Annotated in this window: 40 protein-coding genes, 4 tRNA genes, 2 other RNA genes, 6 pseudogenes and 1 riboswitch (2 of these 53 only partly in view); of the genes and pseudogenes, 25 read left to right on the forward strand and 27 right to left on the reverse strand. The window is 62.1% G+C overall.

What is annotated here, in order from left to right; genetic code table 11:
- From J5I97_RS05005 to J5I97_RS05020, 4 genes and pseudogenes are all read right to left on the reverse strand, one after another.
- Positions 1-1,495, reverse strand: partial view of a TonB-dependent receptor plug domain-containing protein gene (locus J5I97_RS05005; RefSeq protein WP_208589636.1) — the 5' portion only. 905 nt of this gene lie to the left of the window's left edge; only the first 1,495 of its 2,400 coding nucleotides appear in the window; the start codon lies at positions 1,493-1,495; its stop codon lies off the left edge, out of view.
- A 325-nt stretch (positions 1,496-1,820) separates the two neighbouring features.
- Positions 1,821-4,208: a TonB-dependent receptor plug domain-containing protein gene (locus J5I97_RS05010; RefSeq protein ID WP_208589638.1), complete on the reverse strand. Its 2,388-nt coding sequence runs from the start codon at positions 4,206-4,208 to the stop codon at positions 1,821-1,823.
- A gap of 269 nt (positions 4,209-4,477) precedes the next feature.
- A pseudogene (locus tag J5I97_RS19800) lies at positions 4,478-4,913 on the reverse strand (VOC family protein).
- A 222-nt stretch (positions 4,914-5,135) separates the two neighbouring features.
- On the reverse strand, positions 5,136-7,523 hold the full coding sequence (locus J5I97_RS05020) for a TonB-dependent receptor plug domain-containing protein (RefSeq protein ID WP_208589640.1): 2,388 nt from the start codon (positions 7,521-7,523) through the stop codon (positions 5,136-5,138).
- Between the two features lie 186 nt (positions 7,524-7,709).
- Between J5I97_RS05020 and J5I97_RS05025 the strand changes: the two genes are divergently transcribed.
- Complete coding sequence (locus J5I97_RS05025) at positions 7,710-9,644, forward strand: ABC-F family ATP-binding cassette domain-containing protein (RefSeq protein WP_208589647.1); 1,935 nt, start codon at positions 7,710-7,712, stop codon at positions 9,642-9,644.
- 181 nt (positions 9,645-9,825) lie between these two features.
- Here J5I97_RS05025 and J5I97_RS05030 read toward each other — a convergent pair.
- Positions 9,826-10,176 (reverse strand): annotated as a pseudogene (locus J5I97_RS05030) (peptidoglycan-binding protein); the annotation flags it as partial.
- A 41-nt stretch (positions 10,177-10,217) separates the two neighbouring features.
- Between J5I97_RS05030 and J5I97_RS05035 the strand changes: the two are divergent.
- Positions 10,218-10,731: pseudogene (locus tag J5I97_RS05035) on the forward strand (serine hydrolase); the annotation flags it as partial.
- A 284-nt stretch (positions 10,732-11,015) separates the two neighbouring features.
- Here the strand turns inward: J5I97_RS05035 and J5I97_RS05040 are convergent.
- On the reverse strand, positions 11,016-11,792 hold the full coding sequence (locus tag J5I97_RS05040) for a DUF3011 domain-containing protein (RefSeq protein ID WP_208589649.1): 777 nt from the start codon (positions 11,790-11,792) through the stop codon (positions 11,016-11,018).
- Positions 11,793-11,949: 157 nt separating this feature from the next.
- Here J5I97_RS05040 and aspS point away from each other — a divergent pair, with 157 nt between their 5' ends.
- Entirely contained in the window at positions 11,950-13,716 is a 1,767-nt protein-coding gene (aspS, locus tag J5I97_RS05045; protein ID WP_208589651.1) for an aspartate--tRNA ligase, read from the forward strand.
- A 424-nt stretch (positions 13,717-14,140) separates the two neighbouring features.
- Entirely contained in the window at positions 14,141-14,662 is a 522-nt protein-coding gene (locus tag J5I97_RS05050; protein WP_208589653.1) for a GNAT family N-acetyltransferase, read from the forward strand.
- A gap of 79 nt (positions 14,663-14,741) precedes the next feature.
- Here the strand turns inward: J5I97_RS05050 and J5I97_RS05055 are convergent.
- Positions 14,742-14,817: non-coding RNA, sX9 sRNA (locus tag J5I97_RS05055), on the reverse strand.
- 136 nt (positions 14,818-14,953) lie between these two features.
- Between J5I97_RS05055 and J5I97_RS05060 the strand changes: the two are divergent.
- The 14 genes and pseudogenes from J5I97_RS05060 (at position 14,954) to queE (ending at position 27,489) form a co-directional block, all read left to right on the forward strand.
- Positions 14,954-15,581, forward strand: a pseudogene (locus J5I97_RS05060) (esterase/lipase family protein).
- 75 nt (positions 15,582-15,656) lie between these two features.
- Positions 15,657-16,385, forward strand: a complete 729-nt coding sequence (locus J5I97_RS05065; protein WP_208589654.1) for a YebC/PmpR family DNA-binding transcriptional regulator — start codon at positions 15,657-15,659, stop codon at positions 16,383-16,385.
- A gap of 127 nt (positions 16,386-16,512) precedes the next feature.
- Positions 16,513-17,037: a crossover junction endodeoxyribonuclease RuvC gene (gene ruvC, locus J5I97_RS05070; protein ID WP_208589656.1), complete on the forward strand. Its 525-nt coding sequence runs from the start codon at positions 16,513-16,515 to the stop codon at positions 17,035-17,037.
- 118 nt (positions 17,038-17,155) lie between these two features.
- A complete protein-coding gene (gene ruvA / locus J5I97_RS05075; protein WP_208589658.1) occupies positions 17,156-17,740 on the forward strand; it encodes a Holliday junction branch migration protein RuvA in 585 nt (194 codons plus the stop codon).
- A 199-nt stretch (positions 17,741-17,939) separates the two neighbouring features.
- Entirely contained in the window at positions 17,940-19,841 is a 1,902-nt protein-coding gene (locus tag J5I97_RS05080; protein ID WP_208589666.1) for a potassium transporter Kup, read from the forward strand.
- Between the two features lie 172 nt (positions 19,842-20,013).
- Positions 20,014-21,051 carry a Holliday junction branch migration DNA helicase RuvB gene (ruvB, locus tag J5I97_RS05085; RefSeq protein WP_208589673.1) on the forward strand — a complete coding sequence of 346 codons (1,038 nt, stop codon included), beginning with the start codon at positions 20,014-20,016 and terminating at the stop codon, positions 21,049-21,051.
- Positions 21,041-21,472, forward strand: a complete 432-nt coding sequence (ybgC, locus tag J5I97_RS05090; RefSeq protein ID WP_208589682.1) for a tol-pal system-associated acyl-CoA thioesterase — start codon at positions 21,041-21,043, stop codon at positions 21,470-21,472. The genes ruvB and ybgC overlap by 11 nt, the downstream gene beginning before the upstream one ends.
- An 11-nt stretch (positions 21,473-21,483) precedes the next feature.
- Entirely contained in the window at positions 21,484-22,263 is a 780-nt protein-coding gene (gene tolQ / locus J5I97_RS05095; protein WP_208589684.1) for a protein TolQ, read from the forward strand.
- A gap of 64 nt (positions 22,264-22,327) precedes the next feature.
- Positions 22,328-22,777 carry a protein TolR gene (gene tolR, locus J5I97_RS05100; RefSeq protein ID WP_208589686.1) on the forward strand — a complete coding sequence of 150 codons (450 nt, stop codon included), beginning with the start codon at positions 22,328-22,330 and terminating at the stop codon, positions 22,775-22,777.
- The gene (tolA, locus tag J5I97_RS05105) at positions 22,767-23,807 is read left to right on the forward strand and encodes a cell envelope integrity protein TolA (protein ID WP_208589693.1); all 1,041 of its coding nucleotides are present in this window, start codon (positions 22,767-22,769) and stop codon (positions 23,805-23,807) included. Before tolR ends, tolA begins: the two co-directional genes overlap by 11 nt.
- Positions 23,808-24,076: 269 nt before the next feature.
- Positions 24,077-25,396, forward strand: a complete 1,320-nt coding sequence (tolB, locus tag J5I97_RS05110) for a Tol-Pal system beta propeller repeat protein TolB (RefSeq protein ID WP_208589695.1) — start codon at positions 24,077-24,079, stop codon at positions 25,394-25,396.
- Positions 25,397-25,452: 56 nt separating this feature from the next.
- Positions 25,453-25,971 (forward strand): peptidoglycan-associated lipoprotein Pal, encoded by a 519-nt coding sequence (gene pal, locus J5I97_RS05115; RefSeq protein ID WP_208589697.1) that lies wholly within the window; start codon positions 25,453-25,455, stop codon positions 25,969-25,971.
- Between the two features lie 6 nt (positions 25,972-25,977).
- A complete protein-coding gene (ybgF, locus tag J5I97_RS05120) occupies positions 25,978-26,784 on the forward strand; it encodes a tol-pal system protein YbgF (protein WP_208589698.1) in 807 nt (268 codons plus the stop codon).
- Between the two features lie 21 nt (positions 26,785-26,805).
- Entirely contained in the window at positions 26,806-27,489 is a 684-nt protein-coding gene (gene queE / locus J5I97_RS05125) for a 7-carboxy-7-deazaguanine synthase QueE (RefSeq protein ID WP_208589700.1), read from the forward strand.
- 201 nt (positions 27,490-27,690) lie between these two features.
- On the opposite strand, the gene J5I97_RS05130 is transcribed toward queE, so the two are convergent.
- From J5I97_RS05130 to J5I97_RS05175, 10 genes are all read right to left on the reverse strand, one after another.
- Positions 27,691-29,661: a peptidylprolyl isomerase gene (locus tag J5I97_RS05130; protein ID WP_208589702.1), complete on the reverse strand. Its 1,971-nt coding sequence runs from the start codon at positions 29,659-29,661 to the stop codon at positions 27,691-27,693.
- A gap of 160 nt (positions 29,662-29,821) precedes the next feature.
- Positions 29,822-29,898: transfer RNA gene (locus tag J5I97_RS05135), tRNA-Asp, on the reverse strand.
- Positions 29,899-29,993: 95 nt separating this feature from the next.
- Positions 29,994-30,070: transfer RNA gene (locus J5I97_RS05140), tRNA-Asp, on the reverse strand.
- Positions 30,071-30,097: 27 nt separating this feature from the next.
- Positions 30,098-30,172: transfer RNA gene (locus J5I97_RS05145), tRNA-Val, on the reverse strand.
- A gap of 11 nt (positions 30,173-30,183) precedes the next feature.
- Positions 30,184-30,456 carry an HU family DNA-binding protein gene (locus tag J5I97_RS05150; protein WP_002806049.1) on the reverse strand — a complete coding sequence of 91 codons (273 nt, stop codon included), beginning with the start codon at positions 30,454-30,456 and terminating at the stop codon, positions 30,184-30,186.
- A 212-nt stretch (positions 30,457-30,668) separates the two neighbouring features.
- Entirely contained in the window at positions 30,669-33,140 is a 2,472-nt protein-coding gene (lon, locus tag J5I97_RS05155) for an endopeptidase La (protein WP_208589709.1), read from the reverse strand.
- A 141-nt stretch (positions 33,141-33,281) separates the two neighbouring features.
- Positions 33,282-34,568, reverse strand: coding sequence for an ATP-dependent Clp protease ATP-binding subunit ClpX (gene clpX, locus J5I97_RS05160; RefSeq protein WP_208589711.1), 1,287 nt, complete (start codon positions 34,566-34,568; stop codon positions 33,282-33,284).
- A gap of 125 nt (positions 34,569-34,693) precedes the next feature.
- The gene (clpP, locus tag J5I97_RS05165) at positions 34,694-35,320 is read right to left on the reverse strand and encodes an ATP-dependent Clp endopeptidase proteolytic subunit ClpP (RefSeq protein ID WP_002806026.1); all 627 of its coding nucleotides are present in this window, start codon (positions 35,318-35,320) and stop codon (positions 34,694-34,696) included.
- A 94-nt stretch (positions 35,321-35,414) separates the two neighbouring features.
- Positions 35,415-36,707 carry a trigger factor gene (gene tig / locus J5I97_RS05170; protein ID WP_208589713.1) on the reverse strand — a complete coding sequence of 431 codons (1,293 nt, stop codon included), beginning with the start codon at positions 36,705-36,707 and terminating at the stop codon, positions 35,415-35,417.
- 207 nt (positions 36,708-36,914) lie between these two features.
- A tRNA-Leu gene (locus tag J5I97_RS05175) sits at positions 36,915-36,999 on the reverse strand.
- A gap of 259 nt (positions 37,000-37,258) precedes the next feature.
- On the opposite strand from J5I97_RS05175, the gene J5I97_RS05180 reads away from it, so the two are divergent.
- Entirely contained in the window at positions 37,259-38,527 is a 1,269-nt protein-coding gene (locus tag J5I97_RS05180) for a two-component system sensor histidine kinase NtrB (RefSeq protein WP_208589726.1), read from the forward strand.
- A 31-nt stretch (positions 38,528-38,558) separates the two neighbouring features.
- Here the strand turns inward: J5I97_RS05180 and J5I97_RS05185 are convergent.
- A non-coding RNA gene (locus J5I97_RS05185) (sX9 sRNA) lies at positions 38,559-38,634 on the reverse strand.
- Positions 38,635-39,184: 550 nt separating this feature from the next.
- Here J5I97_RS05185 and J5I97_RS05190 point away from each other — a divergent pair.
- Together J5I97_RS05190 and J5I97_RS05195 are read left to right on the forward strand one after the other, a co-directional pair.
- A protein-coding gene (locus J5I97_RS05190; protein WP_208591566.1) for an IS5 family transposase occupies positions 39,185-39,918 on the forward strand; the annotation gives its coding sequence in 2 pieces (ribosomal slippage) (positions 39,185-39,470 and positions 39,470-39,918; 735 coding nt in all).
- Positions 39,919-40,266: 348 nt separating this feature from the next.
- Positions 40,267-41,034 (forward strand): AraC family transcriptional regulator, encoded by a 768-nt coding sequence (locus J5I97_RS05195; protein ID WP_208589728.1) that lies wholly within the window; start codon positions 40,267-40,269, stop codon positions 41,032-41,034.
- A gap of 5 nt (positions 41,035-41,039) precedes the next feature.
- On the opposite strand, the gene J5I97_RS05200 is transcribed toward J5I97_RS05195, so the two are convergent.
- Together J5I97_RS05200 and gcvP are read right to left on the reverse strand one after the other, a co-directional pair.
- Positions 41,040-43,148, reverse strand: coding sequence for a catalase (locus J5I97_RS05200; RefSeq protein ID WP_208589730.1), 2,109 nt, complete (start codon positions 43,146-43,148; stop codon positions 41,040-41,042).
- 353 nt (positions 43,149-43,501) lie between these two features.
- A complete protein-coding gene (gene gcvP / locus J5I97_RS05205; RefSeq protein ID WP_208589738.1) occupies positions 43,502-46,486 on the reverse strand; it encodes an aminomethyl-transferring glycine dehydrogenase in 2,985 nt (994 codons plus the stop codon).
- 99 nt (positions 46,487-46,585) lie between these two features.
- Positions 46,586-46,700, reverse strand: a riboswitch (glycine riboswitch).
- 120 nt (positions 46,701-46,820) lie between these two features.
- Here gcvP and J5I97_RS05210 point away from each other — a divergent pair.
- Positions 46,821-47,258 (forward strand): MFS transporter, encoded by a 438-nt coding sequence (locus J5I97_RS05210; protein WP_371885860.1) that lies wholly within the window; start codon positions 46,821-46,823, stop codon positions 47,256-47,258.
- Positions 47,259-47,307: 49 nt separating this feature from the next.
- The gene (locus J5I97_RS05215; RefSeq protein ID WP_208589740.1) at positions 47,308-47,712 is read left to right on the forward strand and encodes a hypothetical protein; all 405 of its coding nucleotides are present in this window, start codon (positions 47,308-47,310) and stop codon (positions 47,710-47,712) included.
- On the opposite strand, the gene J5I97_RS05220 is transcribed toward J5I97_RS05215, so the two are convergent.
- From J5I97_RS05220 to J5I97_RS05235, 4 genes and pseudogenes are all read right to left on the reverse strand, one after another.
- Positions 47,705-49,795, reverse strand: a complete 2,091-nt coding sequence (locus J5I97_RS05220) for a M2 family metallopeptidase (RefSeq protein WP_208589742.1) — start codon at positions 49,793-49,795, stop codon at positions 47,705-47,707. The two genes, J5I97_RS05215 and J5I97_RS05220, sit on opposite strands and share 8 nt — an antisense overlap.
- A 107-nt stretch (positions 49,796-49,902) precedes the next feature.
- Positions 49,903-51,570, reverse strand: a complete 1,668-nt coding sequence (locus tag J5I97_RS05225; RefSeq protein ID WP_208589744.1) for a phosphoethanolamine transferase — start codon at positions 51,568-51,570, stop codon at positions 49,903-49,905.
- Positions 51,567-52,330: pseudogene (locus J5I97_RS05230) on the reverse strand (phosphatase PAP2 family protein). Before J5I97_RS05230 ends, J5I97_RS05225 begins: the two are co-directional and overlap by 4 nt.
- Before the next feature lie 101 nt (positions 52,331-52,431).
- A pseudogene (locus tag J5I97_RS05235) lies at positions 52,432-53,703 on the reverse strand (ArnT family glycosyltransferase).
- A gap of 137 nt (positions 53,704-53,840) precedes the next feature.
- Between J5I97_RS05235 and J5I97_RS05240 the strand changes: the two are divergent.
- Entirely contained in the window at positions 53,841-54,557 is a 717-nt protein-coding gene (locus J5I97_RS05240; protein ID WP_208589750.1) for a response regulator transcription factor, read from the forward strand.
- Positions 54,550-55,854: a sensor histidine kinase gene (locus J5I97_RS05245; RefSeq protein ID WP_208589757.1), complete on the forward strand. Its 1,305-nt coding sequence runs from the start codon at positions 54,550-54,552 to the stop codon at positions 55,852-55,854. Before J5I97_RS05240 ends, J5I97_RS05245 begins: the two co-directional genes overlap by 8 nt.
- 181 nt (positions 55,855-56,035) lie before the next feature.
- Here the strand turns inward: J5I97_RS05245 and J5I97_RS05250 are convergent, their stop codons facing one another.
- The 3 genes from J5I97_RS05250 to minD form a co-directional block, all read right to left on the reverse strand.
- Positions 56,036-56,533, reverse strand: a complete 498-nt coding sequence (locus tag J5I97_RS05250) for a hypothetical protein (RefSeq protein ID WP_208589759.1) — start codon at positions 56,531-56,533, stop codon at positions 56,036-56,038.
- A gap of 133 nt (positions 56,534-56,666) precedes the next feature.
- Positions 56,667-56,924, reverse strand: a complete 258-nt coding sequence (minE, locus tag J5I97_RS05255) for a cell division topological specificity factor MinE (protein WP_005994583.1) — start codon at positions 56,922-56,924, stop codon at positions 56,667-56,669.
- 2 nt (positions 56,925-56,926) lie between these two features.
- Positions 56,927-57,671 carry the 3' portion of a septum site-determining protein MinD gene (gene minD / locus J5I97_RS05260; protein WP_046964730.1) on the reverse strand. It continues 65 nt past the right edge of the window, so the window shows 745 of its 810 coding nt (coding positions 66-810); the start codon falls outside the window, past its right edge; it ends in the stop codon at positions 56,927-56,929.

Below are 57,671 nucleotides of genomic sequence, written 5' to 3' on the forward strand. Positions count from 1 at the left end.
CATCGCTGTAGTTTTCATAGCGCCCGGCGATGCCGCCGGACAGCTTGTCGGTGATGTCCGCTTCCAGGTTGGCGTAGACCGCGTTGCTGTGGCGCCCGAACTTGCCGGCGACCGACGGCTCTAGGCCCGAGAACACCTGTGCACCGCCCGGGTAGGGCTCGCTGGTGTCGGGATTGATGGTGTTCGGGTCGAAAAAGTACGAGTCCGGCGAGCCGGCGGTGATCTGGTAGCGGTCCTGTCGATGCTCGGCGCCGAAGGCGACATTGATCGGATACGCCAAGCCCCAATCGAAGGATTTGTTGACGTCCAGGTTAATCGTGCCCTGCTCGGTTTCGAAGCCACCGGAATTGAAGTTGGTCGGCGAACTGCCGGTGGTCCAATACAGATTGGTGTTGATTGTGTTGAGGATGTTGAAGGTCATGTCGTTCTTGCCGTAAGTGGCCGACAGATCCCAATTCCATTCGCTTGCGGTGCTGCCTTTCAGGCCCAAAACGGCCGAGCGGTCGTTGGTGGGGTTGTAGATCTGCGGCAGGAACCCATTCGGATAAATCGCCTGCACGTTGCGGTTGGTGTTGTCGGCAGCGCGGTAGTAACCGTTGGAGGTGACTTCGCGACGGCTCATGCTGAGGTGGCCATACAACTCCAGAGTCGGCGAAAACGCGTAACCGAAGGCGGTCAGGCCTTGATAGAAGTTGGACGCCGGGTCGCCATGGCGCTGATACGGAACACCGCCGGGATTGTCTGTGCCCGGAACCGTGGTGGCGCGGTTGGTGTTCTCGCCACGGTTGGTGCTCATGGTGTTTTGGTAGTTCCAGGACAGCCGCACCCAGCCTGGTGCCTTGTCGCCGCCAGTGCCGCCGAATGCCTGGCCGACCGAGCCGTCGATGCCGTTCTGCTCGCCATCGCCCTTGTCCATGATGCCGCCGTTGACCGAAATGCTGTTGCTGCCGACATCGGCGCCATGCTTGAGCACGATGTTGACCACGCCTGCAATGGCATCGGAGCCGTATTGCGCCGAAGCGCCGTCACGCAGTACTTCGATGCGTGCGATTGCAGACATCGGCAACGAGTTCAAATCTGCAGGCGCAGAACCGCGGCCGACATACGGGTTGTAATTGATCAGCGACGAGGTGTGATAGCGCTTGCCGTCGACAAGCACCAGCACCGCATCCGGCGACAGGCCGCGTAATGTTGCCGGGCGCGAGGCGTCGTTACCGTCGGAAATCGCCGGGCGTGGGAAATTCAGCGACGGCAACAATTTGCCGAGTGCGGTGGCGATGTCGGTCGCACCGGTAGCCTGCAGCGATTGCTCGGTGATGATGTCGATCGGCGATTCGGATTCGGCCACCGTACGATCGCTCACTCGCGTGCCGGTGACGATCAAAGTGTCCAGGGTTTTCTGCGGCTGGGTCGGCTGCGACTGCGCACTCGCAGCGAACGAACAGACGGTGAGTGCGACCGAAATCGCAAGCGAGAGTGCGTTGGAGGTGTGCATGGGAATCAAGGCTCGAAAGTGGATGGTGGACGCAGCGATGAAGCGCGCGTAATGCCGGGGGATTGCGATTGCGTACGGGTGATCGATGGTGCCTGCGCTCCGGGTGTTGCCGCAGTGCGGTGCGGCACGTGCAGGCAGGACATCTGATCTGCACGCGGTGTCTCGCGGTGCGCATCCTTGCTGAAAGACGCGTTGTTGGATCTCCTGCTCTCTCATCGGCGAGAGAGCAGAAGCATTGCCGTGTTGCCTGTATTGCTTGCAACGCCTCGGCATGGCGTTGCAGTGCGATGCAAACGCTGGCCGCTGCCGACCAGCGCGCGGCGGTTTACCACTTGTAACTCACGTTGGCGTACACGAGCGCACCGTTGAAACCAAACGGTGAGGCGCTGCTGTACGGCAGATAGGTGCGTGTGCCCAGCCCGGCTTCTTGGCGGTCCGGATATTCGTTGAGCACGTTGTCGCCACCGATGGTGAAGTTCCAATTGTTCAACTTGTAGGACGCCGCCAGATCCAGCGTCCACTTGGCCGCGTAGGTCTGGTCGCTGCCAGCATTGGTGCCGAAGGTGCTGAACTCGCCCCAACGCGTGGCGGTGCCGGTAAACGACCAGTTGCCAGGCGACCAGGTGCCGCCCAGGAAGAACTTGTCGCGCGGCGTGCCTTCGGTGATGCGACCGAGTTCGGCACGGCCGATGCGCACCGCACCCGGATCGATCGCTTCCAGCGCTGCCGGGTTGTCGGCAATCCGTTTCACTTCGGTTTTGTTGTAGTTGTAACCGGAGGTCAGCTCCACGCTGCCGCTGTCCAGATTCCAGCGATACGTACCGACCGCATCCAAGCCCTGGGTCTTGGTGTCCACCGCATTGGTGAAGTAACGCCCGCCACCGATGCCTGGGAAGCCATTGGCCTGCAGATAGTTGCGCGCTGCCGTGGAGGTGAGGTTCTCCGACAGCACGATGCGGTCATCGATATCGATGCGATACGCATCGACGGTGATGTAGAGGTTTTCGACCGGCTGCAGCACTACGCCCAAGCCGTAGTTCTTGGATTCTTCGGCCTTCAAGGGCTCGGCGCCGAGTGCGATCGCGGCCGGGTTGTCGGTACGGAAAGTGCCGATCTCGAACGGGGTCGCGGTAACCGTGCCATTGGGCTGTGCCACGTTGAGGAACTGGGTGGCGATCGACTGGAAGTTCTGCTGCTGCAACGAGGGCGCGCGGAAACCGGTGGAGGCCGTTGCACGCAACGCGACCTTGTCGTTGAACGCGTAGCGCAGCGACAGCTTGCCGGTGGCGGTATCGCCGAAGTCGCTGTACTTCTCGTAACGCCCGGCCAGGCCTGCCGATAATTTGTCGGTCAGATCCGCTTCCAGATCCACATATGCCGAGTGGCTGTTGCGGTTGTAGTAACCGGCATCGGACAACTTGAAGCCCGGGAACACCTGTGCGCCGGGAAGCAATGCACCGTTCTCAGACGCAATGCCGCCATTGGCCGAGGAGGCTGCATCGCCGGGCGACTGATTGAACTTCTCGCCGCGCCATTCCGCACCGAAAGCCAGCGTGACCGGATAGGCCAGGCCCCAATCGAGCGTCTTGGTGAAGTCGGCATTGAGCACGTTCTGGGTGACTTCCAGCGTGCCGGCGTGGAAATCGGTGGGGCTGGTCACGCCCAGGCTGTTGTTCAAGCTGTTACGCACATCGAAGGTGAGATTGTTCTGGCCGTAGTTGTAGCTCAGATCGATGTTCAAGCCGCCTTCGGTGGAGGTCTTCAACCCGCCCACCCACGAGACGTCCTTGCTGACGTTGTAGATTTGCGGCAGGAAGCCGTTCGGATAGATTTCCGGGCGATTGCGGTTGTCGCCGGCGAAGCGGAAATAGCCGTTGGACAGCACTTCGCGACGGCTGACCATGCCGAACGAGTAGAAGGTCAGATAATCGGTGGGGCTGTATTGGCCATTGAACGACATCGCACCCTGGTCGATCTCGGGGTCACCGTAACGCTGCTCCACGCGGCCCTGGAACGGCAGTGCGCGGTTGGTCTGATCCGAGTGCCCGGCCTGCGCGGCCAGATGCACCTTGCCGGTTCCGGCGAAGCTGAAGCCGGCATCGCCGGACAGCTGATACTGCTCGCCGTCGCCAGCGCTGTACTTGCCGTAGCGGCCATTGACGCTGCCGCCTTCACCGCTGCCCTTGAGCACGATGTTGATCACGCCGGCGATAGCGTCCGAGCCGTATTGCGCCGAGGCACCGTCGCGCAGCACTTCGATGCGCTCCACTGCGGCGATCGGAATGGTGTTGAGATCAGCCGGCGACGAGCCGCGGCCCTGGGTATCGTTGAGATTGATCAGCGCAGTGCTGTGATAGCGCTTGCCGTTGACCAGCACCAGCACCTGGTCGGGAGACAGGCCGCGCAGCTGCGCCGGGCGCACCGCGTCCGAACCGTCCGAGATTGCCGGGCGAGGGAAATTCAACGAGGGGATCGCGCGTGACAGCGCGGTAGCCAACTCGGTGGTGCCAGTCGATGCCAGTGCTTGTGGCGAAATGATGTCGATCGGCGATGCAGATTCGGCCACGGTGCGATCGGCCACGCGCGTGCCGGTCACAATCAACGTGTCGAGGGTTTTCTGGGTAGGAGCTTGTGATTGCGCGGATGTGGTTGAAGCGGAAAACGACAAACCAAGAACAACGGCGACTGCGAGTGGACTGGTCTTGCAATTCATGCGGTGACAACTCCGAGTGGGGAACGGATGCATCGCAGGGACCCTCCCGGGCCGCGTCCGGCGGCAGCTGCGGTGCGCTCTCAACCATTAACCACGCGTAACCACATGTCAAATTTTGGTTACGCTGCGCAAGCGGCTGGCATACGTAGCGTGTCGATGACATCGTTGTCATAATGCACCAAAGTGATGCATTGCATGCGCCCAGCCTGCTATTGCGGGGTCTGGCTTGCACCATCATGGACATCGATACCAGTTATGAAACTTCTGCATCAAACTGTGATCTGCACCGCATCGGCACTGCGTTGCGCAGCACGATGGAATACGGCTTCGATCGTGTTGCCATGCGAATCGATCGCCAACGCGGTGTAAGCGCGGTGTAGGTAGTCCCGGTGATACGGCCACCCAATCGGGCGCGCTGTTGTCGCGACCACCATGGACAAGTGCAGCGTGATGAAAATGCACGTCCCTCAACGTGCAGAACACGCTCTCAAGTGATGACGGCTGGTCAGTTCGCTTTGCGCAACGGTGTCGCGGTCGAAGATCAATAGCTCATCGGCCCGTAAGAAACCCTCGCCCTTGTCACCGATCGGGATGCCGAGGACCTTGAGTGCGCCCTGGTAGAAACGTTGGCTGGCCGGCAGGTCCTGTAAGAGCCAGATGCGGGTGACCGATCAAGCGTCCGCGGGACAGCTGCGCTGCTTCCATGGTGCGTGCTCCGGCGGTGAAGGGAGTACTGGTGACGGCACCCTAAAGCCGGTAGCTCTTCACATTGCATCGATGCATGCTGCCCGATGGCTGCATGGACACGCTCAGCCAAAACGCACACGCCCCGGACTGGCCGGGGCGTGCGGTCAAACATCGACATCTCATCGTGCGGTGAGCCAGATCAACAAACCTCGCACGGCTTGGCGCTGTTGATTGCAGCGCTTACCAGCGGTAGTTGATGCGGCCGTACACATAAGCACCGTTGAAGCCGAACGGCGACAGGTTGCTATACGGGAACTGCCCGCTGGTGGAGTTGGCGACGTTGTTCTCATCCGGGTACTCGTCGAGCAGGTTGTCCGCGCCCAGCGTCAGCGTCCAGCGATCGACCTTGTAGCTGGCCGACGCATCCATCACCCACTTGGCGCCGAAGGTCTGGTCGTTGATGGCCTCGGCCGGGCGAGTGCTGTACTTGCCATAGCGCGTTGCACCCAGCGCCAGCGTCCAGTGCTCCAGGTTCCAGCTGCCATTTATCAGGAACTTGTCGCGCGGAAAGCCTTCTTCGATACGGCCACGCTCGGTGCGATCGATGCGTTCCAGTCTCAATCCGTTGGACGATAGGGCAGCCGGGTTATCGGCGACGCGGCGTACTTCGGTTTCCGAGTAGTTGTAACCTGCGGTCAGGTCCACGCTGCTGGCGGCGAGCTGCCAGCGGTAGCTGCCCACTACGTCCACACCACGCGTGCGGGTATCTACCGCATTGGTGAAGTAGCGCCCGCCGTTGATGCCGAAGATGCCCTGCGATTGCAGCAGACTACGCACGCCGGTGCCGGTGAGGTTGGACGACAGCACGATGCGGTCGTCCACATCAATCTGGTAAGCATCCACGGTGAGATACAGCGCGTCGCTCGGCTGCAATACCAGGCCCAGGCTGTAGGACAATGAGGTTTCCGCATCCAGCGGCTCGGACCCCAGCGCGCGCGCAACGGTGCTGTCGGCGGGGAAGGTGCGGATTTCGAACGGGTTCGGATTGCCGGCCAGGAAGGTGGTGCTGGTGGACTGGAAATACTGCTGCGCCAGCGATGGCGCCCGGAAGCCCGACGACACCGTGCCGCGCAGCGCGATCTTGTCGGTGAACGCGTAGCGCCCCGACAATTTGCCCGAGGCCAGGCTGCCGAAATCGTTGAAGTCTTCGTAACGCCCTGCCAGGCCGGCAGAGAACTTGTCGGTGAAATCGACTTCCAGATTCGCGTACAGTGCGTAGCTGTCACGCCAATACTGCCCGGACACGCTAGGTGCGAAACCGCCGAAGCCCTGCGCACCACCTGCCAGCGTGCCGCTCTGGAAGTACGAGCCCACTTCGCCTGGCGACTGGTTCCACTTTTCGTTGCGGTATTCGGCACCGAAGGCCACTGTCGCCGGATACGCCAGACCCCAGTCGAAGCCACGCTTGATATCGATGTTGACGATGTTCTGCGTGGTTTCCAATGCACCGTCGTAGAAGGCCGTTGGCGAGGCCGGCCCCAGGCTCACATTGAGCGTATTGCGGGTGGAGAAATCGATCTTGTTGTAGCCGTAGTTGTAGCTGGCATCCCAGTCCCAACCGCTGGCGGTGGAACCGCGCACGCCGGCCACCAGCGAGCGGTCCTTGGCGTAGGTCTGGATTTGCGGCAGAAAGCCCTGCGGATAGATCGAAAGGATGTTCTGGCTGATGTTGCCAGGCGCGCGGAAGAAAGCGAACGAGGTGATGTCGCGGTTGCTGACGGTGGCGAACGCGTAGCCGGTGATGCTGTCGCTGAAGGCGAATTCGGTGTTGGCCGAGACCGCCTGCGCATTGACGTCCGGGTCGCCGATCTTGAACGCCTTCTGGCCCACTGCCGGCTGCGAGGCGCTGGATGCGCCAGCGTAGGCACGCGCACGGTCGGTCGGGTCCTGCTGGTTGAGCTGGGCGGCCACATGCAGCCAGCCGCGATCGCCGCCGTAGGCCACGCCGGTGTCGCCGGACAGCTCGTAATTGCTGCCATCGCCTGCCGAATACTGGCCGAAGCCAGCCTGCAGGCTGCCGTCTTCTTTTGCACCCTTGAGTACGATGTTGATCACGCCGGCGATGGCATCGGAGCCGTATTGCGCCGATGCGCCGTCACGCAGCACTTCCACGCGGGCAATCGCGGCGACCGGAATGGTGTTCAAGTCCACCGCCACCGCGCCACGGCCGATGGTGCCGTTGAGGTTGAGCAGCGAGGAGGTGTGGCGGCGCTTGCCGTTGACCAGCACCAGCACCTGATCCGGCGACAGCCCACGCAGCTGCGCGGGGCGGATCGCGCTGGTGCCGTCGCTCAACGCCGGGCGCGGGAAGTTCAGCGAGGGCAGTGCACGTGCCAGGGCGGTTGCCAACTCCGGGGTGCCGGTGGCCTGCAGCGATTCGGCGCTGATGATGTCGATCGGCGACTGCGATTGCGCCACGCTGCGGTCTGACACGCGGGTGCCGGTGACGATGATCGTATCCAGCGTATTGGCGGCAGCCGTGGCCGGTGCGCCGGTCTGGGCGAGGGCGGGGGACGCGAGCAGCGCTGCAACGACGGCGATCGTGAGCGTGGACAACGGGTAATTCATGACAGTTCCGAATAAGGGTTCATGCAGGACCAGCGAGGCTAGGCAGGCTACGGTCGCGTTAAGGCAGAGGAGGGTAGTCAGTCCGAAAGCGATCCGAAAGCGATAATTATTCGCTAACGCTAGAATGTCGTCGCAGGAATGCTGCTCATCTGCGGATTCCTTTTCGTTCTATCGGACTGTTCATCAATGATTTCCCTGCGCAATTTCTCCATGCGACGCGGCGAGCGTCTGCTGTTGTCCAACGTCGACTTGACCATGCATGCCGGCTACCGCGTCGGTGTGGTGGGCCGTAATGGTACCGGTAAGTCGAGCCTGTTCGCCGCGGTAAAGGGCGAACTGGAAGCGGACAAGGGCGATGTCGACCTGCCCGGCAAGGTCCGCACCGCCAGCGTTTCGCAGGAGACTCCGTCGCTACCAGACCCGGCGTTGTCGTTCGTGCTTGGCGGCGATATCGACGTGTCCGCGATCCTGCAGGAAGAGGCCGCGGCCACCGCGCGCGAGGACTGGGAAGCGGTCGCCAACGCGCACCAGAAGATGGCCGAACTCGGCGCCTACGACGCCGAAGCGCGCGCCGGCAAGTTGCTGCACGGCCTGGGCTTCCCGGCCGACACCCATCACCGCGCGGTGTCCTCGTTCTCCGGCGGCTGGCGCGTGCGTCTGAATCTGGCGCGCGCGCTGATGATGCCCAGCGACCTGCTATTGCTGGACGAACCGACCAACCACTTGGACATGGACGCGGTGCTGTGGCTGGAACAGTGGCTGCTCAAATATCCGGGCACCTTGCTGCTAATCAGCCATGACCGCGAGTTCCTCGACAACGTCGCCACGCACACGCTGCATCTGCATGGCGGCACCGCCAAGCTGTATGTCGGCGGCTATACCGACTTCGAGCGTCAGCGCATCGAGCACCTGCGCCAGCAGCAGATCGCCCACGACAAGGAACAGGCCGAGCGCGCGCATCTGCAGAGCTTCATCGACCGCTTCAAGGCGCAGGCCAGCAAGGCCACTCAAGCGCAGAGCCGCATGAAGCGCCTGGCCAAGATGGCCGGCACCGAGGTAGTGCGTGCCGAGCGCGAATTTCGTATCCATTTCGCTCAGCCCAACCGGCTGCCGTTTTCGCTGATTCGTTTGAATCATGCGGCGTGCGGGTATGCGGCTTCGCCGCGGGAGTCGGGAGTGGGGATTTGGGATTGGCAAAAGCCTGCCAATGCCGAACCCCACATCTCCAATTCCGTCACTGTGCTGCACGATGTCGGATTTGGATTGGAGGCTGGCGATCGCATTGGTCTGCTGGGTCCGAACGGCGCGGGTAAGACCACGCTGGTCAAGACCTTGGTCGGAGAGTTGGCGCCGTTGGCGGGCGAGCGTAGTGCGCATCCGGATCTGCGCATTGGCTACTTTGCCCAGCACACGGTGGAGTCGTTGCACGAAGGTCAATCGCCGATGGACCACTTCCGCGACCTGTCGCCGGATGGTTCCAATCAGGCGTTCCGCGACTTTCTGGGTAAGTGGAACTTTGCCGGCGACCGCGCATTCGAAGCAGTGGATGGCTTCTCCGGTGGCGAGCGCGCACGTTTGGCGCTGGCGCTGATCGCCTGGCAGCAGCCGAACGTACTGCTGCTCGACGAACCGACCAACCACTTGGATCTGGAAATGCGCGAAGCGCTGGCCGAAGCGCTCAGCGATTTCGAAGGCGCGATCGTGATGGTCTCGCACGACCGCCACCTGATCGGCCTGGTTTGCGATAGTTTCTGGCGTGTGGCCGATGGGGTGGTTGAGCCGTTTGCCGGCGATCTGGACCAATACGCGGCCTGGCTGCGCAGCCGCCCGGCCGCGCAAGGCACCAAGCAGAAAATGGCCGAATTCGCCCCGTCCCCGCCACCGCCGACCAAACCGCTACCGCCGAAAAAAGCCGTCAACCCGCACAAGCTGGCCAGCGCCGAAAAGCGCGTGGGCCAGCTGGAAGCCGCGCTGGCGGAACTGGATCGCCAACTCGCCAACCCGACCAACTATCCCGACAGCGACAAGATGGCCGTGCTCGGCCGCGACCGTGAGACGACCGTGCAGCAGTTGGCGGCGGCGGAAGCGGCGTGGATGGAGTTGATTGAGGGCGCTGTTTGATCGTTCGTCGTGCAGGTGCGGTCGCACACGGGGTTTGCCGGCCAGGTCTTGGTGCGGTTTTAAGGATGCCGCGCCAGCGTGCAACGCTTGGCAACTCCGTGCGCGGCTCCTCATTGTATTAGGGGCCGCAAATATCGGCCGGATCGGCGGTCAAACGCTACCTGCTTACGTGGTGACCCGATCAGCTCTTGCGCAGCCTTTCCAGCAACGAGGTGCTGGCGTAGTCGCCCTGCGGCAACTGCTGGCTTCGCTGGAAAGCACCGATGCCATGACGCGTTTGCGGCCCAAGCGCGCCATCGGCGCCGCCAACATCGAACCCTTTATCGGTCAGCAATTTCTGCAGCTCGGTGATATCGGCCACGGTGTTGAGGGGCGGATCGTCTTTTGGCCATGGCTGGGCGATCCCGGCTCGGTCCGCATAGCCATCCGCCAGCAAGCCCACCGCCAGCGCATAAGCGGTGGAAGCGTTGTAGCGGAGCATGTTGCGGAAATTGTCGAACACCAGAAAGCCCGGCCCGCGATACCCTGCCGGTTGTTAGCCGCTCTTGGGGACACCAAACGTAATCTTCATTGTTGTGTCGGGCCACTATGATCTACAGCGACCACCCGGCTGCCAACCTGCTGTTCCCGTTGGTCGGCGATCCTGCGGGCCTGACCGCCTTCCTGCGCGGCATCGGCGATACGCACACGCGCAGCGACCGCCGCGAGCCGGAGATGAATCGGTTCGCCGAAGGCGAACCGTGCGACACCACCACGCCTGCGGCGATGGCCGCGACCATGTCCACGCTGCTGCTCGGCGATGCATTGCGACCAGCTTCGCGCAAGCAACTGGCTGACTGGGATAATCGACAACCGCACCGGCGATGCCTGCCTGCGCGCCGGCTTGCCGCGCACTTGGAAGATCAGCGATAAGACCGGCAGCAACGGTACCGACACCGTTAACGACATCGCCATCATTTGGCCGCCAGGGCCTACGACGCCGTTGTTGCTGACCGCCTATCTCAATGGCACCAAGGTCGACGATGCTGCCCGTGCGGCGGCATTGAAGGCGGTAGCGCAGGCGGTACGAGCATGGCTCGCACACTGACGTTAATCCTCAGAACGCGCCCATCGCCAAGCCGGATAGACCGGCGCCGATGGCCGCTACCGGCGCCAATGCGTACAGCGTTTTCAAACGCAAGCGCAAAACGTGCGGCACCTCGGGTGGATCAAAGGCGCCTCGACCAGATGTCCAGAGTGACAGGCAGCTGTGTTGCGGCTTGATCGAAGCGGCTTGTCTCTAGCCGCTCTCGACAGCACTTGGCTGGTCGTCTCGACTTCCGGTCGCGTGTGCGGTACGCGCAGGCCACTCCCGCTGCGCTCGTCGCTCGCTCAACGCGCCTCGAATTTTGCGCGGCAGCCGTCATTGACCCACACCGAGGCGCGGCGTTCGTCGTACCCCCAGCTGCGGTCTTCTTCGCAGCGGGTGTCAGACAACTGGCGGGTCAGCACCGGGCGGCCGTAACGGCCATCCCAGGCGCAGTCGCGCAGGCGGCGGTCGTCGCTGGCGCAGGTGATGGCGTAGTCGTTACGCGGGCGGTCGTCGCGGCCACGGTAGCCGCCGTCACCACGGTCCCGGCCACCGCCACGTGCCTGCGCAAACTCGCCCCGGCAGCCATCGTCCACCCAGATCCGGCCGCCGTCCTGGCGCCAATTGCGGCCTTCCACGCACGGGCTTTTGGAAAGCTGGCGCACCAAGGTGGCGTGGCGCCAGCCGGTGTCACAGATCTGCTGGTGTTGGTCGTTGCTTTCGCAGCGCACCGTGTCTGCCACCCGGCCGGAACCGCCGCCGGGGCCGTTGTCGCCGCCCCAGCCGGCACCACCACGGCCTTCAGCAAAGCGCCCGCGACAGCCGTTGTCTACCCAAACGCGGCCGCGGTCGCTGCCCCAGTTGCTGCCTTCGATGCAGCGCGTACCGGAGATGTTTTCGACCAGAGCGGCGCGGCCGCGGAACGGCGTATCGCATTCGCGGCGACGGTTGTCGTTGCTGGCGCAGGTGATGCTAGGGCCGTTCGAGCCGCGGTCTTGCGCGGCGGCGGGGGCGCTGGTGAGCGCGCCGGTCAGGGTAATCAGGCCGAAGCCGGAGAGCAGCAGGGCGGTGCGTAGCATCGTGTCGTCCTTAGTTTGGAGGGGGCATGGCGCCTATTCAGCCGGGCGCCGACTTAAGCGGCCATGAGCGCCTGCGCATTTGCTCCTGTCGCCCGCCGGCCCCAGAATATCGGGCTCTCCGGCGCTGTCCTGTGTCGGGTTTTCAGCGGAGCTTCCGATGCGTACCCACTTCTGCGGCCTGGTCGATGACACCTTGATCGGCCAAACCGTCACTCTCGCCGGCTGGAACGACGTTGCCCGCAACCTGGGTGGTGTCTGCTTCATCGACCTGCGCGACCACGAGGGAATCGTGCAGGTGACGGTGGAACCGGTCGCCGGCGACAACGACAGCGCGGAGCTCTTCAAGGTGGCCGCCAGCCTCGGCTACGAGGACGTACTGCAGGTTGAAGGCGTGGTGCGTGCGCGGCATGCGGTCAACGACAAACTCCGCACCGGCAAGGTGGAAGTGATCGCCACGCGCATCAGCATCCTCAACAAGGCTGCGCCGCTGCCGTTCCATGCACACGAAAATCCGGGCGAAGAGACCCGCTTGAAATACCGTTATCTGGACTTGCGGCGTCCGGAAATGCAGCGCATGCAGCGCACTCGTATCAAGCTGGTGCAGGCGTTGCGCCGGCATCTGGATGCACGCGATTTCCAGGACATCGAAACCCCGATCCTGACCAAGGCCACCCCCGAAGGCGCGCGCGACTTCCTGGTGCCGGCACGCATGCACCCGGGCGAGTTCTACGCATTGCCGCAGAGCCCGCAGCTGTTCAAGCAGATTCTGATGGTGGCCGGCTTCGATCGTTATTACCAGATTGCGCGCTGCTTCCGCGACGAAGCGCTGCGCGCCGACCGCCAGCTGGAATTCACCCAGCTCGATATGGAGTTCGCCTTCGTGCGCGAGCGCGACGTGCAGGATTTCGTCGAAGACATGATCCGCGCCATCTTCAAGGAAGTGGTCGATGTCGAACTGGCCGCGCAGTTCCCGCGCATGAGCTGGGCCGAGGCGATGCGTCGTTACGGCTCGGACAAGCCGGACATGCGTATCGATCTGGAATTGATCGACGTGGCCGAGCTGGTCAAATCCAGCGAATTTCCGGTGTTCGCCGCCGCTGCCAACGCTGCCGAAGGTCGCGTTGCCGCGCTGCGCATTCCCGGTGGCGCCAGGCTGTCGCGCAAGCAGATCGACGAATACGCCGCGCACGCCGCTAAATATGGCGCCAAGGGTCTGGCCTACGTTAAATTGTCGGAGACCGGCGAAGTCACCTCGCCGATCGCCAAGTTCTTCTGCGAAGAGACGTTCGCTGCGGTGCTCAAACACGTCGGTGCCGGTAACGGCGACATCGTGTTCTTCGGTGCCGGCGGCTATAACAAGGTGTCCGATTTCATGGGCGAGCTGCGTTTAAAAGCCGGCAAGGATTTCAATCTGGTTGCCGATGGTTGGGCGCCGCTGTGGGTCACCGACTTTCCGATGTTCGAATGGGACGAAGATGCGCAGCGCTATGTCGCCCTGCATCACCCGTTCACCGCGCCTGCGTTAGACGACATCGCCGACCTGTGTGCCAGCCCCCGCACGGCGGTGTCGCGCGGTTACGACATGGTGCTCAACGGCAATGAAATCGGTGGCGGCTCGATCCGTATCCATCGCCCCGACATGCAGAGCGCTGTGTTCGAGCTGCTCGGCATCGGTGCCCACGAAGCGCGCGCCAAATTCGGCTTCCTGCTGGATGCCTTGAACTACGGTGCGCCGCCGCACGGTGGCATCGCCTTCGGGATCGACCGCATCGCCGCGCTGATGGCCGGCACCGAGTCGATCCGCGATGTGATCCCGTTCCCCAAGACCACCGGCGCGCAGGATCTGATGACCGACGCCCCGTCGCCGATCGCCGCCGAGCAGTTGGCAGAAGTGCACGTGCAGGTCCGGCCCAAGCAGGCCTGATTTGCCACTGCGCATGGCCACGCCTTGCGCATGACCGTGCGCAGTCGATGCGCCGTGATCGATACGCTGCTGTCGGCACGTCGGGTGAGTACCCAGCTGTCAGCAAGCTGCGGCGGTTCCCGAACTCGGCATTGCCATCGTTGAAATGGTCCGCGTACGCCGGAGCATTCAACGTAGTTTTTTGTCGCCTTCGAGTGGCAAAAACGTCGCGAGCAGTCGTCAGGTGGGTGCGGGCGGCGCACAGCAACTGGAATGTGGAAGTGGTACACGTCGCGTCGATCACCGACGGCAGCTGCCTGGCGGTGAGTGCAGTCGCTTTTTGTCACGTACCGAGTGATGGCAGAAGGGCGGCATCATCGCTCCGCTTGCAGAAGCGACGGTGCATCGGAGAAGCTGCCACGTCTACCCGGCACAAGAAGCCCGCATGACTCGCATCCGCCGCGCCACACTGGACGATGCCGAAGCGTTATCGCTGCTGGCTGCACAGACTTTCACCGAAACCTTCAGACATCTGTATCCGGAAGAAGACCTGCGCAGATTTCTGGAAGAGACCTATACGGTCGAGCGCGCGCGCACCGTCTTGGCGCATCCGGACTACGCGATCTGGCTGCTGGAGATGAATAACCTGCTGGTCGGCCACGCGGCTGCCGGCCCGTGCGGGCTGCCGCACGCCGATGTCCACCCCGGCGATGGAGAGCTCAAGCGGCTGTATTTATTGAAGGATTACCAGAACAGCGGCTGGGGCAGCCGTCTGTTTGAAACCGCGCTGCAATGGCTGGAGCGTGGCGAACCGCGCACCTTGTGGATCGGCGTGTGGTCGGAGAATTTCGGCGCGCAGCGTTTCTATGCCCGCTACGGCTTCGAAAAAGTCGGCGAATACGCATTCCCGGTGGGCCGCATCCTCGACCGCGAGTACATTCTGCGGCGGCCAGCTCAGATCGGCTAGCCGCCGCACTCAGTGCCGAGGCGCGATGTCGAGCGACTTGCCAACCTATCGTGCTCAGCGCCAGTGGGCGCCTTAGAGCGGCTAACAAAACGTAGCTAGCAGTCGTCAGGTGAGTGCGGACGGCGAGGAGGAACCGGAGCGTACGCGTGGTACATGCCGATTCCGGGCACCGGCCGCGCCCGCCTGGCGGTGAGCGCAGTCGTTTTGTTAGCCGCTCTTAGCTGAAGGCATCAAATCCCTCTCAGGTCCCACTCTTGACCACCATGCAGACAAGAGCCACGGCAATGGTCGATCGTAGCGCCTCCCCGGCAGTCGAGATCGACGTGCCTACTGGTGCACGGCATCTGGAACGCACGCAGCTGGCTCTGGCCCTTGGCATGGCGCCTGCGCGCCCCAGGTTGCCGGGTGTCCACCTTCGGCTACGCTAGCGTAGCCGGGCGGTCCGCAGGCAGCAGTACCGCAGCTGGTGGCGCGTCTGTGCAGCAGTCCGGTGACCGCCGTGGTCGCGCATAGCCTGGGCGGATTGATCACGTTGCAGGCTTTGCACCGAAACTTTTGATCTGTCAGTGACGCGCGTGGTGTGCCTGGGCTCGGCGGCAGCGCCGCGGCGCGCGGGTTGGCGCAACGCGGCGGGGGCTGGGCGCTGGGGCGCAGTGCGGCGTTGCTTCAAAAAAGCCTTGCACAGTGGGACGGTGATGCCGAGGTCGGCCAGATCGCCGGCAGCGTCGCGTGCGGGATCGGTCGCTGGCTTGCCCCGTTGGACGGTGGCACGGACGGTACCGTGGTACTGGCCCAAACCCGCCTGCCCGGGCTGCGCGATCACTGTGTGGTGCAAGCTAGCCATAGCGGCCTGTTGCGCTCGTTCGAGGCCGCTCAGCAGGGGCTGAGCTTCCTGCGCCAAGGCAGATTTCGCCACTGAACACGGCCGCTCCGGTGCGGGCGAGCAATCAGGTAAAATCCGCGCCCTGTCATCCAAGCCAGTCTGGAACCATCCATGGGTAGAGGCCCCTCCATCGAAGGCCGCAAGAACGCCTCCGACGCCAAACGTGGCAAGATGTTCACCAAGATCATTCGCGAGATCAGCGTCGCTGCGCGTGCTGGGGGTGGCGATCCCGCCAACAACCCGCGCCTGCGGGTGGCAGTGGACAAAGGCCTGTCGTCGAACATGTCCAAGGATGTGATCGAACGCGCCATCAAGAAGGCCACCGGTGAGCTGGAAGGCGTGGAATACGAAGAAGTGCGCTACGAGGGCTACGCCCCCGGCGGCGTGGCGGTGATCGTGGACTGCCTAACCGACAATCGCGTGCGTGCGGTGGCCGACGTGCGGCATGCCTTCAGCAAATGCGGCGGCAACATGGGCACCGACGGCTCTGTCGCCTTCATGTTCAAGCGCCTGGGCGTGCTCAGCTTTCTCGCCGGCACCGATGAAGACACCCTCACCGACGCGGCGATCGAAGCCGGCGCCGACGACGTAGTGGTGTACCCGCAAGACGGCGCCATCGACGTGCTGACTGCCCCTGACGCTTTCGCTCAGGTCAAGCAGGCGCTCGCCGCCGCCGGTCTGGAACCCGCCCACGCCGAAATCACTTTCCGCGCCGAAAACGACGTCGCCGTCGACGGCGACACCGCCCTCCAGGTCCGCAAGCTGCTCGACATGCTCGAAGACCTGGACGACGTTCAGGACGTGTATTCGAATGTCGATCAAGCGGCGCTAGGCGCCTGAATGATGGCGGGGATGAAATGATGGCGGGGATGACGGGAATCGTAATCAGGGGTTCGCAACAGCGACGCCGCCGCGCTGCATGTACGTTCCCAATTCCCAATCTCCGATCCCCGATCCTGGCCCCTCGATGACCCGAATCCTGGGCATCGATCCCGGCTCCCAGCGTACCGGACTGGGCATCATCGACATCGACGAGAGCGGGCGTAGCCGGCACGTGTATCACGCGCCGCTGCTGCTGCTGGGTGAGGGCGATTTCGCGCAGCGACTCAGGCGCCTGCTGCACGGGCTGGGCGAGGTGATCGAAACCTATCAGCCGCAGGAAGTGGCGATCGAGAAGGTGTTCATGGGCAAGAGCGCCGATTCGGCGCTCAAGCTTGGCCATGCGCGCGGCGCGGCGATTTGCGCGGTGGTGCTACGCGATCTGCCGGTGCACGAGTACGCTGCCACCGAAATCAAACTCGCGCTGGTCGGCAAGGGCGGCGCGGACAAGGTGCAGGTGCAGCACATGGTCGGCATCATGCTCAACCTGAAAGGCAAACTGCAGCCCGACGCCGCCGACGCACTGGCCGTCGCCATCACCCACGCCCACGTGCGCGCCACCGCGCAGCGCCTGGGCGTCAATACCAAACAGGCCTGGAGCCGGAAAAGATGAGAATCGGGAATCGGGAATCGGGAATCGGGAATCGCAACAGCAGAGTCCAGAGCAGCGCGCGCTCTTACGATTCTCCATTCCCGATTCCCCATTGCCGGCATCGCCCAGGCGGTGCCCAGTGATCGGCCGTCTGCGCGGGATCCTGGCATACAAACAGCCGCCTTGGTTGGTGATCGATGTGGGCGGGGTGGGGTATGAGCTGGAGGCGCCGATGAGCACCTTCTACGATCTGCCCGATGTCGGCCGCGACGTGATTCTGTTTACCCATTACGCGCAGAAGGAAGACAGCGTGTCGCTGTACGGGTTCCTGCGCGAAGGCGAGCGCAGGTTGTTCCGCGATGTGCAAAAGGTCACCGGCATCGGTGCCAAGATTGCGCTGGCGGTATTGTCAGGCGTTACCGTGGACGAGTTCGCCCGCCTGATCGCCAGCGGCGACATCACCGCGCTGACCCGCATCCCCGGCATCGGCAAGAAGACCGCCGAACGCATGCTGGTGGAGCTGCGCGACCGCGCCGCCAGCTTCAGTAGTGGCGCGCCGATCACCGGCCAGCTCGGTCCGGACGCGGTGTCCGAAGCAGCCGTGGCGTTGCAGCAATTGGGTTACAAGCCGGACGAGGCCGCACGCATGGCACGCGAGGCCGGGGCGGAAGGCGACGAAGTCGCAACGGTCATTCGCAAGGCACTTCAGGCCGCGCTGCGCTAGGAGTTGCCTTCAAAACTACCGCGCAGCTGACAAGCGGGCGCGGTCGGCGCTCGGAATTGGCGTGTACGGTTCGTACACTGCGGTTCCTGACGCGCGGCTTACCCTTTGGCGGCAACTGCTGGCGACGTTCGGTTAGGCAACCATCGCGTCGCGTCTTCTTCTCTCTTCCTCACGCTGTTTGGCGGAAACTCCCTAACTCATGTCTCACACCCCCATTCCCGCAGCCGGCCACGCCCCCACCAATAGCCATATGGCCTTGGTCATCGGCGCGATCGGCGTCGTTTTCGGCGATATCGGCACCAGCCCGCTGTACACCCTCAAGGAGGCATTTTCGCCTCACTATGGGCTGGCCAGCGATCACGACACCGTGCTGGGCGTGCTGTCGCTGGCGTTCTGGGCGCTGATGATCACGGTGACGCTCAAGTACGTCACCATCATCATGCGTGCCGACAACGAGGGCGAGGGCGGCATCATGGCGCTGATGGCGCTCACCCAGCGCACCATGCGCAATGGGTCGCGCTCGGCCTACGTGGTCGGCATTCTCGGCATCTTCGGCGCCTCGCTGTTCTTCGGCGATGGTGTGATCACCCCGGCCATCTCGGTGATGGGCGCAGTGGAAGGTCTGGAAATCGCTGCACCCAGCCTGCACCCTTTTATCGTGCCGATCACCGTGGCGGTGTTGCTGGTGGTGTTCATGGTGCAACGCTTCGGCACCGAAAAGGTCGGCAAGGTGTTCGGCCCGATCACCTGTGTATGGTTCCTGTCGCTGGGCGCGATCGGCGCCTGGAACATCATCGACGCACCCGAGGTGATGAAGGCCTTCAGCCCATGGTGGGCGATCCGCTTCTTTATGGATCACGGCTGGCACGGGGTCTTCATCCTCGGCGCGGTGGTACTGGCGGTGACCGGCGGTGAAGCGTTGTACGCGGATATGGGCCATTTCGGCGCCAAGCCGATCCGCCACGGCTGGTATTTTTTCGTGCTGCCGATGCTGCTGCTCAATTACCTGGGGCAGGGCGCATTGGTGCTTAACCACCCGTCCGCGCTAAAGAACCCCTTTTTCGAAGCGGTGCCTGGCTGGGCGCTGTATCCGATGATCATTCTGGCCACGCTGGCGGCGGTGATCGCCTCGCAGGCGGTGATTACCGGTGCGTACTCGGTGGCCCGCCAAGCCATGCAGTTGGGCTACATCCCGCGCATGCTGATCAAGCACACCTCGCGCGACACCATCGGCCAGATCTACGTGCCCGGCGTCAACTGGCTGTTGATGGTAATGGTGATCGCGCTGGTGCTGATCTTCGGCAGCTCGACCAATCTGGCGGTGGCCTACGGCATCTCGGTGTCGATGACCATGTCGATCGATACGCTGCTGCTGGCACTGGTGGCGCGTTCGTTATGGCCGCGCTGGCACAATTGGGTGCTGCCGTTGTGCGTGGTGTTTTTCATCATCGAGCTGGCCTTCGTCATCGCCAATGGCGCCAAGCTGCTGCAGGGCGCCTGGTTCCCGCTGGCGCTGGGCATCGTGGTGTTCACTCTGATGCGCACCTGGCGCCGCGGTCGCGCACTGCTGCGAGAGGAGATCCGCAAGGACGGTATCCGTATCGACGGCTTCCTGCCCGGCCTGATGCTGGCCCCACCGGCACGCGTGCCGGGCATGGCGGTGTTTTTGACTGCCGACCCGATGGTCGTGCCGCATGCGCTGATGCACAACCTCAAGCACAACAAGGTGCTGCACGAGCGCAACATCTTCCTCAACGTGGAAACCTTGCCCATCCCGTATGCGCCGATGGACAAGCGTCTGCAGATCGAATCGATCGGTGACGAGTTCTATCGTGTGTACGTGCGTTTCGGCTTCATGGAAACGCCCGACGTACCGCTGGGGCTGATGCGCTCCTGCGACAAGGGCGGCATCCATTTTGACCCGATGGACACCACCTTCTTCGCCAGCCGCGAGACCATCGTGGCCAGCGCCAATCGCGGCATGCCGATCTGGCGCGACAAGTTGTTCGCGCTGATGCATCGCAATGCCGCTCCGGCAACCGGGTTCTTCCGCATTCCCGGCAATCGCCTGGTCGAACTGGGCGCGCAGGTCGAGATATGAAGCCGCCCTGCTGCGGGCGGCGGGGATTCGGGATTCGGGATTCGGGATTCGGGATTCGGGATTCGGGATTCGGAAGTAGGGATGAGTAAGAGCGTAGCGCCAAGGGCGTCTCGCGGCTCATAATAGTGAGCTGTCAATCCCGAATAGCGACTCCCTCCACTCCCCGCCCTCAATGGACCGCATCATCGCCAGCAGTTCCACCCGCGAAGACGATGCCGCCGATGCCAGCATCCGTCCCCAGCGCTTGGCCGATTATCTCGGTCAGCAGCCGGTGCGCGAGCAGATGGAGATCTATATCCAGGCGGCCAAGGCGCGCGGCGAGGCGATGGATCATGTGCTGATCTTTGGTCCGCCCGGTCTGGGCAAGACCACGCTCAGCCATGTCATCGCCAATGAACTCGGGGTTAGCTTGCGGGTGACTTCCGGCCCGGTAATCGAAAAGGCCGGCGATCTAGCTGCGCTGCTGACCAATCTGCAGCCGCACGATGTGCTGTTCATCGACGAAATCCATCGCCTCTCCCCAGTAGTCGAAGAAGTGCTGTATCCGGCGATGGAAGATTTCCAGATCGACATCATGATCGGTGAAGGCCCTGCCGCGCGCTCGATCAAAATCGACCTGCCGCCGTTCACGCTGATCGGCGCCACCACGCGTGCCGGCCTGCTGACCGCTCCGTTGCGTGACCGCTTCGGCATCGTGCAGCGTCTGGAATTTTATTCGCCGCAGGAATTGACCAGGATCGTGATCCGCTCGGCTGCGATCCTGGGTATCGGTTGCACACCCGATGGCGCCGCCGAGATCGCGCGCCGCGCGCGGGGCACGCCGCGTATTGCCAACCGGCTGTTGCGGCGCGTGCGCGACTACGCCCAGGTCAAGGCGGCCGGGCATATCGATCTGCCGGTGGCGCAGGCGGCGATGCAGATGCTGAAGGTCGATCCGGAAGGCTTCGACGAGCTCGACCGCCGCATGTTGCGCGTCATCGTCGATCACTTCGACGGCGGGCCGGTGGGTGTGGAGTCGTTGGCTGCCTCGTTGTCGGAAGAACGCGGCACGCTGGAAGACGTGATCGAGCCCTATCTGATCCAGCAGGGCTTTCTGATCCGCACCGCGCGCGGGCGCATGGCCACCAACAAGGCTTACCGCCACCTCGGGCTCAAGCCTAAGGCAGCACCGGTACCGGACCTGTTTGCCGAGGACCAGGATGTCGGTTGATCCTCGATTCAGTTGGCCGACACGCGTGTATTGGGAAGATACCGACGCTGGGGGGGTGGTCTACCACGCGCGCTACGTCGCTTTCATGGAACGTGCGCGCACCGAGTGGATGCGTGCACTCGGTTATGGGCAGGAACGCATGCGCCGGGAGCACGATCTGGTCTTTGCGGTCCGCTCGATGCAACTGGATTTCCTCAAGCCGGCCCGGCTCGACGACACGCTGTCAGTGTCGGCGGTATTGCTGAAATGCAGACGGGCCAGCCTGCTGTTCGCGCAATCGGTGGGTCGCGAAGGCGAAGTGCTGCTGACTGCCGAGGTGCGCATTGCCGCACTCGGTGCCAGCGACTTCCGCCCGCGTGGCATGGAAGATGCGCTGTATGAGGTGTTGAAAGCTTTAGAAACCACAGAATCCGATTACTGAGGAACAAACGGATGTCGATTGCATTGCTCCTGGCCCTGCAGGACACGGTAGTGGAAGCACTACCGCAGGACGTCGCCGCCGCTGCGGCGCAGACCGCCAGCGTGGCGCACAACACCAGCATCAACTATGTGGAATTGATCCTGCGGGCGAGCATTCCCGTCAAGATCATCGTGCTGTTGCTGCTGATCGGCTCGTTCATCAGCTGGGTGATCATTTTCCGCAAGGCGCGTGCCTTCAAGCAGGCCAATCGCGAGGCGGACGAGTTCGAAAACCGCTTCTGGTCGGGTGCGGATCTGGCCAAGCTGTACGCCTCGGCGACCGACCGCAACCGCACCGTCGGTGGCCTGGAATCGATGTTCGAAAGCGGCTTCCGCGAATTCTCGCGGTTGCGCGATCGTCGTCGTCTAGACGCACGCGTGCAGTTGGAAGGCGCACAGCGTGCCATGCGCACCGCCTTCACCCGCGAAGTCGATCAGCTCGAACGCAATCTTGAACTGCTGGCCAACATCGGTTCCACTGCGCCGTACGTCGGCCTGGTCGGCACCGTGTTCGGCATCATGGTGACGATGCACGACATGGTCAGCAGCGGCGAGCAGGCCGGTATTGCCGCCGTGGCGCCAGGTATCTCCGAAGCTTTGTTCGCTACCGCCATCGGCTTGTTCGTGGCAATCCCGGCGGTGTGGGCCTACAACCGCTTCACCACCCGCGTGGAACGGCTGTCGGTGCGCTACGAAACCTTCGCCGACGAGTTCAGCTCGATCCTGCAGCGTCAGGCTGGCGCGGACGAGTAATGCGCGCGCCACTCGCGACAGCCCGCACATGCATATGCGGGAGATTAATTAGGAACGTTTCGCGATGATCTCCGGTATTTCCCGCCGTAAGAAGCGCAAGCTCAAATCCGACATCAATGTCGTGCCTTACATCGACGTGATGTTGGTGCTGCTGATCATCTTCATGGTGACCGCACCGCTGCTGACCCTTAGTACCGACGTCAACCTGCCCAGCTCGCGCGCCAAGGCGTTGGAGAGCAAGCAGGATCCGATCGTGGTGGTGGTCGCTGCCGATGGCCAACTCGCATTGCAGCTGCCCAAGGGCAAGCCGCAGACGATGGATGTGGCCGCACTGCAGGCGCAACTGGCCGCCATCGTGGCGCAGGATAAAGCGGCGCGTGTGGTCGTGGCCGGCGATCGCGCCGCGCCGTATCAAAAGATCATGGACGCCATCGACGTGCTCAAGCAGGCCAAGGTGGAGAAGGTCGGCCTGATTTCCGATTCCGGCGGCACCGCAGGCAGCAATGCACGCTGACGTGCTCCCCACGCAGGCGGCACGCGATGACGGCTGGTTTCGACCAGTCCTGCTGGCCTTGGTTGTGCATGTCCTGGTCGCGTTGGTGTTCATCGCCGGCTGGTTGTGGTCGCCCGAGCGTTCGGTCGAGCCTGCAGCGGGCGCCCCCAGCATGGAAGCCTCGCTGGACGTGTCTGCTGCCGAAGCGCGTGTCGCACGTCAGGCGCTGAAGGCCACCCCGGTGGAGACGCCACCGCCACCGCCTGCACTGTTGCCCGAGCGAGCACCGGAAGACAGCGTGCCGCCTCCGCAGCCGATTCCCGAGCCGCGTCCGCAGGATGCGCCCACGCCCCAACAGGCGCAGGCACAGGAGCGCGTGGCCCAGCCGGACAAGGTCGATCAGGACCGCGTCGATGCGCTTGCGCTGTCGGCAGAAAAGGCAAAGCAGGAACAGGAAGCCAAGCGTCGTCAGGAGCAGATCGACCTGACCGAGCGCAAGCGCCAGGCAGAGGCCGAGCAGAAGTTGCGCTTGGCCAAGCAGCAGGAAGAGGCCGACGCAAAGAAAAAGCAGGCTGCCGCACAGCAAGCAGCGGATGCCGAGCGCGAAAAGAAGATTGCCGATATTCGCCGCCAGCGCGAACAGGCCACCAAGGAAGCGGCGCTGGCCGAGCAGAAACTGCGTCAGGTCGCTGCCGCGCGTGCGCAACAGGCATTGTCGGCTGCCGCTGCGACGCCACAGCCGACGGCAGGGCAGGGTGGCACCAATACCGATCTGTATGCCAAGTACGCAGCCGCGATCCAGCAAAAGGTGTTGGCGCAGTGGGTGCGCCCGCCGTCGGTGCCGCCGGGTCAGAAGTGCACCATCAACATTCGCCAGTTGCCGGGCGGGCAGGTGATGGAGGCCAAGGTTGCGCCGGGCTGCCCGTATGACGAGGCCGGCCAGCGTTCGATTGAGGCCGCCGTGCTGAGCGCCCAGCCACTGCCGTATCGTGGTTTCGAATCGGTATTTCAGCGCGATCTGACTTTCGTGTTCACCGCGCTGGATCAGTAATCGCTGGCCATGCTGACTGGGTGCGGCTGTCGCGAGGCTCCGCACTCTGACAGCACATAAGACCTTGTTATTGGCGCACAGTGCGCGCTGCACTGCTGCTGGCCACATGACCGCCGCGTCGAGCATGGGGCTGCGGCTATTGGATGACGGAGATGTCTTGCTACACCACCACTCGCTTCATTTTCACGTTGCCTCATTCACGATTGCGCGTATGTTCACTCGTTGATTGGTATCCCTTGCACACTTTTCCTGCCCGATCCGAGCCGTCCATGAAAAAATCGCTGCGTTGGTTAGCTGCCTTGACCGCCCTGTTACTGCCGCTGAGTGCGTTCGCGCAACAGCAGGGACTCACCATCGATATCGTGGGTGGTAGCGCCTCGGCCACGCCGATCGCTGTCATTCCGATGCCCTATCAGGGCTCGGGCACCGCGCCGCAGACCGACGTGTCCGCTGTCGTTGGTGCCGACCTGGATCGCTCAGGCCAGTTCCGCACCTTGCCGGCCGCGCAGATCGTCGAGAAGCCGACCCGCGGCGCCGAGGTGCAGTTTCAGACCTGGCGCACCCTCAAGCAGAACTACATCGTCGTCGGCCGCGTCATTGACGCCGGCGAAGGTGCTTACCGCGTCGAATACGAGTTGTTCGACGTTGCCAAAGGCGAGCGTTTGCTGGGCTTGGCGATGACTGCGCGCGCCAACGCGATGCGCGATGTCTCGCATCAGATGGCCGACGCGATCTACGAAAAGATCACCGGTGTGCGTGGCGCGTTCTGGACCCGCATTGCCTACGTGACTGCCAGCGGCAAGGGCGGCGCTATGCGTTACGCGCTGATGGTGGCTGATTCGGATGGTTACAACCCGCAGACCATCGTGCGTTCGGCCGAGCCGCTGCTGTCGCCGAACTGGAGCCCGGACGGCAAAAAGCTGGCCTATGTGAGCTTCGAACGCGGCAATTCCTCGATCTACCTGCAGGACATCGCAACCGGTGCACGTGAGCTGGTGTCCAGCTTCCGCGGAATCAATGGTGCGCCGTCGTTCTCGCCGGATGGCCGTCGTCTGGCGCTGGCGCTGTCGCGTAGCGGCAATCCGGAAATCTACGTCATGGATCTGGGCAGCAAGCAGCTGACCCAGCTGACCAACCACTTCGGCATCGACACCGAGCCGACCTGGGCGCCGGACGGCAGCAGCATCTACTTCACCTCCGATCGCGGCGGTCGCCCACAGATCTATCAGGTCTCCGCCAGCGGCGGCAGCGCCAACCGGGTGACGTTCCAGGGTAATTACAACGCCACCGCCAGCGTTTCTTTCGACGGCAAGAAGATCGCCGTGGCGCAGGGCAGCGGCAATAGTTATCGCATCACCATGATGGATCGCAGCCTGGGTTCGCCCAGCTGGAGCACGCTGTCGCCGGGTTCGCTGGACGAATCGCCGAGCTTCGCGCCCAACGCCAGCATGGTGCTGTACGCCGCTCGTGAAGGTGGCCGAGGCGTGCTGTATGCCGTCTCTTCCGACGCTCGGGTTCGCCAGCGTCTGGTCCTGGCCGATGGGGATGTAAGAGAACCCGCTTGGGGGCCTTACCGAACCGCGCATTAATGTTAATATTTCGCTGCGTTAAACCCCATTGGCCCAGGAGCCACCAAAGGTATCCCATGAACAAGTCCACCCGCGTCTTGCTTGTCTCCCTGCTGTCCGTTGCCGTGCTGGCCGGTTGTTCGAAGAAGGTGAAGGAAACTCCGCCTGCCCCGACTGAAACCACCGCTGGTTCATCCGTTCCCACCGGCCCGGCTACCGCTGGCCTGTACGGCCCGGGCGACCTGAATACCGATGCCTGCCTGCGTCAGCGCGTTGTCTACTTCGATCTGGATCAGGACTCCCTGAAACCGGAATTCCAGGCCATCATGGCTTGCCACGCCAAGTACCTTCGTGACCGTCCTTCTTCGCGCATCACCCTGCAGGGTAATGCCGACGAGCGCGGTTCGCGTGAGTACAACATGGGTCTGGGCGAGCGCCGCGGTAATGCCGTGTCGTCCTCGCTGCAGGCTGCCGGTGGTTCGGCCAGCCAGCTGACCGTCGTCAGCTACGGTGAAGAGCGTCCGGTCTGCACCGAAACCAGCGAAAGCTGCTGGTCGCAGAACCGTCGCGTCGAAATCGTGTACACGGCTCAGTAAAAAGCGATGCGCTTTCGAGTGACATCTCTGTTCGTCGCGGTGGCCCTTGTGGTCGCCGCGCCGGCTTACGCGCAGCGGCAGAGTCTTGCCGATCGTGTCGCTGTGCTCGAGCAGCAGCAGGCCAACAGTCAGGCCAACAATGATCTCCTCAATCAGCTGCAGCAGGCGCGTTCGGACCTGCAGGCGTTGCGAGCGACGGTAGAACAGCTGCAGCACGACAATGAGCAACTCAAGCAGCAGTCCAAGGACCAGTATCTGGACCTGGACGGACGCCTAAATCGGTTGGAAGGTGCAGGTGGCGCAACACCGCCATTGCCATCGGCTACCGGCAGCGTCAGCCCGGCTCCGGCCGCGCGGCCTGCAGCGGCGGCGGCAACTTCCGAGAAGCCGCCGAGCATACATGGCGACCCAGGTACCCTGGCCGTCAGCAATGAAGAACGCACGGCTTATAACGTGGCGTTCGATGCGTTGAAGAACGGCAAGTACGACGATGCGTCGCAGCTGTTTCTGAGCTTTTTGGAGCTTTATCCGAATGGCATCTACACTCCTAATGCCTTGTATTGGCTGGGCGAGAGTTATTATGCCACCCGCAATTTTCAGCTGGCCGAGGCGCAGTTCCGCGATCTCGTCAGCCGCTATCCTACGCATGACAAGGCCTCTGGCGGCTTGTTGAAGCTTGGCCTGTCGCAGCATGGCGAAGGCAAGAACAACGAAGCCCAGCAAACCTTGCAGCAGGTGGCATCACAGTATCCGGGCTCGGACGCGGCGCGTGTGGCCCAGGAACGCCTGCAGTCCATCCGTCTCGGCCAGTAACTGCGCTGAGCTACGTTGTCCATGAACGCCGCTGCCGTCCCCAGCGAGATCGTCCAATCGGTCCTGCCGCGATTGAAGATCACTGAAATTTTTCTGTCCTTGCAAGGCGAGGCCGAGGCGGCCGGCTGGCCGACGGTATTTGTGCGCCTTACCGGCTGCCCGCTGCGCTGTCTGTATTGCGACACCGCGTACGCCTTCCACGGCGGCCAATGGCATGACATCGATGCGATCGTCGCCGAAGTCGCCAGTTATGGCCTGCGCCACGTGTGCGTGACCGGCGGCGAGCCATTGGCGCAGAAACGCTGCCTGATGCTGTTGCAGAGACTCTGCGATTCCGGCTTTGATGTCTCGTTGGAAACCTCTGGCGCACTGGACGTGTCCGCCGTCGATCCACGCGTCTCGCGCGTGGTCGACATCAAGACGCCTGCGTCCGGCGAGGAGCAGCGCAACCGTTGGGAGAATCTGCCGCTGCTCACCGCGCGCGACCAGATCAAATTCGTGATCTGCAGCCGCGCCGATTACGAATGGTCGCGCGAGATCGTCGCCGCGCATGCGCTCGACCGTCGCTGTACGGTCTGGTTTTCGCCCAGCAAAAGCGAAATGACACCCCGGCAATTGGCCGATTGGATTGTTGCCGACCGCTTGCCGGTGCGCTTCCAGATGCAGCTGCATAAGTTGCTGTGGAATGACGAGCCTGGGCGCTGATTGCGGGCCTGGCTTCACGCGATCAAGTGGTGTGAGTGATCGTTTATTTCACGCCCCAACGTTGTTCTGTTAGCCGCTTTTATTCTTGGACTAGCCAGCCTAATTCAGTCCGCCAGCCCAACCTAACCACCGTGTGCCCCGGCCAGCAGACAAAGAAAAGCCCGGTCACCCAGGCTTTTGCTCAACCAGTCGAAACAGCCATTAAAGCTGAGCCTCTTCGATCTGGATCTTGTACCGCTTGCGAATTTCTTTGACGTAGGCCTGCGAGGCGTTGTTGCCATCGATCTGGCTCAGTTGGTCGCGCAGCATGTTCTGCTGCTCGGCTGGCATCTGCTTCAGATCACCAGGCGTGGCTTTGCTGACGACGAAGACCGCAAAGCGACCACCATCCAGCTCTACCTTGCCCATCGACTGCCTGCCCCCGGTCGGACGCGGTGCGCTGAAGATCGCACGGTTGGCTGCCGGGGTCGGGATCGGCGCGTTACGTGGCAGCCCCGGGATCGGCCGCACCTGCAACTTCTCGCTCGCGGCTAGCGCCCGCAGGGTTTCGCCCTTCTGCACACGTGCCAGCAATGCATCGGCCGCAGCGGCGGCAGCCTTCTGGGTGCGGTCGGTATGGATCGCTGCGATCACCTTGTCGCGAACTTTGTCCAACGGTAAGGCCTGTTCGGCGGTGTGATTGGTCACGCGCAAAACCACGCTGTGATTCGGCGCGATGGTGATCGGGTCGCTTACGGTGCCGTCTTGCACTAGCGTTTCGGAGAATGCCGAGCGCAGTACCGCTGGATTGGCCGCGATGCCACTAGCAGTGGCGCGCGAGAACGGGCCCAGCGTCTGCACCGGCAGACCGACCTGCTTTGCCGCAGGCTCGAGCGCGGTAGGATTTTTGTAGACCTGATCCACCAGCTTGCCACTCACATCGGCGAAGGCCTTGTCGGTATCGGTCTTGAGCTGCTCGGCGGCAAGCTGGTCGCGCACCTGCTCGAACGACTTGCCCTGGCCGCCCTTGACCTCACGCAACTGAATCACGTGATAGCCGAATTCGCTCTTGATCGGGCCAACCACATCACCGGCCTTCATCGAGAACAGGGCGTCTTCGAAAGGCTTGACCATCGTGCCCTTCTCGACCCAACCCAGATCGCCACCAGCATCTTTGGAACCGGGGTCCTGCGAATTGGTCTTCGCTAGCGTAGCGAAATCGGCACCCGGCTGCTTGGCCTCCGCGGCGAGCTTGGCTGCCTTTGCTTCGGCTGCCTTCTGCGCGGCCGCATCGCTGCCAGCGCTGATCAGGATGTGCGATGCCAGGCGCTGATCCGCCTCGACAAAGCGTGCCTTTTCTTGCTCATAGCGCTTGCGCAATGTTGCCTCGTCGGCGGCCGTTGCCGGCGGCATGCTGGCAGCATTGAGCTCGACATACTCGATCGTGACTGTTTCCGGCTGACGGAAATCCTGTGTATGCCCGTCGTACCACTGCTTGATCTGCGCATCGCTGACCGGCGCGGTGTCGACGACTGGCGCCGGCAACATCGCCAGCTCCACGTCGCGCGTTTCGCCCATAAGTCTGAGCAGACGCTCGAACTCGGCCTTGGTTGCAAAGCCCGACTCGGCAACAGACTGCGGAATCACCGACAGTTGCAAACTGTCGCGCACCAGTGCATCGAACTGCGCTGGCGTACGCGGCGGCGTGCTTTGCGCGAGGGCGGCGCGATATTGGTCGGGGCTGAACTTGCCGTCGACCTGAAACGCCTGAATGCCGGCGATGTAATCGCGAACCGCCGCATCGCCGATAACGATTCCGGCATCTTCTGCACCCAGGCGCACCACTTGCTCATCCACCAGTTGGTCGAGTACCTGCAGCTTGTTTTCGCGAGATTCGAACGTGCGCGGGTCGAAATTTTCGCCCTGGCGCTGACGCTCCTGCATCCGCGCCTGCTCGAAGCGCGCGCGGAAATCTTGCGTACTGATTTCGTGGTGCCGCCACAGCAGCGAGACCGGCCACCAGGACGGTGCCGACTTCCACCACTTCGGCGGCGCCTGCACTTTGGCCACGTTATTGGCGCCAATGCCGCCTAGGTAGCTGTTGTCGATGACGAACAGAAACGGAATCATCAGCAACCCCAGGATGGCGGTAGCGATCCAGCCTGACGTCTTGTCTCGAAGTTTCTGCAGCATTGGCAAATACGGCCTGTGGGTGAGCCAAGCAGTGTAACGCGCTTGACGCCAAGCACCCAGCCCAATGTCCTACACGGCCTAGCCTGCGTACGCTAACCGACTTAAATTGCAAAAAACTCAAAAAAAGCCCCCGGCACAAGGCCGAGGGCTTTCGTATAACTGGCGGAGCGGACGGGACTCGAACCCGCGACCTCCGGCGTGACAGGCCAGCATTCTAACCAGCTGAACTACCGCTCCGCTTTAAACTTGGTCGTTTACTCCCCCAGTAGCCGCAGAACGAATGCTGTGGAGAATAACGAAGCCCCCAATTGCTCAGGGGCTTCTGGTGTAACTGGCGGAGCGGACGGGACTCGAACCCGCGACCTCCGGCGTGACAGGCCAGCATTCTAACCAGCTGAACTACCGCTCCGTGCTTGAAACGTTGCCTGATGCTTAATGGTGGGTGCTGAGGGTTTCGAACCCCCGACCCTCTCCGTGTAAGGGAGACGCTCTACCGCTGAGCTAAGCACCCTAGCGGGTCAGTCAGTTTACTGCATCCTTCAGGGCTTTGCCAGCCTTGAATGCAGGATTCTTCGAAGCAGCGATCTTAATGCTGTCGCCCGTCTTCGGATTGCGGCCGGTGCGCTCAGCGCGCTCGCGGACTTGGAAGGTGCCAAAGCCAACGAGGGTGACAGCGTCGCCCTTCTTCAGCGCCTTGGTGATTTCGCTCACAACCGCGTCGACAGCACGGCCAGCTTCAGCCTTAGAGATGTCAGCGGCAGCGGCAACGCCATCGATCAATTCGGTTTTATTCATGCTTGAAACTCCCTTTGCGGCAGATGCCGCGGAATCGACAATCGGCGCTCTTGCCGTTAGCGAAGAACCCGACACAAGTGGTATCGCCTGACGCATCACATTTTTCCGCGCCTACGAGTCGTGCATTTATACCAGCGCCCCTAACCACACGCAAGCCAAAACCCAATAACGACGCGGGTTTTGGCTTGTTTTGCCATGGCTTAGACAGGACGTTAGTGCTTGACGCGGGTGCCCGTAATGGTGCGCGACTTGCCACGAACCGCCACACGCGATGCGGTCTTGCGTGCTTTTTCCTTGCCCGACTTCTTCGGCGCCAGCGGACGCTCCAGTGCAAGATCCAGCACTTCATCGATCCACTTGACCGGCATGATCTTCAAATCGCGCGTCACGTTAGCCGGGATGTCGGCAAGATCCTTACGGTTCTCATCAGGGATCAACACGGTGCGAATGCCGCCCCGCAAGGCAGCCAGCAACTTCTCCTTCAATCCACCAATCGCCGACACACGACCACGCAAGGTAATCTCGCCGGTCATTGCCACATCGGCGCGTATCGGCACCTTGGTCAACACCGATACCAACGAGGTCACCATCGCGATACCCGCGCTTGGGCCGTCCTTCGGTGTTGCGCCATCGGGCACATGCACGTGCACGTCCTGCTTTTGCAGGAAATCCACATCGATACCGAGTCGCTCGGCGCGCGAACGCACCACCGACAATGCAGCCGATGCCGATTCCTTCATGACGTTGCCAAGCTGACCGGTGAGGATCAGATTGCCCTTGCCCGGCACCAGCGTAGCCTCGACCTGCAGCAACTCGCCACCGACTTCGGTCCATGCCAGACCGGTGACCAGACCGATTTCGTTTTCTTCTTCTGCACGGCCGAAATCGAAGCGGCGCACGCCCAGATACTTGTCGAGATTCTTTCCGTTGACCGTGACCAAGGCCTTCGCCTTGCCCTTTTTGGCGACAACCTTCTTTACAACTGGCTGCGGACCGGCAAGCGCGATTTCCTTGACAACCTTGCGGCAGATCTTGGCGACTTCGCGCTCGAGATTACGCACACCCGATTCGCGCGTGTAATACCGCACGATGTCCTGGATCGCATCGCTGCCGATCTCGATCTCTTCCGGTTTCAAGCCGTTGGCTTTGATCTGCTTGGGCAGCAGATAGCGCATAGCGATATTTAGTTTCTCATCCTCGGTATAGCCGGGGATGCGGATCACTTCCATGCGGTCTAGCAGCGGACCCGGGATATTGAGCGAATTGGAGGTGGCGACGAACATCACCTCCGACAGATCCAGATCGACTTCCAGATAGTGGTCGTTGAAGGAGTTGTTCTGCTCCGGATCGAGGACTTCCAACAACGCCGAGGACGGATCGCCACGGAAATCCATCGACATCTTGTCGATTTCATCTAGCAGGAACAGCGGGTTCTTGCTGCCGACCTTGTTTAGGTTCTGTACCAGCCGGCCGGGCATCGAACCGACGTAGGTCCGGCGATGGCCACGAATCTCGGCCTCGTCGCGGATACCGCCCAGGCTCATGCGCACGAACTTGCGATTGGTCGCCTTGGCGATCGACTGCCCGAGCGAGGTCTTGCCCACTCCAGGAGGCCCGACCAAGCACAGGATCGGCCCTTTCATCTGCTTCACGCGCGACTGCACCGCCAAGTACTCAAGGATGCGTTCCTTGACCTTGTCCAGGCCGTAGTGATCGGCGTCCAGCGTGTCCTCGGCGACCTTCAGGTCCTTGCGGACCTTGGTGCGCTTCTTCCACGGCACGCCCAGCAGCCAATCCAGATAATTACGTACCACCGCCGCTTCGGCAGACATCGGCGACATCTGCTTGAGCTTGTTGAGCTCGGCCTTGGCCTTGGTCTCGACTGGCTTGGGCATGCCCGCCTCGGCGATCTTGCGCGCAAGCTCTTCCAGCTCGCCCGGCACGTCATCCAGGTCGCCCAGCTCCTTCTGAATCGCCTTCATCTGCTCGTTGAGATAGTACTCGCGCTGGCTCTTTTCCATCTGCGACTTCACGCGGCCACGGATGCGCTTTTCCAGCTGCTGCACGTCGATTTCACCGTCCACCAAACCGACCAGCAACTCCAGGCGCTCACCGATTTCGGTGATCTCCAGCAGGCGCTGCTTGTCGGCCAGACGCACGCCGATGTGTGCGGCGATGGTGTCGGCCAGACGACCCGGCTCGTCGATGCCGGCCAGGGTCTGTAGCAGCTCGGGCGGCAGCTTGCGATTGGTCTTGACGTACTGCTCGAACAAGGACATCAGTGAGCGCGCGATCGCTTCGACTTCACGTGGTTCACGTGCGTCGCTGGCGTCGACCTCAACGCCCAGCCCCTGCAGGGCGCCGTCCAGCTCGACGACCTTGTCGACGGTGACCCGTGATAAACCTTCGACCAAGACCTTGATGGTGCCATCGGGGAGCTTGAGCAGCTGCAGTACCTGCGCCAGTGTGCCGACGGTGTAAAGATCGCCAGCTACCGGATCGTCGGTTTCGGCCGACTTCTGCGCGACCAGCAGGATGCGCTTGTCCGCCTCCATGGCTTTTTCCAGCGCGCGCATCGACTTGTCACGGCCGACGAATAGCGGGATCACCATGTGCGGAAACACCACCACGTCGCGCAGCGGCAACACTGGCAGATCGAGAACTTCTGGTTGGGACTGGGCCATGGGGCGCTCCGCAGGAAGGGGGTTTTCAGCATAAAAAAACCGATGGCTCCGTTATGGGGCCATCGGCGAGGTGTTGCAAGTAGCGGTCGGAAACCCTTTATCCGTGAGCGAGGCCAAGGCCTAGCGCTGCGGCTGCAGGACTTAGTCGCCGGACGCAGCTTTGGCCGGAGCCGGTTGCGCCTGGTAGATCAGATACGGCTCGGATTTGTGCTCGATGACCGACTCGTCCACCACCACCTTGCTGACGTTTTCCTGCGACGGCAGCTCATACATTGTGTCCAGCAGCACCGATTCGACAATGGTGCGCAGGCCCCGGGCGCCAGTCTTGCGCTTGAGCGCTTTCTTGGCGATTGCAGACAGGGCGTCAGGCCGGAATTCCAGCTCAACACCTTCCATGTCGAACAGCTTCTTGAACTGCTTGGTGATGGCGTTTTTCGGCTCGGTCAGGATCTTGATCAGCGCCGGCTCGTCCAGTTCCTCGAGCGTGGCGACTACCGGCAGGCGGCCGACGAACTCGGGGATCAGACCGAACTTTATCAGATCCTCGGGCTCGACTTCGGCCAGGATCTTGCCGACTTCCTGTTTGCGCTCGCTGCTCTTGACCTTGGCGCCGAAACCAATCCCGCCGGCATCGTTGGAACGCTGCTGGATCACCTTGTCCAGCCCTGCGAACGCGCCGCCGCAGATGAACAGGATGTTCTTGGTGTCGACTTGCAGAAATTCCTGCTGCGGATGCTTGCGACCGCCCTGCGGCGGCACCGAGGCGACCGTGCCTTCAATCAGCTTCAACAGAGCCTGCTGCACGCCTTCGCCGGACACGTCACGCGTGATCGACGGATTCTCGCTCTTACGCGAAATCTTGTCGATCTCATCGATATAGACGATGCCCTGCTGCGCCTTCTCGACGTCGTAGTCGCACTTCTGCAGCAGCTTCTGGATGATGTTTTCAACGTCCTCACCGACATAGCCAGCTTCAGTAAGCGTGGTCGCATCGGCGATCGTAAACGGTACATTGAGCAGGCGTGCCAACGTTTCGGCCAGCAGCGTCTTGCCCGAACCGGTCGGACCGACCAGCAGGATGTTGGATTTCGCCAGCTCGACGTCGTCGTTCTTGCTGCGGCTCTCGATGCGCTTGTAGTGGTTGTACACCGCCACTGCGAGCGTGCGCTTGGCGCGCAACTGACCGATCACGTACTGATCCAGCACTTCCAGGATCTCGCGCGGCTTGGGCAGACTGGAACGCGCCGACTGCGCCTTCTCTTCGAGTTCCTCGCGGATGATGTCGTTGCACAGCTCAACGCACTCATCGCAGATGAATACGCTTGGACCGGCAATCAGCTTACGAACTTCATGCTGACTCTTACCGCAGAACGAGCAGTAGAGAATCTTGTTACTGTCGCCGGAACGACCTTGGCGGTCTTCGTTCATGCTTCTGTTACCCAGTTACTCCACCCGATGCACGGTGGTTCGATTTCGAGAATAGCACAGGGTCGGGAGGACGTTCGCCCAGCCCGACCCTGCCGGTTTTTCCTGCAATTTCAGCGGTCTGGCGATCAAGACGGTTGGATCGACTCTTCCGGACGACGCTCGAGCACCTGATCGACCAGCCCATAGGCCTGGGCATCGACTGCACTCTTGAAGTTGTCGCGCTCGGTGTCGCGCGCGATGGTCTCCAGCGACTGGCCGGTGTGCTTGGCCAGGATCTCGTTCAAGCGCGAACGCAGGGTCAGGATCTCGCGGGCGTGGATGTCGATGTCGGTCGCCTGGCCCTGGAAGCCACCCAGCGGTTGGTGGATCATCACGCGCGAATTCGGCAGCGCGTAACGCTTGCCCGCCGCACCCGATGCCAGCAGCAGTGCGCCCATCGAGGCAGCTTGGCCGACGCAGATGGTGCTCACGTCCGGCTTGATGTATTGCATGGTGTCGTAGATCGCCATGCCGGCGGTGACCACGCCACCGGGCGAATTGATGTAGATGCTGATGTCCTTTTCCGGGTTGTCGGCTTCCAGAAACAGCAGCTGGGCCACGATCACGTTGGCCATATGGTCGTCGATCGGACCGACCAGGAAGATTAGACGCTCCTTCAGCAGACGCGAGTAGATGTCATACGCACGCTCGCCACGGCTGGTCTGTTCGACCACCATTGGCACCAGGTTCAGGGCTTTGGTCACAATGCTCATCAGTCTTCCCGTTGTGGCAGCGGCCTGTGCCGATGCCCGTGTTCGACGTCCGCACCCCAAAATTCAGGGAACGGTTCTTTTTCATGCCGTCGCGTCAGACGCGGATCGCGTCCTGGAACGACAGAGACTGCTCGGTGTGCTGGGCGCGCTCGGCGATCCAATCGATCACCTGCTCTTCCATCACACGGCTCTGCAATTCATTTATCAGTTGGGGGTCGTTGCGGTACATCTCAATGACCTGTTCCGGCTCTTCGTAGGTCGAGGCGATCAGACGCAGCGTTTCGCCGACGCGCTTGGACTCCAGACGCAGCTCGTTGCGACGGGCCACTTCGCCCACCAGTAGACCGACCAGAACGCGCTTGGCGGCGGCGTCCATGAAACCCTGGTGCGCATCGGCGGGGACGTCGCCCGGACTGCGGCCGCTGCGACGGATCTGCTCGACCTGCTGGGCCAGCATCGAACGGGCTTCGTTCTCGACCAGACGTGGCGGCATTTCGACGTGTGCGTAAGCGGCGATCAGCTGCTCGCCGACTTCACGACGCAGGCGATTCATCAGCGCGCCCTTGAGCTCGCGCTCCAGATTGGTACGGATGTCGGCGCGGAACTGTTCGGCATCGCCACTCTTCACGCCGAAGCTTTTGATGAACTCCTTGTCCAACACCGGTAAGACCGGCTCGTACACTTCCACCGCCTTGACGTGGACCTGCACGGTCTTGCCGGCCAGCTGCGGCACGCGCCACTCGGACGGGAAGTCGATGGTCAGGGTCTTGTCTTCGCCCTTGACCAAACCTTGCAGGCCCTTTTCGATCTGGTCGAACATCACGCCCGAACCGAGCACGCTGCTGCCGGTCTCCACACCTTCGGCGGGCAGACGCTCGTCCCCGGCCTGCGACCACGTCTCCAGCGCCACCAAATCACCGACCTGGGCGCCGCGCTCGATCGGGTTCCAGGTGCGGCGCTGCAGACGCAGGTTTTCGATCATCTGGTCGATGTCGGCGTCGGTCACCTCGGCGGTGTAACGCACCACCGACAGCTTGGCCACGTCGATGTCGCCAAAGTCAGGCACCACTTCAAAGGTGGCGACGAAGTCGAAATCGCTTTCTCCCTTGTCGATGCGCGGGTTACCCGCCAGGCGCAGCTCATGCTCGCGCACCGCCGAATCGAAGGTCTCGCGCAGCAAACCATCCATCGCCTCGGCACGCACCTGCTGACCGAAGCGCTGCTCGATGACCTTGGCAGGCACCTTACCGGGGCGGAAGCCCTTGATGCGTGCAGTCCGCGCGATTTCGCGCAGACGACCACCGACATGCGTCTCCAGGCGCTCCTGCGGCAGGGTGAAGGTCAGGCGGCGTTCCAGATTGCCGGTGGATTCGATCGATGCTTGCATGTTGACTCCTGCCACCGACAGCGGACAGCGTCGGCACGAGATGGAAGATGCGGGTTGACGGACGACGAGAAAACCGCCCAGCCTTGTAGTCTCGCCGATAACGGTAGCCGCTGCCAGCAGAACGCGCACAATTGTGCCGCTGGGTGTGGGATGACCGGTTTACGAGCGTTACAGCGGCCGGAACATTCACGGCCGCACTGCACTACTTGGTGCGAAAGGGGGGACTCGAACCCCCACGCCTTGCGGCGTCAGAACCTAAATCTGGTGCGTCTACCAATTCCGCCACTTTCGCAATGCCGTACGTGCCCCGGCATTGTTGCAGGGATGCCCGCAAAGAAAAAGCGCTGCGATGAGATGCAGTACGGTCTAAGTCGGCATTGGAGTCGATTGCAAGTCATCGAAGCTCGAACGAGCCAACGTGAGGCGCAACGCGGTGAACGGTTAATCCTTTCGCCCTAGTCCGTGGCAAAGCCTCGTACTTTTACTCATAACCTCGTAACTGCGGGGTTTGCAAAAATTCCGTTAAATTCAGCGAGAGGGCAGCAGTCGCGATGAGAGACCGATATCGCCAGATCGTGGCACTTTTCCGCGATTGCATCAAAGAAATCGACTTGGACTGGCGCATCACGGCGATCAACGTCAGCGGTCTGGCCGAGCTTGGCGCCAGCCGCCCTGACCAGCTCGTCTCCCGCCCATGGCGCGAGTTCTGGCCACCTGAGGCCATTGGCTTGGTCGATGCGGCGATCGCCGCGTCTGCGGATGGCTCCATTCACGAGTTCGAAAGCTCCTGCGTCAATTTCGCCGGCGTGCGCCAGACCTGGCAGGTGGTCACCAGCCCGCTGTTCGACGCGCTTGGCAACGTCGAGGCGATCCTGGCGGTGAGCAAGAACATCTCCGACCGGCGGGCGCTGGAAGTGGCCTTTCATAACCTGGATACCACCTTGAAGGTGGAGCGCGCGTGTTCCACCGGAGCCTTGATGCTGGCGCGCCCGCGCGAAAACTCGCTATCGACGCAGTTGCACAGCTTGTGCGATCTGCAGGAGCGCTTTGAAGGCGATCTGGACATTGCACGCGACGCACAGGGGGCAGCCGGAAAAATCTCCGAGCAGGCCCAGAAAGGCGAAGCGGTGGGACAGCTGCTGGCAAGCGTGTTGCACGATTTGAACAATGTGCTGCAGGCCGCCACATCCGCGATCGACTTGGTCGTGCAGCGCGCGCAGATCGACGCGCACGATGCCAAGCTACTGAGTGTGGCCGACACTGCGCTTCAACATGTCTCTGTCATGGCGCAGCGCTTGGTCGGATTTTCGCGCCAATACCCGTATAGCCCCGAATTTGTGGATCTTGCCGAACTGGTAGAGCAGCTCAGCCCTCTACTGGAACAGGTGATCGGCGCAGGCCTGCAATTGCAGGTACGCACCACCCACGGCGGATGTTGCGCCATGGTCGACCGCCACACGGTGGAGCGCGCCATTTTGAATCTGGTGATCAACTCCCGCGATGCCTGCGCAAGCGGCGACAGAATCAGCGTGGAGACCGGTGAAACATTCGTCGCCGCCGCCGACGCGCGCCTGACCAAACCTGCCGGGCATTACGTGACCATCGCCGTTGCCGACAACGGGCACGGCATGGATAGCGAGGTGCAATCGCGATTGTTCGAGGCCTACTTCACCACCAAGGACGCCGACAAAGGTGATGGGCTGGGATTGGCGCAGGTATATAGCGCGGCACGGCAAGCAGGTGGCTTTGTCGAGGTGACCTCAGCGCCAAGCGAAGGCGCGCGTTTCTTGCTTGCGTTTCCGCGCACGCAGCAGGACTAGACGCTGGCGCTAAACGCGTCGCGCTTAGAGCGGCTAACAAAACGTAGCGAGCAGTCGTTGGGTGGGTGCGGACGGCGCGGAGGAACCGCAGTGTACGCGTGGTACATGCCGATTCCGGGCACCGGCCGCGCGCGCCTGGCGGCGCAGCGTTTTGTTAGCCGCTCTAAGTTCTAAAGGCAACGCTGAAAAAGTCCCCGGTAGCTGCAAAGATTGGCGTATAGGTGCTTCGCCGTGAGGGGAATCACGAAACAGCAGAGGTTGGCGATGGCAGCCGATCAAGGTATTGGTTTTGAACAGTATCGTCGGCCAGCGCGTTGTGGCATGTTGCTGGCGACGATGGAGCAGATCGTGCCATGGTCTGCGCTGTGAGCCTTACGACCGTGAAGGCGGGCAGGGCAAGGGTTGGCCGCCGGTGGGGTTGGAGCGGATGTTACAGATGTACTTTGTGCAGCCGACGTCCCCCCGACTTTGAGTAGTCATCCCTGAAAAACCCTCAACACCAACTCACCGCAACGCTTTATAGGCCGCACAGGCGTGCCAGAACTGCCGGTTTTCGCTACGTTGAGGTCTGGTTTCTTGCAATTTGCGCCCATGCGTACACGCCGCTGCTGCTGAGCGTATCTGTGCCGACGCGTTATTCCGTAACAATTTTCCCTAATCCGACACTGCCTGCCGGCGCAGCGCGGCAATGTCAGCATGACCAACCTGCAAGTGGTCAACGCCATCCTTTACGTTGCTGAGCATGGCTGCAAATGGCGCGGCCTGCCCACGCGCTTTGGCAACTGGCATACGGTGTACACGCGTATGAACCGTTGGGCCAAGGCGGGGGTGCTGGACCGGATGTTTGCCCAATTGCAGAAGTCCCAGATCGTGCGCATCAAAATCGAAGCGGTCTCGCTGGACTCCACCAGCGTCAAGGTGCATCCCGATGGCACAGGTGCATTAAAAAAAACGGCCCGCAGGCCATCGGCAAATCCCGCGGTGGATGGAACACCAAGATTCATATGGTTGCCGCAGATGCTCGAACAGCCATCACGTTTGGATTGACGCCTGGCAATGCGCATGACGCACCTGCAGGCCGCACGTTGCTTGAACATCTGGGGCCAGTGAAGCGGCCGATTCATCTCCTGATGGACCGCGCTTACGAAGGCAACGAAACCCGCCAGCTGGCGCTTGATCTTGGCTTCGTGCCGGTGGTTCCGCCGAAGTCCAACCGGGTCGAGCCTTGGGAATACAACCGGGAGATGTACAAGCGACGCAACGAAGTGGAGAGACTGTTCCGTCGTCTGAAAGGTTACCGCCGGGTTTTCTCACGATTCGAGAAGCTCGACGTCATGTTCCTCGGATTTCTCAGCTTTGTCCTGATCGTTGATGGGCTTCGTATGTGTTAACAGGCCCTACATCGAGATGTTCTACAACACCAGGCGGCAGCACGGACACAACAACCGGCTGTCTCCGGTAGAGTTCGAAAAGCAGCAATCAAAATGAGGCTTCGGGGTGTCTACAGAAGCCTGGCCGATTCAACACTACCGGTGCGGCGGTGGATGCCAAGGCCAAACCGGTTGCGGCTAATGCGGACAATGCGGTCAACCAGCCGCGTTGAGCAAGAAGGTAGGCAAGCCGATCGTGTGTGCGGCGTATCATGGCGCTACGTTCGTGGTGCTGTGTCGATAGCGCGCGCAGTGCCTGGCTGCGCCTTTCCCGATCCCGAGTCCATTGCCCTGCATGAATCCTTCCGCATGAAGAGCATCGATCCTGCCGATCTGGAAGCGTTGTTCGATGCCGTGCCGGACGTATTGTTCTTCGTCAAGGATCGCGAGGGCCGCTACACCCACGTCAACCAGACCATGCTGCGACGCCTGGGGCTGAAGTCGCGCAAGGAACTGATCGGCAAACGCGTGGCCGAAGTGTATCCGAGCGGCTTGGGCGCCAACTACGCCAATCAGGATGAGCAGGTGCTGGCTGGCGCACTCATCGACAACGTGCTTGAGCTGCACCTGTTCGCCAACCGCGAACCGGGCTGGTGTCTTACCTGCAAACGACCGCTGCTGATGGATGGCAAGGTGCAGGGCATCATCGGCATTTCGCGCGATCTGGGGCCGCAGGACGGGCACGAATCGCAGTACGAAAAACTGCGGCTTGCGCTGGCCTACCTCAACGCCAACTACGTGCAGAACGTGCGTATGCAAGCGCTGGTGGAGATCACCGGTTTTTCGATGTCCAAGCTGCAGCGCTCGTTTCGCAAAGTGTTCCAGCTCACTCCGCAACAAGTGCTAGCCAAGCTGCGTCTGCAGATGGCGATGCAGCTATTGCACGGAAGCAAGAGCGTGACCGAAATTGGGCATGCCTGCGGTTTCAGCGATCAAAGCGCGTTTACGCGGCAGTTCAAGGCTGCGGCGGGGATGACGCCGCGTGAGTACCGCATGTTGGTCAATACGGTACAGCTGCCCGTAGAAGCATACCCTGCGTCGGTCGCTCGCGCACAAGGCAGCTCTCGGTTGCGCTGATGCGGTTACGCCAGCATGCGCACTTTCGGCTCGCGCGCCCACTGGCGGGTTTTGGCCGCGGCGATAAACGCCTTGGTATCGGCTGCCGCGATCACGCCGGCGTCCTTACCGACGTTACCGGCGTTCAGCAGCAGCTGCGCGCCATCGTCGAAGGCGATCGCCTTCAGATGCGCCCAGGCGTGACTGACGAAATCCAGTGCAGCCGATTCGCGCGTCAGCAACCTCGCCGCTTCCGAGGACAGTAGTACCGCCACTGCATCGAAGAGTACCGATGGTGTGCCTGCCAACTGACCATCGGCTGCCAGCTGTTTGCAGTCGCTGAGCTTGGCACCACCGAGCTTGGGCGCGACGATTTTGACGGTAGCGCCCTCAGCTTCTGCCGCTTTGCGAATCGCCTTGATCGCAGCTGCATCGGAGCCATCGTGAATCAGAATGCCGACCGTGCGTCCCTGCAGTGTGTCTTTCATCTTGCCGATCAGCTGCAAGGCTGGCGACAACGGCATGTCGGTGGGCGCCACTGCTGTCGGTGGTGCCGGCGGCAAGTTGGTCATGCCCATGCCATGGGCCACGCGCTGTGCCAGTGCCGGGTCGATATGACGCAGGTGGCCGACGATGGCCTCGCGCACGTGTGCGGTTTCTACCTTCGACAATTCGAACACCAGCGCCGATGCGATGTGCGCCTGTTCCGGTGCGGTCTGGCTGCAGTAGAAGAGCCGTGCCTGGCTGTAGTGATCGGCAAAGCTTTCCGTGCGCACGCGGCCTTTTGCGCCGTCTTCGGCCGGCGCTGCGTGGCTGCGGAATCCACGCAGCGCCTCATGCGGCGTATCGGCTTGTAGCGAGCTAGGTTCGTAAGCGACACGGCCCTTGGGCACACCCATCTGCATATGACCGTCGCGCTGATTGTTGGCGAACGGACACTTGGGTGCATTGATCGGAATCTGATGGAAATTCGGCCCACCCAGACGGCTCAGCTGCGTATCCAGATACGAGAACAGGCGGCCCTGCAGCAGCGGATCGTTGCTGAAGTCGATGCCGGGCACGATGTTGGCTGCGCAGTAGGCGACCTGTTCGGTTTCTGCGAAGAAATTATCCGGCCAGCGGTCCAGTACCATGTGGCCGACGATCTGCAGCGGTATCAGTTCTTCGGGAATGACCTTGGTCGAATCCAGATGGTCGAATGGGAATGCGTCGGCCTGCGCTTCGGTAAACAACTGCACGCCGAGCTCCCATTCGGGGAAGTTGCCGCTCTGGATCGCTTCGAATAGATCGCGGCGATGAAAGTCCTGATCGGCACCGGCAATCTTCACTGCTTCGTCCCAGATGGTGGACTGCAAGCCGAGCCTGGGGCGCCAATGAAATTTGACGAAGGTGCTCTCGCCGTTCTCGTTGAGGAAACGGAAGCTGTGGACGCCGAAGCCTTCGATCATGCGCAGCGAGCGCGGGATGGTGCGATCGCTCATCGCCCACATCACCATATGCATCGACTCGGGCGTCAGCGAAATGAAATCCCAGAACGTGTCGTGTGCGCTGGCCGCTTGCGGAAAGCCGCGGTCCGGCTCCATCTTCACCGCATGAATGAGGTCGGGAAACTTGATCGCATCCTGGATGAAGAACACCGGGATGTTGTTGCCTACCAGATCCCAATTGCCTTCCTTGGTATAGAACTTCACCGCGAATCCGCGCACATCGCGCGGCGTATCTACCGAGCCGGCACCGCCTGCGACAGTGGAGAAGCGAGTAAATAGCGGGGTTTTTTCGCCGACCTCGGTAAAGATCTTGGCGGTGGTGTACTTGCTCAACGATTTTGTCAGTTCGAAGTAGCCGTGCGCTGCACTGCCGCGCGCATGTACGATGCGCTCGGGGATACGTTCGTGATCGAAGTGGGTGATCTTCTCGCGCAGTATGAAGTCTTCCAGCAACGTCGGGCCACGCGGCGTGGCGCGTAGCGAGTTCTGGTTGTCGCCAACCGGAATGCCTTGGTTGGTGGTCAGTTGCCGATCCGTTCCGCCTGCCTTTTGGTGCAACTCATCGCCGCTACCGCGCAACACATCGGGGGTGGCGCTTGCCGCGGCGATGGCAGACAGTTGCGCGGGTTTGCTGGGGGACTTGGGCATGGAACTCCACCTTGCGGGCTTGAGATGCTGGCTGATCCGCAAAGCCTGGGAGTGGCGCTGTTAATTGCATGTGTCTGCATGCGAACGAATATTCATATGCATGTAGAAGTTTGCGATCCATCGCACTTGCTTATTGCCTCTGTCACGCGATGTGGCAATACACCGCTGCTTGAAGCGCAACGAGCTCGACTATTAAGTTGTGTTACAGCTCAATAGCGTGTGTTGGCCACTCCTAATGCGCCGATAGATGTGCGGACGTTGACACAGCGTGGGCGTGGGCATCCCACAACGCACAGCGATGACGCTGCACGACGTCGGGCGTTGCGCCGATCCTGCCCACGTGGCGGTGGCGCTTACGCCTCTACATCGTCCTTATACGCATCGACCGGGATACAGGTGCACATCACGTTCTTGTCGCCGTAGACGTTGTCCACGCGTGCCACCGGCGGCCAGTACTTGTGCTGCTTGAGGCTGAGCAGCGGGAAGGCAGCCAGTTCGCGCGGGTAGGCGTGGGGCCATTGGTTGGCCGACACTTGCGTTGCGGTGTGCGGTGCGTGCTTGAGCGGATTGTCTTGGCGGTCCAGGCGGCCGTCTTCGATCGCGTGGATTTCTTCGCGGATCTGGATCATCGCGTCGATGAAGCGGTCCAGTTCGTGCTGCGATTCGCTTTCGGTCGGCTCGACCATCAGCGTGCCGGCCACCGGGAAGCTCAACGTCGGCGCGTGGAAGCCGAAGTCGATCAGACGCTTGGCGATATCTTCTGCGCCGATGCCGCTGGTCTTTTCCAGCGGGCGGATATCGAGGATGCACTCGTGCGCCACCAAACCATTACGACCGGTGTAAAGGATCTTGTAATGCGGTGCCAGGCGCTTGGCGATGTAATTGGCGTTGAGCAGCGCCACCTGGGTCGCCTTGCGCAGCCCGGCGTTGCCCATCATGGTCACATACATCCAGCTGATCGGCAGGATCGAGGCCGAACCATAGCTTGCTGCGCTGACCATGCCGCCGGTGCGCAATGAGCCTCCAATTCCGCTTTCGGAGTTGAATCCGTCGCCATGGATGGCGGCATCTTGACGTTCGCCGGCATGGATGCCGGCACGAGGAAGATAAGGTGCCAGATGCGACTTCACCGCACATGGCCCCACTCCTGGGCCACCGCCGCCATGCGGAATGCAGAAGGTCTTGTGCAGATTGAGATGCGACACGTCCGAGCCCCACTTGCCGGGCTTGGCCACGCCGACAAGTGCGTTCATATTGGCGCCGTCGGTGTAGACCTGGCCGCCATGCGCATGCACGGCTTCGCAGATCGCCACCACGTCTTCTTCGAATACGCCGTGCGTGGACGGATAGGTGATCATCAGCGCAGCCAGACGCTCGGAATATTTTTCTGCCTTGGCGCGAATGTCTTCGACATCGACGTTGCCGTTGGCATCGCACTTGGTGACCACCACGGTCATGCCGCACATCTGCGCGGAGGCCGGGTTGGTGCCGTGCGCGGATTCGGGAATCAGGCAGATATCGCGGCGCGCTTGGCCCCGCGAGCGGTGATAGGCGCGAATCGCCAGCAAGCCGGCGTATTCGCCCTGCGCGCCGGAATTGGGTTGCAGGCTCACCGCGTCGTAGCCGGTGCACTCGACCAGCATTGCTTCCAGTTCGCCGATCAACTGCGCGTAGCCGGCCGACTGTTCGGCCGGTGCCAGCGGATGGATTGCGCCGAACTCGGGCCAGGTGACCGGGATCATTTCGGCGGTGGCATTGAGCTTCATGGTGCAGCTGCCGAGCGGGATCATGGTGCGATCCATCGCCAGATCCTTGTCGGCCAGCGAGCGCATATAGCGCAGCAGTTCGTGCTCGCTGTGGTGGGTGTTGAACACCGGGTGCGTCAGGAACGCGCTGGTGCGCAGCAGACCTTGCGGTAAGGCATCGGTGGTGGTGGCGTCGAGCGCATCGATGTTCACTCCAGGCATCCTGCCTCCCGCGACACTCGCACCTGCTTGTGCATCGTCCAGCTGCGCGCCGAACAATGCAGCCAGCGCAACCACATCGGCGCGGGTGGTGGTTTCATCCAGGCTGATGCCGACCGCTTCGTTGTCGATCGCACGCAGGTTGATGCCGGCGGCACGCGCCTTGGCGTGAATCGCCTCGGCATCGATCGCCTTGACATGCAGCGTGTCGAAGAAATGCTCGCCAACGTTGACGCCGACATGACGCAGTGCTGCGGCCAAAATCGCGGCCAGACGATGCGTGCGCCGCGCGATGCGGGTCAGGCCGTCGGGGCCGTGGTAGACCGCATACATAGAGGCCATTACCGCCAGCAGCACCTGCGCTGTACAGATGTTGGACGTCGCCTTTTCGCGGCGGATATGTTGTTCGCGCGTTTGCAAGGTGAGGCGATAGGCCGGATTGCCGGCGGCATCGATCGACACGCCGATCAGACGGCCCGGCATCGAGCGCTTGTAGGCATCGCGGCAGGCCATGAAGGCCGCATGCGGACCGCCGAAACCGAACGGCACGCCAAAGCGCTGCGCATTGCCGACCACGATATCCGCGCCCCATTCTCCAGGTGCAGCGATCAGGGTCAGTGCGAGCAGATCGGTGGCCACCGCGACCAGGCCGCCTTGCGCATGCACCGCATCGGCCAATGCGGCGTGGTCGCCGATGTGTCCGAAGCTATCGGGATACTGCAGCAGCACGCCAAAGCACTCAGCCTGCAACGCTTCTTCCGGTGTGCCCACGCGCAGCACGATGCCCAGCGGCTCGCTGCGGGTGCGCAGCAGGTCCAGCGTCTGCGGATGCACCGCGTCGTGCACGAAGAACGTCTCGGACTTCGACCTGGCCGAACGTTTGGCCAGCGTCATCGCTTCGGCCGCGGCGGTGGCTTCGTCCAGCAACGAGGCGTTGGCGATCTGCATGCTGGTCAGGTCGGCGCACAAGGTCTGGAAGTTGATCAGCGCTTCCATGCGGCCCTGCGAAATCTCTGCCTGGTATGGCGTGTAGGCGGTGTACCAGGCCGGGTTTTCCAGAATGTTGCGCAGGATCACCTGCGGCGTATGGGTGCCGTAATAGCCCTGGCCGATAAACGTCCGCTGCACCTGGTTCTTGCTGGCGATGGCGCCAATCTTGGCCAGCGCCGCTTCTTCGGTGATCGCGTCGGGCAACGCCAGCGCACCCGGCGACTTGATGTTGCCGGGCACGATGGCTTCGGTCAGCGCATCCAATGAGGCGTGGCCGACCACGCTCAGCATCTGCGCGATTTCCGCGTCGTTTGGGCCGATATGGCGTTCGACGAACGCGTTGTGGTGTTCGAGGTCGCGCAGGGAAGACGAAGTCTGGGACATGGCGGGCATCCGGGGCAGTGGGCGTACGAATGGTCGACAAGCACCGCGACCGGCCTGACGCGCATAGCGCATCACGACCTGCCGCAGCGACGGTCTTCCTCGTGCCCCTCTGTCCTTTTGCCTGAGAGTTTAAAAACGCGGCATGGCGCTTGGCCTGCCTGCGTTCCGTGCCCCTTCGGCGCCGGCATCGGCCGGTCTCTCCAGAGTTGTACTGCGGATGGTATCGGGCCTGAGCGATTACGGGCTGTTGCGCCTTCGGCAGCGGCAGTGCCGCTTCTCCCACCGTGTTGCGGGCTGATTATAGCGTGCGTGCGCGCCGCCCGGCGCGTCTGCAATGGCCCTGTCGGCACGCCCGACGCACCTGGTGCACGTGCCGCTGTCCGATGCATGGGGGCGCAGACGGGTGATGCTGGGTGGGCTGGCGCTGTTCATCGCCGGCTCGGTGGGCTACACCCTGTCGGTGGCGCAGATCGCCCTGCCGTGGGCGGTGCTGCCGATTTTCCTGGCCGGCGTGGGCATGGCCCTGATCTTCCCGATCCTGGCGCTTGCGGTGCTGCATATGTACCTGCAACAGCGCGGCCTGGCGTCTTCGCTGCAGGCCTTCACCCAGTTGATGAACAATACTGTGGTGGCCGGGGTGCTGTCGCCGTTGCTGAGTGAACCTCCGCACCATCTGGCGCTCGGTATGACCGGTTTTTTCTTGCTGGGCTGGCTATTCTGGCGCTGGGAGCACCGCAGCGGCCGCCGTTTGCGGCGCCGCCAGGCCAAGTAGCCATTGCCTCTGGAGCCGGCCGACCATCTTTGACCTCACAGGAGCCTGCATGTCCATCGATTCCAAGCTGCGCCGCGACGCCCGCAAGCGCGCCGCCGAGCGCGAGCGCAACCGGGCCGCCGCTCAGGTCACCGCCGACTCGCCGATCGAGCCGCATGCCGAACTACGCGACCAGCAACGCACTCTGCTGGCCGGCATCGTCCGCCGTGATGGCGAATGGGTGCTGGGCATGGACGGCCGCATCGCCGGCGAAAGCACCAGCGCCGCGCAGGTGCTGGCCTTGATCATGCGCGCCGCCGAATTGCACGAACGCCAGGGCACGCCGGTGCGGCTGACCTATTCGGATGCGCTCAAGGACGCTGCGCATGCCGAGGCGCAGGCCGATGGCATGGAATTCGAGCAGTTCAAGACCAAGCTCAGCGAACGCTTGCAGGGCGGTGCCAAGCTCAATTGAGCTGGCGCCTGCGTAGCGTATCAGCGCCTGAGTGCCGGAGGTGTTGGGGCTGCTCAACTGATGGCGTTGCCGCCGGTTGGGTTGGTGGGGAAGTTGCAGTCGCCTGCCACCCACACAACTGCCCCTGATTCTGCTGCTTCAACCACTCATTCATCGGTGCGAAATACTCCAGCATCGGGCCGGCATCCAGGCGGTCGTTGCCGGTGAGTTCCTTCAGCGTGGTTTGCCACGGTTGGCTTGCGCCACGCTGCAGCATCGACCAGAACTTTTGTCCGGCGTCCTTGTTGCCATAGAAGCTGCACGCGTACAGCGGGCCTTGATGGCCAGCGGCTTGGCACAGCCCCTTGTAGAACTGGAATTGCATGATATGCGCGAGAAAATAGCGCGTGTACGGCGTGTTGCCGGGCACGTGGTATTTGGCGCCGGCATCGAAGAACGCTTCGCCGCGCACGCTGACCGGTGCTACGCCCTGGTACTTGGCTTTCAGTTCCCACCAGGCCTGGTTGTAATGCTCAGGGGTGATCGAGCCGTCGAAAACGCCCCAGCGCCATCGGTCGATCATCAGCCCGAACGGCAGGAACGCGATCTTGCTCAAGGCCATGCGCATCTGCGAATTGATCAATGCTTCGCGACCGGCCTGCTGTTCGCCTACCATGCCGATCGACTGCAGATATTTGGGCGTCAGCGCCAACACGATGGTGTCGCCGATCGCTTCGTGGAAGCCATCGTTGGCGCCGTTCTGGAATAGTGGCGGCAGTGGGTTATAGGCCAGGTCGTAATAGATGTGGCCAAGCTCGTGATAGATGGTGGTGAAGTCTGCTTCGGTCGGCTTGATGCACATTTTGGTGCGCACATCCGCACCGATGTTCTGATTCGGTGCCCCTCCCATGTTCATATCCCACGCGCTGGCATGGCAGACCACATCGCGATCCAGCGGTTTGATGAACTGCGAGCGTTGCCAATAGGTATCGGGAAGCGTGGGCATGCCGAGTGAGGTGTAGAAGTCCTGCGCGCGCTCGGTCATCTGTTTGGCAGTGCGCAGCTGTGCCTCGCGCTCGGCATTGAAGCGTGCAGCGGCACCAATATCGCTGCCGCTGCGGTTATTGGCAACGTTGCGCGCCAGCACTGCAGTGAGATTGCCCTGGTACTGCTTTTCCAGCGCCGAGGTGATGTCCAGATCGCCAGCACCAGGATACGGCTGCAGCAGATCCCACAGATTGCTCCAGTCCTGCTGCCACATGTTGCCCATCAGATGCGCTGGCAGCATGCCGCCTGCGACTTCACCCTTGTCCTTGCTGTACTGCGTCGCGAGCTTGCCGCGCGCGTAGCACTGCAGCTGTGCGTATAGCGGTTTGACCTGTTCCCACAGACGGTCGGTTTCGCTGGCCAGTTGCGCTGGTGGCATGTCGTAACCGCTGCGCCACAGTACACCGACATCGGCAAACCCCAAGCCGCGCGCGCCCTCGTTGGCGAGCTCGACAAACCGCTGATAGTCCTTGCGCATCGGCTGCGCGGTGCCATGCCAGCCCTGCCAGGCGTCGAGTTGTTCGTTGTAATCGCGGCTGTTTGCCAATACCTGTTCCAACTCGCCGAGCTGGCGGCAGCGACGCTGCTCGCCATCGCCCACGCAATAACTCCCTGCGCTGTAATCGCCTTCCATCTTGGCCGCGATCCGGGTCAGCTCGGCCAGCTTGGCCGGGTCGCGCGGTGCGGGCAGGGCGCTCATCAATTTCAGCAATTGCAGCGCACGCACGCTGTCGGCCGACATTGGGGTGCCTGCGTATTGCTTGGATTGTTCGATCCAGCGATCCAACTGGGCCAGCGAGCGCTCGTTGGCCTTGGCCACCAGCAATTGCGAGTCGCCGTTGATGTAGGTCGACGACAGCCATTGCGCAGCGGTGAGTTCGGGATACGCCGCCTTGTACTCGGCACTGATGCGCGCCACGAACTGGTCGGCGCTTTCATCAGGCGCGGGCTTGGTCGCGACCGGTTTGGCCGGCGGTGCCGCATTCGGACGGCAGGCCGATAACGACACGGTGCCGGCAATCGCGGCAAATGTCAGCAACAGCGAACGAGGATTCACGGTTGGTCCTTGCGGTGACGTCCGGCGAAGGCTAGAGCGCGCCGTGTTTCAGGGCAAGTGGCGCCGCACATGCGCGACGCGGCGACAGTCATTCCACGCGTGGCCGATCAGTGCAGTGCGCGGCCTGCGCACTGCGCAAACAGATCGCGCTCAGGTGCGTAGACGCTGCTCTTGACCTGCATCAGTCCCAGCACCGACGGGAACAACGCATCGTGATCGGTGTATTGACCGGCACGATGGCGCAGGCAGGCTAGGTCCAGACCGCGATCGCGCGCGAACTCTGGAGAGAACCACATCACCATCGGCACGTGGGTCTGCTCTTTGGGCGCGATTGCGTATGGAATGCCATGCAGATACAGGCCCTTTTCGCCAAGCGATTCGCCGTGATCGGAGACATAGATCATCGCCGTGTCGTAGTCCTGCAACCCGCGTAGCATGTGAATGGCCTGGTTGAGAAAATGATCGGTATAGGTGATCGAGTTGTCGTAGGCGTTGACGATGCCCTGACGACTGCAGCTGCCCAGGTCGGCGGTCTTGCATACGGGTTTGAAGCGTTCGAAATGCGCCGGATAGCGTTCGAAGTAACTCGGTCCATGGCTGCCCAACTGGTGCAGTACCACGACGCGATCGCCGGGTTTGACACGTACGTTTGTGGCCAGATCGCTGAGCAGGATGTCGTCAATGCAGCGGCCATCGGCGCACAGGTCGGGCGTGTTGGCATCGTCCAGGTTCTGGATGTCCAAGCCATCGCACACGCCCTTGCAACCGGATTGGTTGTCGCGCCACAGCGTGGAAATGCCCGCGTGTTCGAGCACATGCAGCAGCGATTGATGGCGGCCGATCATCTCTTCGTTGTAATCGCGCCGGCCATACGGGGAGAACATGCACGGCACCGAGACTTCGGTACTGGTGCCGCACGAATGCATGTCCGGGAAATTGATCACACCCGCCTGCGCCAACTCCGGCGTGGTCTGGCGTGCATAGCCGTTGAGGCCCCAGTTCTGCGCGCGTGCGGTTTCGCCCAGCACCACCAGCAACAGGCGCGGGCGGCTTCCCGGCGCACGCGGTGTGGCCATGGCATCGTGTTCGATCGGCTGCTTGGGTGCGTGCTTGATCGGCGAATCGGATGTGAGATTCTGCCGCAGTGCCACTATGTAATTGATTGGCGTGGCCAGGTAACGCACCTCGCGATGGTTGCGCATCAATGCCGAAATATCCTGAAACGACAGCATCGTGCCCGCTGCACCCACCACCGCCACCGCTAGCAAAAATCCAACGCGGACGAGCAGCGACTTGCCGATGCTGCGCGCGCGCAAACGCGTGCGCCACAGCAGCGTCATGGGAATCAGGAAGTAGCACACCAGCGGCAGGATCAAGGCGGGTGTCAGCAGCTCGCGCGATTCCTTGTGGTCGGTATGCAGCACGTTGCGCAACATGTCCGCATCCAGATAGACGTTGTAACTGTCCATGTAGTGCGCGGCCAGTGCGGTGGTGAACAGCAGTAGTGTCAGCAGCGGCTTGGCGTTCCAGCGCCACACCAGCAAGCCCAACAGTAAGGCGTGCACCGCGACCAATAGCGCCATCAGCGAAATGGCAAACCCGAGGCTGCCCGGGTGCGTGGCCATCGCCGTGCGCCAGAACAACTGATTGCACATCAGTGCGAAAAACAGGCTCGACAGCAGCACCAGCGCTTCGGTCGACACTGTCGGCCGGGTACTCCATGTCGGCGCGCGCAGGCCGCCAAGCCCGCGCGATTGCGGTAACCAGGTACTCATGCTGCATCCCCCGATAGCAACATCAAACCAAGTGCGCGACCCGACCGTGCCAGCATCACGCAATACAGTGCCAGTGCGCTCACCCAACACACCGCCAACGACCACAGGTCGTGCGATAGAAAATGCGCGCCGCGCAGTTGTTGCGCAACACCGAAAATGAGACCTGCTACCAGACCTACGAACAAACCTGGAAAGCGCCATGCAGGACGAAGAGACAGCGCACAGAAATACAGCGCCACCCACGCATAACCGGCACTTGCATGGCCTGCGGGAAAACAACCGGACGCGGTAATGCCGTGGCGCGATTCAAACAACCCGATCATCGCTTGCGTGCCGCCATAGCGACTCAGATCCCACGGGCAATCCATCGCAGTCCACGACTTGAGCAGCGAGACCAGCGAGGTCGACAATGCGATCGATGATGCCAGACACGTCAGCGGCCAACGCAATGTGCGCAGACGCGGCCTGCACCATGCAACGACCGTCAGCACCAACACGCTGACGCCTGCAGCCGTGCTCAACCATTTGCCCACGCGATGAATCACGCTGCTGGTGAACCAGTGATCCTTGAGCAGCCAGTGCCCGCCTTCCAGCCGATACAGCGCATCGGCAATCCATTGGTCCCCGCCGGCGCCCATCAGCAACGCACTGGCCAACAACACCCATGCCAGCGGCACCCACAAATGCCGGATAAAAAACGTGTTTGCGAATCAGCGGCAGTGCGCGCCGATACGGGCGCGTAAACAGGGAGCGTAGTCATCGAAGCATCGGGCCGGTCGTCAATGTCCGGCATCTTCGAAAGCGGCATGTCGGAAAGTGGTCGGATCGAAGTTGTCCAGACGTTAATCCATGCCAGTTATGTCAATCCGCGTCCGAATCTACAGTTGTCTGTTCAGTTGCCGAGCTCTTTGACACGCAACCGGCATGCCACGCGGTTCCTGGCAGCAATTGCCATTGATTGGGGCTGGATTCGCCGATATCGATGCGTTGCGCCGGATCGATGCACGCCGGTACGGCCTGCTTGAGCACGAACAGCTAGCGTTTTTCCGGCGCTTGCGCCAGCCATGGGCCGGCCTTGGTCCACCGCTCCTGCCAACTTGCCGTGAAGCCGAAGCCGGTCGCCGGGCGATCGGCTTGCAGCAGGTTTTGTTCGCGCCAGGCCAGCATGCCCAGCTCGGCATCCGGGCCGATGCGTTGCCCCACGCGTTGCATCAAGCGCGCAGACGAGCTGTAAGGATCCAGCGCCGGCATCAACCCCAGGCCGTACGCCGTCCACAGCGCTGCGGTCATCACGACCAATGCAGTGCCGGCGCGCCTGCTACGCGACCACGCAACCGCCGCCAGGCTACGCACGCCTAAACCGATCAACCACAGACCAACCGACTGCATCGAGACGAGGTGCATTTCGCGTTTCAACGCGATGTTTTCCGCCCAATGCAGATCCAGCCAGATGCCGCCGCCCAGCGCCACGCCGACAGTCGCAAGCATCAGTATATAACCGGTCAGCAGTACGCGGATGCCACGACAGCGCAGTAACCCGGCCAATAACGGTGCCGCCGCAATGCATAGAGCGGGCAGTATCGGAAAGATGTAGACCTCGCGCTTGCTCGGGCTGGCGCTGAAAAACAGCAGCACCAGCACGCTCCAGGCGAGCAGCAATACATAGTGCGGATCGCCACCTCGCAGCCGTCGCCACCACGCCGGCAGCAACCAGGGCAACAACAGACAGCCAGGTAACCACAGCGTGGCGATCACCTGCAGGTAGTATCAGAACGGCTTCACGTGATGCCATGGGTGTGCGTAACGCGTGCCGGTCTGCTGGAACAACAATCTCATGCGCATAGGCATGCAACTGCGGGTCATTAGAAAAGTCACGCTCCAGTGCGGCACAAACGCCTCGGTGGCTGCCTGCAACCACATAAAGACCGTTGGCTTTTCCGCACACAACTCGGCGCCACGGTGCGGCAGCAACCACTGACCGGTCTGGACCATGGCGCGCGCGGCCAGTACAAAACGCGGCTCGTCCGGTGGATTGGGGTGGCGCAGATCCAGGCCAGCAAGCAGGCTGGCAACGCGGCAAGCAGCGCGCGCTGGCGGGGACGTGGAGGCAGAGATGGCAGGCGACACGCGCACGCTCTGATTGAATGGGGCGGCACACTATCTGGCCAGTAGGTTGGAAAATTGTCGCAGTCATGATGACAGTCGCGTTTGGCCAGGCTCGGTTAGGATGCGTACACCGTCCCCGCCGGGCCGCCTTGGAACCTCCGCGCATGCGGCTGCTGGTCATCGAAGACAACCGCAACATGGTTGCCAACCTGTTCGACTACTTCGAAGTGCGCGGGCACACCCTGGACGCAGCGCCCGACGGCATCACCGGCCTGCATCTGGCCACCACCCAGCCCTACGACGTGCTGGTGCTGGACTGGACGATGCCGCGTATGGACGGCCCGGAAGTGCTGCGCCGCCTGCGCGAGCAGCACCAGTGCGAATTGCCGGTGATCATGCTTACCGCGCGCGACGCATTGCCCGACAAGATCGCCGGCTTCCGCGCCGGCGCCGACGACTACCTGACCAAACCGTTCGCGCTGCCCGAGCTCGAGGTCCGCATCGAGGCATTGCTGGCGCGTGCGCACGGCCGCCGTCGCGGCAAGCTGTTGCAGGTTGTCGACCTGCGTCTGGATCTGGCCACGTTGGAAGCAACCCGCGCCGGCCAGGTGCTGCATCTGTATCCGGCCTGCCGCAAGTTGCTGGAAGTGCTGATGCGGGCCAGTCCTGCGGCGGTGACAAGGCAACGATTGGAGCAATCGCTATGGGGCGACGACCCGCCCGATGGCGACATGCTGCGCTCGCATATCTACGAATTGCGCCGCAGCGTGGATGGCCCGTTTGCCCAGAAGCTGATCCACACCTTGCCGCGTCTCGGCTATCGGCTGGCAGTGCTGGATGTCGCGAGCGAACAGGTCACAGGCGACTGCAGCGATGGCTAAACAGCGCCCGTTGGGCCGGCGCGTGCTGGTGTGGTTGTTCGGCTACACACTATTGATGACGCTGGCCGTGTTCGGCACCGCGCAGTACCTGCACGAACGCGCCGAACACGGCGTCTGGCGTTCGCTCCTGAACTCGGAGCTGGACAGCATTTTAGACCGCAGCGCGCAGAATCAGAATTACCACTGGCAGGATTCGGACACCTTGCGGCTGTATCGTGTCGATGGCAGTGCGGGTGTGCCGCCGGTGCTACGTACGCTGCATCCGGGCCTGCATGACGAACTGGAAATCGCCGGTCGCCAGAGCGTGGCGATGGTGCGTGACACCGCACATGCCGGCCGCCTGGCGCTGGTGCTGGACATCACCGATTTCGAAGCGCTCGAAAAATTCCTCACCCGCTGGATGCTCGTAGCCGGCATCGCGCTGATCGGTATCACCTTGTCGATGGGCACTTACGCGATGGCGCAGCTGGTGCGCCCGTTGGTCGAACTGGCGCGCGACATCGGTGCGCTGCGCCCGGAGCAGCCTGCACAGCAGATTGCGGTGGGGCCGCAGGGTAGTGCCGAGCTATACGTGATTGCCGACGCGCTCAACGATTATCTCGAGCGCAACAGCCAGTTCGTCGAACGTGAACGCGCCTTCATCGACAGCGCCAGCCACGAACTGCGCACACCGATCGCGGTGATCGGCAATGCGGTGGAATTGGCGCTGGAACAACCCGGTACACCGCCCGCAGTCCGTCACCAGTTGGAACGCATCGCGCAGACCAGCGCTGCGGTGGAGCAGCTGATCGCTTTGTTGCTGGTGCTCGCCAAGGACCCCGGCCGGCTGGTGCGCAGCAGCGATACGCTGCGGCTGGATCAGTTGCTGCCGGACATCGTTGCCGACCACGCGCATTTGTGTGCCGATAAAGATCTGCAGGTGGTCATGGATCCGCTGCCGCTATGCAGCCTGACCGCACCGGTGGCGATCATGCAGACCGCCATCGGCAACCTGCTGCGCAATGCGATCGAGAACAGCGACCGCGGCATCATTCGCGTCTCGCTCAGCGCACCCGGCGTGGTGCGCATTGCCGACCCTGGCCACGGCATGGCGCCGGAGGAAATCAGCGCGATCTACACGCGCCTGGCACGCGGCAATGCACGTCAAGGCGACGGCATCGGCCTGGAACTGATCGGGCGCTTATGCGAGCACCTGGGCTGGCATCTGAGCCTGGATTCCACCGCAGGGCAGGGCACGGTGGCGACGCTGGATCTGTCCGGCGCGATGGCTGCTGCGGCGGGGCAGGTGCAGGGATGAGGCGTTATTGTGGGCGTTACGCGCAGTCCCGCAATCACGCGGCGATGGCTCCTGACCGATATCGAAAAGTGCACGCATGCACGCATGTATGACAGTTCGATTGTCAGCGCTTGCGGTCTTTTCGTCACTTAGGGGCTCACCACAACACTGATTGCAGCGTCTCTACATCACTCAGCGCGAATCAACCCGGCATCAACCCGCGCTCGTTCAACCAGCTGCGCGCGTTTTCTGCATCCTGCTCGAACCAGGCGCGCGTGGACCCTAATCGATACGTGTAGCCCCAGCTGTCCATGTCGGCCATCAAACGTGCGCTGCCTACGCCGGGCAATTCCTCGGCCAGCAGAATCTGCAGATAGCAGGTGGCGTCTTCTTCGTCCACCGAATCGGTGGCGTCGGTATGCACCGCGGCGCGTTTGTCTGCCGGCAACACAATCAAATGCCCGGCCTCGTGCAGCATCGAATGCACCGGTGTGTCGTCGCGCACATAGACATCGCAACCGATGATGCCGGCTTCCGGTTCGCCCCAGAAACTGCCGGGAATCGGCGCGCCATCATCCACGCGATGCAGGTGCAGGCCATAGTGGGCGAGTAGGGCGGCGGGAGCGTCCAGGCCGATATCACCCACGCACACCACAGTGGCGGAGTTTGATGCGGATTCGGAAGAAGAATCGATGATCACGCAGGAGGGCTCGCGGTCGGGTCAGACGTTAAAACGGCACCGTGCGAACACAGTGCCGTCTAGATGAGTTGGAGTAGCTAACAACACGTAGCGAGCAGCCTGACGGCGATCGCAGTCGTGTTGCTGACCGCTCTTACTTGTCGCCGTCTTCGGGCAAGGCGACCGAGATATCCAGCACGTCGTGCTCGCCATCCTTGACCAGATCAACCCGCACCGCATCTGCATCGATGTTGACGTACTTCTTGATCACTTCCAGCAATTCGCGCTGCAGCAGCGGCAGGTAATCCGGCCCACCGCGGTGGTTGCGCTCCTGCGCAATGATGATCTGCAGGCGGTTCTTGGCCGTCTCGGCGGTGTTCTTCTTGCTCTTGAGAAAATCGAGCAGGCCCATGCTTACCCTCCGAACAGCTTGCTGAAGAAGCCTTTCTTCTCCACGGATGTGAATCGCATCGGGCGCTCTTCGCCCATAATGCGGGCGACCGCGTCGTCGTAAGCCTGGCCGGCTGGGGACTCGGCATCCAGGATCACCGGCTCGCCTTTGTTGGAAGCATTGAGCACGTCGCCGGATTCGGGAATTACACCGATGGCTTTGAGGCCGAGCACTTCTTCCACGTCGGTAATGCTGAGCATTTCGCCGCCTTCCACGCGGCCAGGGCTGTAGCGGGTCAGTAGCAGGAACGCGGGCACCGTCTTGCCTTCCTCGGCCTTGCGGGTCTTGGAATCGAGCAGGCCGATGATGCGGTCCGAGTCGCGCACCGAAGACACTTCCGGGTTGACCACCACCACCGCGCGGTCGGCGAAGTACATCGACAGGAACGCGCCCTTTTCGATGCCGGCCGGCGAATCGCAGACGATGTATTCGAAGCCGTCGGCAGCCAGGTCCTTGAGCACCTTTTCCACGCCGTCCTGGGTCAGCGCGTCCTTGTCGCGGGTCTGCGAGGCAGCCAGCACGTACAAATTGTCGAAGCGCTTGTCCTTGATCAGCGACTGCTTGAGCGTTGCTTCGCCATGCACGACATTGACGAAGTCGTACACCACGCGCCGCTCGCATCCCATGATCAGGTCCAGGTTGCGCAAACCGACGTCGAAGTCGATGACGGCGACCTTCTTGCCACGCCGCGCCAGCCCGCAGGCCAGG

Origin of the sequence: Xanthomonas fragariae, assembly GCF_017603965.1 — a bacterium.
GTDB lineage: Bacteria > Pseudomonadota > Gammaproteobacteria > Xanthomonadales > Xanthomonadaceae > Xanthomonas > Xanthomonas fragariae_A.

Excerpts from the sequence above, each read along its gene's own strand:
- J5I97_RS05010 (WP_208589638.1), bottom strand. The coding sequence starts at position 4,208 with ATGAATTGCAAGACCAGTCCACTCGCAGTCGCCGTTGTTCTTGGTTTG.
- pal (WP_208589697.1), top strand. The coding sequence starts at position 25,453 with ATGAACAAGTCCACCCGCGTCTTGCTTGTCTCCCTGCTGTCCGTTGCC.
- aspS (WP_208589651.1), top strand. The coding sequence starts at position 11,950 with ATGCGTACCCACTTCTGCGGCCTGGTCGATGACACCTTGATCGGCCAA.
- minE (WP_005994583.1), bottom strand. The coding sequence starts at position 56,924 with ATGGGCCTGCTCGATTTTCTCAAGAGCAAGAAGAACACCGCCGAGACG.
- J5I97_RS05240 (WP_208589750.1), top strand. The coding sequence starts at position 53,841 with ATGCGGCTGCTGGTCATCGAAGACAACCGCAACATGGTTGCCAACCTG.
- clpP (WP_002806026.1), bottom strand. The coding sequence starts at position 35,320 with ATGAGCATTGTGACCAAAGCCCTGAACCTGGTGCCAATGGTGGTCGAA.
- queE (WP_208589700.1), top strand. The coding sequence starts at position 26,806 with ATGAACGCCGCTGCCGTCCCCAGCGAGATCGTCCAATCGGTCCTGCCG.
- J5I97_RS05065 (WP_208589654.1), top strand. The coding sequence starts at position 15,657 with ATGGGTAGAGGCCCCTCCATCGAAGGCCGCAAGAACGCCTCCGACGCC.
- J5I97_RS05080 (WP_208589666.1), top strand. The coding sequence starts at position 17,940 with ATGTCTCACACCCCCATTCCCGCAGCCGGCCACGCCCCCACCAATAGC.
- J5I97_RS05210 (WP_371885860.1), top strand. The coding sequence starts at position 46,821 with ATGGCCCTGTCGGCACGCCCGACGCACCTGGTGCACGTGCCGCTGTCC.
- J5I97_RS05020 (WP_208589640.1), bottom strand. The coding sequence starts at position 7,523 with ATGAATTACCCGTTGTCCACGCTCACGATCGCCGTCGTTGCAGCGCTG.
- J5I97_RS05200 (WP_208589730.1), bottom strand. The coding sequence starts at position 43,148 with ATGCCCAAGTCCCCCAGCAAACCCGCGCAACTGTCTGCCATCGCCGCG.
- J5I97_RS05150 (WP_002806049.1), bottom strand. The coding sequence starts at position 30,456 with ATGAATAAAACCGAATTGATCGATGGCGTTGCCGCTGCCGCTGACATC.
- J5I97_RS05195 (WP_208589728.1), top strand. The coding sequence starts at position 40,267 with ATGAAGAGCATCGATCCTGCCGATCTGGAAGCGTTGTTCGATGCCGTG.
- tig (WP_208589713.1), bottom strand. The coding sequence starts at position 36,707 with ATGCAAGCATCGATCGAATCCACCGGCAATCTGGAACGCCGCCTGACC.
- J5I97_RS05025 (WP_208589647.1), top strand. The coding sequence starts at position 7,710 with ATGATTTCCCTGCGCAATTTCTCCATGCGACGCGGCGAGCGTCTGCTG.
- J5I97_RS05040 (WP_208589649.1), bottom strand. The coding sequence starts at position 11,792 with ATGCTACGCACCGCCCTGCTGCTCTCCGGCTTCGGCCTGATTACCCTG.
- gcvP (WP_208589738.1), bottom strand. The coding sequence starts at position 46,486 with ATGTCCCAGACTTCGTCTTCCCTGCGCGACCTCGAACACCACAACGCG.
- lon (WP_208589709.1), bottom strand. The coding sequence starts at position 33,140 with ATGGCCCAGTCCCAACCAGAAGTTCTCGATCTGCCAGTGTTGCCGCTG.
- tolA (WP_208589693.1), top strand. The coding sequence starts at position 22,767 with ATGCACGCTGACGTGCTCCCCACGCAGGCGGCACGCGATGACGGCTGG.
- J5I97_RS05130 (WP_208589702.1), bottom strand. The coding sequence starts at position 29,661 with ATGCTGCAGAAACTTCGAGACAAGACGTCAGGCTGGATCGCTACCGCC.
- J5I97_RS05215 (WP_208589740.1), top strand. The coding sequence starts at position 47,308 with ATGTCCATCGATTCCAAGCTGCGCCGCGACGCCCGCAAGCGCGCCGCC.
- clpX (WP_208589711.1), bottom strand. The coding sequence starts at position 34,568 with ATGAACGAAGACCGCCAAGGTCGTTCCGGCGACAGTAACAAGATTCTC.
- J5I97_RS05225 (WP_208589744.1), bottom strand. The coding sequence starts at position 51,570 with ATGAGTACCTGGTTACCGCAATCGCGCGGGCTTGGCGGCCTGCGCGCG.
- tolQ (WP_208589684.1), top strand. The coding sequence starts at position 21,484 with ATGTCGATTGCATTGCTCCTGGCCCTGCAGGACACGGTAGTGGAAGCA.
- J5I97_RS05050 (WP_208589653.1), top strand. The coding sequence starts at position 14,141 with ATGACTCGCATCCGCCGCGCCACACTGGACGATGCCGAAGCGTTATCG.
- tolR (WP_208589686.1), top strand. The coding sequence starts at position 22,328 with ATGATCTCCGGTATTTCCCGCCGTAAGAAGCGCAAGCTCAAATCCGAC.
- ybgF (WP_208589698.1), top strand. The coding sequence starts at position 25,978 with ATGCGCTTTCGAGTGACATCTCTGTTCGTCGCGGTGGCCCTTGTGGTC.
- ruvC (WP_208589656.1), top strand. The coding sequence starts at position 16,513 with ATGACCCGAATCCTGGGCATCGATCCCGGCTCCCAGCGTACCGGACTG.
- tolB (WP_208589695.1), top strand. The coding sequence starts at position 24,077 with ATGAAAAAATCGCTGCGTTGGTTAGCTGCCTTGACCGCCCTGTTACTG.
- J5I97_RS05180 (WP_208589726.1), top strand. The coding sequence starts at position 37,259 with ATGAGAGACCGATATCGCCAGATCGTGGCACTTTTCCGCGATTGCATC.
- J5I97_RS05245 (WP_208589757.1), top strand. The coding sequence starts at position 54,550 with ATGGCTAAACAGCGCCCGTTGGGCCGGCGCGTGCTGGTGTGGTTGTTC.
- ybgC (WP_208589682.1), top strand. The coding sequence starts at position 21,041 with ATGTCGGTTGATCCTCGATTCAGTTGGCCGACACGCGTGTATTGGGAA.
- ruvB (WP_208589673.1), top strand. The coding sequence starts at position 20,014 with ATGGACCGCATCATCGCCAGCAGTTCCACCCGCGAAGACGATGCCGCC.